This is a genomic window from Clostridia bacterium, assembly GCA_017410375.1.
Taxonomy (GTDB): Bacteria; Bacillota; Clostridia; order RGIG6154; family RGIG6154; genus RGIG6154.
This window is the reverse complement of the sequence record JAFQQW010000066.1, coordinates 1-57,671: the sequence shown is the minus strand read 5'-3', so window position 1 is coordinate 57,671 and position 57,671 is coordinate 1. Positions and strand designations below refer to the sequence as shown.

The 57,671-nt window shown below is 44.9% G+C and carries 53 protein-coding genes and 2 pseudogenes (1 of these 55 running past the window's edge); 23 read left to right on the top strand and 32 right to left on the bottom strand.

The features are described from left to right. Both thiD and IJE10_10855 read left to right on the top strand, forming a co-directional pair. Positions 1 to 599, top strand: the 3' end of a protein-coding gene (thiD, locus tag IJE10_10860; GenBank protein MBQ2968603.1) for a bifunctional hydroxymethylpyrimidine kinase/phosphomethylpyrimidine kinase. 841 nt of this gene lie to the left of the window's left edge; the window shows 599 of its 1,440 coding nt (coding positions 842-1,440); its start codon lies off the left edge, out of view; the stop codon is at positions 597 to 599. 58 nt (positions 600 to 657) lie between these two features. Beyond that, complete coding sequence (locus tag IJE10_10855) at positions 658 to 1,185, top strand: hypothetical protein (GenBank protein MBQ2968602.1); 528 nt, start codon at positions 658 to 660, stop codon at positions 1,183 to 1,185. Positions 1,186 to 1,227: 42 nt separating this feature from the next. Here the strand turns inward: IJE10_10855 and IJE10_10850 are convergent, their stop codons facing one another. Then, positions 1,228 to 1,467 carry a helix-turn-helix transcriptional regulator gene (locus tag IJE10_10850; GenBank protein MBQ2968601.1) on the bottom strand — a complete coding sequence of 80 codons (240 nt, stop codon included), beginning with the start codon at positions 1,465 to 1,467 and terminating at the stop codon, positions 1,228 to 1,230. 106 nt (positions 1,468 to 1,573) lie between these two features. Between IJE10_10850 and IJE10_10845 the strand changes: the two genes are divergently transcribed. Then, positions 1,574 to 2,071 (top strand): hypothetical protein, encoded by a 498-nt coding sequence (locus IJE10_10845; protein MBQ2968600.1) that lies wholly within the window; start codon positions 1,574 to 1,576, stop codon positions 2,069 to 2,071. A gap of 83 nt (positions 2,072 to 2,154) precedes the next feature. On the opposite strand, the gene IJE10_10840 is transcribed toward IJE10_10845, so the two are convergent. Together IJE10_10840 and fsa are read right to left on the bottom strand one after the other, a co-directional pair. Further along, positions 2,155 to 2,664 carry a YgjV family protein gene (locus IJE10_10840; protein MBQ2968599.1) on the bottom strand — a complete coding sequence of 170 codons (510 nt, stop codon included), beginning with the start codon at positions 2,662 to 2,664 and terminating at the stop codon, positions 2,155 to 2,157. A 71-nt stretch (positions 2,665 to 2,735) separates the two neighbouring features. Beyond that, positions 2,736 to 3,383 carry a fructose-6-phosphate aldolase gene (gene fsa, locus IJE10_10835; GenBank protein MBQ2968598.1) on the bottom strand — a complete coding sequence of 216 codons (648 nt, stop codon included), beginning with the start codon at positions 3,381 to 3,383 and terminating at the stop codon, positions 2,736 to 2,738. A gap of 130 nt (positions 3,384 to 3,513) precedes the next feature. On the opposite strand from fsa, the gene IJE10_10830 reads away from it, so the two are divergent. The 4 genes from IJE10_10830 (at position 3,514) to IJE10_10815 (ending at position 6,978) form a co-directional block, all read left to right on the top strand. Further along, positions 3,514 to 4,305, top strand: coding sequence for a helix-turn-helix domain-containing protein (locus IJE10_10830; GenBank protein MBQ2968597.1), 792 nt, complete (start codon positions 3,514 to 3,516; stop codon positions 4,303 to 4,305). 16 nt (positions 4,306 to 4,321) lie between these two features. Then, on the top strand, positions 4,322 to 4,957 hold the full coding sequence (locus tag IJE10_10825; GenBank protein MBQ2968596.1) for a hypothetical protein: 636 nt from the start codon (positions 4,322 to 4,324) through the stop codon (positions 4,955 to 4,957). After that, entirely contained in the window at positions 4,954 to 5,625 is a 672-nt protein-coding gene (locus tag IJE10_10820; protein ID MBQ2968595.1) for an MBL fold metallo-hydrolase, read from the top strand. The genes IJE10_10825 and IJE10_10820 overlap by 4 nt, the downstream gene beginning before the upstream one ends. A gap of 78 nt (positions 5,626 to 5,703) precedes the next feature. Continuing rightward, entirely contained in the window at positions 5,704 to 6,978 is a 1,275-nt protein-coding gene (locus tag IJE10_10815) for a glycoside hydrolase family 28 protein (protein MBQ2968594.1), read from the top strand. A 40-nt stretch (positions 6,979 to 7,018) separates the two neighbouring features. On the opposite strand, the gene IJE10_10810 is transcribed toward IJE10_10815, so the two are convergent. After that, positions 7,019 to 7,723, bottom strand: a complete 705-nt coding sequence (locus IJE10_10810) for a PIG-L family deacetylase (GenBank protein MBQ2968593.1) — start codon at positions 7,721 to 7,723, stop codon at positions 7,019 to 7,021. A gap of 210 nt (positions 7,724 to 7,933) precedes the next feature. Here IJE10_10810 and IJE10_10805 point away from each other — a divergent pair, with 210 nt between their 5' ends. From IJE10_10805 to IJE10_10790, 4 genes are read left to right on the top strand one after another with little or no spacing between them, the layout of a single operon-like run. Next, positions 7,934 to 9,181 carry a chloride channel protein gene (locus IJE10_10805; protein ID MBQ2968592.1) on the top strand — a complete coding sequence of 416 codons (1,248 nt, stop codon included), beginning with the start codon at positions 7,934 to 7,936 and terminating at the stop codon, positions 9,179 to 9,181. A 13-nt stretch (positions 9,182 to 9,194) separates the two neighbouring features. Then, the gene (locus tag IJE10_10800) at positions 9,195 to 11,228 is read left to right on the top strand and encodes a glycoside hydrolase family 92 protein (GenBank protein MBQ2968591.1); all 2,034 of its coding nucleotides are present in this window, start codon (positions 9,195 to 9,197) and stop codon (positions 11,226 to 11,228) included. A 56-nt stretch (positions 11,229 to 11,284) separates the two neighbouring features. Beyond that, a complete protein-coding gene (locus tag IJE10_10795; GenBank protein MBQ2968590.1) occupies positions 11,285 to 12,061 on the top strand; it encodes a sugar phosphate isomerase/epimerase in 777 nt (258 codons plus the stop codon). A gap of 51 nt (positions 12,062 to 12,112) precedes the next feature. Continuing rightward, a complete protein-coding gene (locus IJE10_10790) occupies positions 12,113 to 13,255 on the top strand; it encodes a glycerate kinase (protein MBQ2968589.1) in 1,143 nt (380 codons plus the stop codon). Between the two features lie 31 nt (positions 13,256 to 13,286). Here IJE10_10790 and IJE10_10785 read toward each other — a convergent pair whose 3' ends face one another. After that, positions 13,287 to 14,072 carry an AraC family transcriptional regulator gene (locus IJE10_10785; GenBank protein MBQ2968588.1) on the bottom strand — a complete coding sequence of 262 codons (786 nt, stop codon included), beginning with the start codon at positions 14,070 to 14,072 and terminating at the stop codon, positions 13,287 to 13,289. A 147-nt stretch (positions 14,073 to 14,219) separates the two neighbouring features. On the opposite strand from IJE10_10785, the gene IJE10_10780 reads away from it, so the two are divergent. Next, complete coding sequence (locus IJE10_10780; protein MBQ2968587.1) at positions 14,220 to 15,458, top strand: Gfo/Idh/MocA family oxidoreductase; 1,239 nt, start codon at positions 14,220 to 14,222, stop codon at positions 15,456 to 15,458. Positions 15,459 to 15,540: 82 nt separating this feature from the next. Next, the gene (locus IJE10_10775; protein MBQ2968586.1) at positions 15,541 to 16,398 is read left to right on the top strand and encodes a hypothetical protein; all 858 of its coding nucleotides are present in this window, start codon (positions 15,541 to 15,543) and stop codon (positions 16,396 to 16,398) included. Positions 16,399 to 16,463: 65 nt separating this feature from the next. Here IJE10_10775 and IJE10_10770 read toward each other — a convergent pair whose 3' ends face one another. After that, positions 16,464 to 18,551: a hypothetical protein gene (locus tag IJE10_10770; protein MBQ2968585.1), complete on the bottom strand. Its 2,088-nt coding sequence runs from the start codon at positions 18,549 to 18,551 to the stop codon at positions 16,464 to 16,466. 185 nt (positions 18,552 to 18,736) lie between these two features. Between IJE10_10770 and IJE10_10765 the strand changes: the two genes are divergently transcribed. Next, entirely contained in the window at positions 18,737 to 19,222 is a 486-nt protein-coding gene (locus tag IJE10_10765; GenBank protein ID MBQ2968584.1) for a tryptophan-rich sensory protein, read from the top strand. A 256-nt stretch (positions 19,223 to 19,478) separates the two neighbouring features. Continuing rightward, positions 19,479 to 19,793, top strand: coding sequence for a TIGR04076 family protein (locus IJE10_10760; GenBank protein MBQ2968583.1), 315 nt, complete (start codon positions 19,479 to 19,481; stop codon positions 19,791 to 19,793). Between the two features lie 83 nt (positions 19,794 to 19,876). On the opposite strand, the gene IJE10_10755 is transcribed toward IJE10_10760, so the two are convergent. The 9 genes from IJE10_10755 to IJE10_10715 form a co-directional block, all read right to left on the bottom strand. Continuing rightward, on the bottom strand, positions 19,877 to 20,851 hold the full coding sequence (locus IJE10_10755) for an S-layer homology domain-containing protein (protein MBQ2968582.1): 975 nt from the start codon (positions 20,849 to 20,851) through the stop codon (positions 19,877 to 19,879). Positions 20,852 to 21,179: 328 nt separating this feature from the next. Then, a complete protein-coding gene (locus IJE10_10750) occupies positions 21,180 to 22,202 on the bottom strand; it encodes a M23 family metallopeptidase (GenBank protein ID MBQ2968581.1) in 1,023 nt (340 codons plus the stop codon). 16 nt (positions 22,203 to 22,218) lie between these two features. After that, positions 22,219 to 22,989 (bottom strand): hypothetical protein, encoded by a 771-nt coding sequence (locus IJE10_10745; protein ID MBQ2968580.1) that lies wholly within the window; start codon positions 22,987 to 22,989, stop codon positions 22,219 to 22,221. 10 nt (positions 22,990 to 22,999) lie between these two features. After that, positions 23,000 to 23,827, bottom strand: a complete 828-nt coding sequence (locus IJE10_10740) for a M56 family metallopeptidase (GenBank protein ID MBQ2968579.1) — start codon at positions 23,825 to 23,827, stop codon at positions 23,000 to 23,002. A gap of 5 nt (positions 23,828 to 23,832) precedes the next feature. Further along, positions 23,833 to 24,204, bottom strand: a complete 372-nt coding sequence (locus IJE10_10735; GenBank protein MBQ2968578.1) for a BlaI/MecI/CopY family transcriptional regulator — start codon at positions 24,202 to 24,204, stop codon at positions 23,833 to 23,835. A 247-nt stretch (positions 24,205 to 24,451) separates the two neighbouring features. Further along, positions 24,452 to 25,450 carry a hypothetical protein gene (locus IJE10_10730; GenBank protein MBQ2968577.1) on the bottom strand — a complete coding sequence of 333 codons (999 nt, stop codon included), beginning with the start codon at positions 25,448 to 25,450 and terminating at the stop codon, positions 24,452 to 24,454. 1 nt (position 25,451) lies between these two features. Continuing rightward, positions 25,452 to 26,216, bottom strand: a complete 765-nt coding sequence (locus IJE10_10725) for an inositol monophosphatase (GenBank protein MBQ2968576.1) — start codon at positions 26,214 to 26,216, stop codon at positions 25,452 to 25,454. A 7-nt stretch (positions 26,217 to 26,223) separates the two neighbouring features. Then, on the bottom strand, positions 26,224 to 27,666 hold the full coding sequence (locus IJE10_10720; protein ID MBQ2968575.1) for a carbon starvation protein A: 1,443 nt from the start codon (positions 27,664 to 27,666) through the stop codon (positions 26,224 to 26,226). A gap of 18 nt (positions 27,667 to 27,684) precedes the next feature. Further along, positions 27,685 to 28,311, bottom strand: coding sequence for a dienelactone hydrolase family protein (locus IJE10_10715; GenBank protein ID MBQ2968574.1), 627 nt, complete (start codon positions 28,309 to 28,311; stop codon positions 27,685 to 27,687). Between the two features lie 355 nt (positions 28,312 to 28,666). Here IJE10_10715 and IJE10_10710 point away from each other — a divergent pair, with 355 nt between their 5' ends. Further along, complete coding sequence (locus tag IJE10_10710) at positions 28,667 to 29,746, top strand: SGNH/GDSL hydrolase family protein (GenBank protein MBQ2968573.1); 1,080 nt, start codon at positions 28,667 to 28,669, stop codon at positions 29,744 to 29,746. A 24-nt stretch (positions 29,747 to 29,770) separates the two neighbouring features. On the opposite strand, the gene IJE10_10705 is transcribed toward IJE10_10710, so the two are convergent. The 5 genes from IJE10_10705 to IJE10_10685 are packed head-to-tail and all read right to left on the bottom strand — an operon-like array spanning position 29,771 to position 34,323. Further along, entirely contained in the window at positions 29,771 to 30,235 is a 465-nt protein-coding gene (locus IJE10_10705) for a transposase (GenBank protein MBQ2968572.1), read from the bottom strand. A 4-nt stretch (positions 30,236 to 30,239) separates the two neighbouring features. Continuing rightward, on the bottom strand, positions 30,240 to 31,136 hold the full coding sequence (locus IJE10_10700; GenBank protein ID MBQ2968571.1) for a glycyl-radical enzyme activating protein: 897 nt from the start codon (positions 31,134 to 31,136) through the stop codon (positions 30,240 to 30,242). A gap of 2 nt (positions 31,137 to 31,138) precedes the next feature. Further along, positions 31,139 to 32,347, bottom strand: a complete 1,209-nt coding sequence (locus IJE10_10695; protein MBQ2968570.1) for an HD domain-containing protein — start codon at positions 32,345 to 32,347, stop codon at positions 31,139 to 31,141. 16 nt (positions 32,348 to 32,363) lie between these two features. Then, positions 32,364 to 33,155: an alpha/beta hydrolase gene (locus IJE10_10690; GenBank protein MBQ2968569.1), complete on the bottom strand. Its 792-nt coding sequence runs from the start codon at positions 33,153 to 33,155 to the stop codon at positions 32,364 to 32,366. After that, entirely contained in the window at positions 33,142 to 34,323 is a 1,182-nt protein-coding gene (locus IJE10_10685) for an FAD-dependent oxidoreductase (protein MBQ2968568.1), read from the bottom strand. The genes IJE10_10690 and IJE10_10685 overlap by 14 nt, the downstream gene beginning before the upstream one ends. A gap of 117 nt (positions 34,324 to 34,440) precedes the next feature. Here IJE10_10685 and pgeF point away from each other — a divergent pair, with 117 nt between their 5' ends. Then, on the top strand, positions 34,441 to 35,235 hold the full coding sequence (pgeF, locus tag IJE10_10680) for a peptidoglycan editing factor PgeF (protein ID MBQ2968567.1): 795 nt from the start codon (positions 34,441 to 34,443) through the stop codon (positions 35,233 to 35,235). Positions 35,236 to 35,274: 39 nt separating this feature from the next. Here the strand turns inward: pgeF and IJE10_10675 are convergent, their stop codons facing one another. The 6 genes and pseudogenes from IJE10_10675 to IJE10_10650 all read right to left on the bottom strand — a co-directional run bounded on the left by IJE10_10675 (position 35,275) and on the right by IJE10_10650 (position 44,652). After that, on the bottom strand, positions 35,275 to 36,471 hold the full coding sequence (locus tag IJE10_10675) for a hypothetical protein (protein ID MBQ2968566.1): 1,197 nt from the start codon (positions 36,469 to 36,471) through the stop codon (positions 35,275 to 35,277). A gap of 59 nt (positions 36,472 to 36,530) precedes the next feature. Further along, positions 36,531 to 39,434, bottom strand: coding sequence for an S-layer homology domain-containing protein (locus IJE10_10670; GenBank protein MBQ2968565.1), 2,904 nt, complete (start codon positions 39,432 to 39,434; stop codon positions 36,531 to 36,533). 100 nt (positions 39,435 to 39,534) lie between these two features. Next, a complete protein-coding gene (locus tag IJE10_10665; protein ID MBQ2968564.1) occupies positions 39,535 to 40,614 on the bottom strand; it encodes an amidohydrolase family protein in 1,080 nt (359 codons plus the stop codon). Continuing rightward, complete coding sequence (locus IJE10_10660; protein MBQ2968563.1) at positions 40,611 to 41,981, bottom strand: altronate dehydratase; 1,371 nt, start codon at positions 41,979 to 41,981, stop codon at positions 40,611 to 40,613. The genes IJE10_10665 and IJE10_10660 overlap by 4 nt, the downstream gene beginning before the upstream one ends. After that, positions 41,968 to 43,248 (bottom strand): annotated as a pseudogene (locus tag IJE10_10655) (tagaturonate reductase). Before IJE10_10655 ends, IJE10_10660 begins: the two are co-directional and overlap by 14 nt. Positions 43,249 to 43,290: 42 nt before the next feature. Further along, positions 43,291 to 44,652, bottom strand: a pseudogene (locus IJE10_10650) (alpha-glucosidase/alpha-galactosidase). A 144-nt stretch (positions 44,653 to 44,796) separates the two neighbouring features. Between IJE10_10650 and IJE10_10645 the strand changes: the two are divergent. After that, positions 44,797 to 45,603: an AraC family transcriptional regulator gene (locus IJE10_10645; protein ID MBQ2968562.1), complete on the top strand. Its 807-nt coding sequence runs from the start codon at positions 44,797 to 44,799 to the stop codon at positions 45,601 to 45,603. Positions 45,604 to 45,636: 33 nt separating this feature from the next. On the opposite strand, the gene IJE10_10640 is transcribed toward IJE10_10645, so the two are convergent. Both IJE10_10640 and IJE10_10635 read right to left on the bottom strand, forming a co-directional pair. After that, positions 45,637 to 48,594, bottom strand: a complete 2,958-nt coding sequence (locus IJE10_10640; GenBank protein MBQ2968561.1) for a VWA domain-containing protein — start codon at positions 48,592 to 48,594, stop codon at positions 45,637 to 45,639. 18 nt (positions 48,595 to 48,612) lie between these two features. Then, positions 48,613 to 49,296, bottom strand: a complete 684-nt coding sequence (locus tag IJE10_10635; GenBank protein ID MBQ2968560.1) for a 3'-5' exonuclease — start codon at positions 49,294 to 49,296, stop codon at positions 48,613 to 48,615. Positions 49,297 to 49,462: 166 nt separating this feature from the next. Here IJE10_10635 and IJE10_10630 point away from each other — a divergent pair, with 166 nt between their 5' ends. The 4 genes from IJE10_10630 to IJE10_10615 are packed head-to-tail and all read left to right on the top strand — an operon-like array spanning position 49,463 to position 52,253. After that, a complete protein-coding gene (locus IJE10_10630) occupies positions 49,463 to 49,858 on the top strand; it encodes a transcriptional repressor (GenBank protein ID MBQ2968559.1) in 396 nt (131 codons plus the stop codon). After that, entirely contained in the window at positions 49,855 to 50,742 is an 888-nt protein-coding gene (locus IJE10_10625; protein ID MBQ2968558.1) for a zinc ABC transporter substrate-binding protein, read from the top strand. Before IJE10_10630 ends, IJE10_10625 begins: the two co-directional genes overlap by 4 nt. After that, a complete protein-coding gene (locus tag IJE10_10620; protein MBQ2968557.1) occupies positions 50,743 to 51,447 on the top strand; it encodes a metal ABC transporter ATP-binding protein in 705 nt (234 codons plus the stop codon). Further along, the gene (locus IJE10_10615) at positions 51,444 to 52,253 is read left to right on the top strand and encodes a metal ABC transporter permease (GenBank protein MBQ2968556.1); all 810 of its coding nucleotides are present in this window, start codon (positions 51,444 to 51,446) and stop codon (positions 52,251 to 52,253) included. Before IJE10_10620 ends, IJE10_10615 begins: the two co-directional genes overlap by 4 nt. 179 nt (positions 52,254 to 52,432) lie before the next feature. Here IJE10_10615 and IJE10_10610 read toward each other — a convergent pair whose 3' ends face one another. From IJE10_10610 to IJE10_10595, 4 genes are all read right to left on the bottom strand, one after another. Then, on the bottom strand, positions 52,433 to 53,503 hold the full coding sequence (locus IJE10_10610; GenBank protein MBQ2968555.1) for a beta-methylgalactoside transporter: 1,071 nt from the start codon (positions 53,501 to 53,503) through the stop codon (positions 52,433 to 52,435). 20 nt (positions 53,504 to 53,523) lie between these two features. Next, positions 53,524 to 55,005: an ATP-binding cassette domain-containing protein gene (locus IJE10_10605; GenBank protein MBQ2968554.1), complete on the bottom strand. Its 1,482-nt coding sequence runs from the start codon at positions 55,003 to 55,005 to the stop codon at positions 53,524 to 53,526. A 17-nt stretch (positions 55,006 to 55,022) separates the two neighbouring features. Further along, positions 55,023 to 56,117: a galactose ABC transporter substrate-binding protein gene (locus tag IJE10_10600; GenBank protein ID MBQ2968553.1), complete on the bottom strand. Its 1,095-nt coding sequence runs from the start codon at positions 56,115 to 56,117 to the stop codon at positions 55,023 to 55,025. Between the two features lie 98 nt (positions 56,118 to 56,215). Beyond that, complete coding sequence (locus IJE10_10595) at positions 56,216 to 56,815, bottom strand: helix-turn-helix transcriptional regulator (protein MBQ2968552.1); 600 nt, start codon at positions 56,813 to 56,815, stop codon at positions 56,216 to 56,218. A 380-nt stretch (positions 56,816 to 57,195) separates the two neighbouring features. Between IJE10_10595 and IJE10_10590 the strand changes: the two genes are divergently transcribed. Then, positions 57,196 to 57,396 (top strand): Arc family DNA-binding protein, encoded by a 201-nt coding sequence (locus IJE10_10590; protein MBQ2968551.1) that lies wholly within the window; start codon positions 57,196 to 57,198, stop codon positions 57,394 to 57,396. Positions 57,397 to 57,671 lie beyond the last annotated feature (275 nt).

The window sequence follows — 57,671 nt, the reverse complement described above, 5'->3', positions numbered from 1 at the left end:
ACGCGGTGTTTACCGATATTTTCCCCGATGCGGTAAAAATCGGCATGGTTTCTTCCAAAGAACTGATTGCGGTGATTGCAGAAAGGCTTCGATTCTACAAAGCCAAAAATATTGTGGTCGATCCGGTTATGGTGGCAACCAGCGGAAATCCTCTGATAAAAAACGAAGCGGTGGAAGCACTTACAAAAATGCTTTTTCCCCTTGCAACCCTCGTAACCCCCAACATCCCCGAGGCGGAAGCGTTGTCGGGGCTTACCATTCAAAATGCCGACGATATGGAAACAGTAGCCAAAAGTATAGGGGATGCTTTTGGCTGTGCGGTGTTATTAAAGGGCGGTCACCTTGTTTGTGATGCCAATGATTTGCTGTATGCAAACGGCATTTTTAAGTGGTTTTACGGGAAAAGGATAGACAATCCCAACACCCATGGTACGGGCTGTACAGTATCAAGTGCCATCGCCTGTGGTCTTGCCAAAGGACTTTCATTGGAGGAAGCCGTACAAAGCGCCAAAGATTATGTTTCGGGCGCACTCTCTGCCATGTTGGATTTAGGACAAGGCGCGGGACCGTTAAATCACGCGTTTAACCTGACAGAATAACAAACTCTTGCTTTTTGTTGCGAAGCGGTATATAATAAAAGCAAAGGAGTGGGTACATATGAAAAAAATCATTTCATTATTGGTTGCGGTGATGCTTCTGTCATGCTTGCTTGCGGGCTGTGGCGGAAAAGAGCCTGAAAAGCAAGCAGAACCGAAAGTGCAGAGCGGATTTAATCCCAAGCTTTTAGAGGTTCTGGGCAAGACCTACAGCGAAATCAAAGAAGAGTACGGACCGTCAGACGGTGCGACCTGGATTTTGGGGACTGCATTTCATTTTCCCAAAACGGGTAACTATTTCTGCTTTGTAAATCAGGATGATTTAAGCCTGCAGGAGCCTGCCGAGGATTCAATCTGCCATGCGGTAAATGCAACCCTTTCGGATTTCGTGTTCGGAATGGAAAAGGACAAGGAATATACGCCCGATGAGATTTCGGATCTTGCAGGGCTTGCGGTTGAATCGCACGGCATAGGTATGGATGATTTGTATGTGTACTCCATAACCTATGAAGGACATCAGGTGTATTTTGATACCGTTGAAGAAAATGTGCTTGCTTCCAACAGCTTTGCCTACATAATTGAAAGATAAAAAAAGCTCCCGAACGGGAGCTTTTTTTGTATTATGCAGTTTTTATTTTAATAAATCATCAACACTTACATTAAATATTTTAGAGAATGCCAACAATTCAATATCCGTTACAAATCTTTTTCCGCACTCGATTCTTTGAATTGCGTTTTTGTCCACATCCAGACCGGATAATTGCAATTTGTCTGCCAGAATTCTTTGTGATACATGCATACTTTTCCGTAATTCGGAGATTTTTTTCCCACATATATTATTTGAACCGTCAACATTTTTATTTATAAACATAAAAAAATCCCCTTTTTGACATTTAGTACTTGTCAACAAGTAAATTATATGATATAATGATGTAAAATATGACATTCACTAAATGTCAAAAATAGGAGGAATCTTTATGAATTTCAAAAAAATGTTGTTAGTGGTTCTGTCATGCATGCTGGTTGTTGTACTGGTTGGATGCGGAGTCGATTCGAGTACAACGGGCGCAGAAAAAGTTGCACCGAAAGAAGCACCTGCGCAGGACAGTAAAGGGATGGTTGAAAAAATATTTGTTGATGATGAAAATTGTATTTTCAAAATCACAGATATTGAAGAGGACAATTTGTGGGGTTATACTTTAAAAGCAGAGCTTGAAAACAAGACAGATAAAAATCTGATGTTTACCATGAAAAATGTTTCTGTAAACGGGTACATGTGTGATCCGTTTTGGGCGGAAACTGTGCAAAGCGGAAAAAAAGCAAAGAGCGATATTTCTTTCTTTGATACCGAGTTTGAAGAGCTAGGTATTGAAAAGGTTGAGGAAATAGAATTCACCCTTTCGGTATATGATGAAGATGATTGGATGAGTCCTAAATTTGTAGAAGAAACATTTGTATTTACAACCGGAGAGTAATCTGAAAAAGACGGAATTCTTTTAAAAAGAATTCCGTCTTTTTTTGTAGATATAAAAACATCTCCCTCATCAGAGGGAGATGTTTACTCTTTATTTTTGAAAATGCCGATAAGAGCGGACAGTATGGCAAAGGATTCATAAATCGCACCGCCCCAGGAGGGGACTAAAAGGTTATAAATCAAAACCATGGGCGAGGTAACCAGGATGCTTTTTCGGATATTCTGGGTGTTTTTAAAGGATAAGCAGAAGCTGTTGATGGTGAGCCCTGCAATCATCAGAAAAGCATATGTATTGTTTTCCCGGAAAATAAAGCCTAAAACACCACAGATGACCGTAAACACAATCGGTACCGCACGATGCTGTAACCATTTTACATTATAGCCGAAATAGTATACTGCATTCCGCAAAACACCAACCATGTTCATGCAAAAGCCCACAAACGCCCCCAGACACAAATAATGAATCCCGAAAAACAGACACAGGAACACATAAAACAGCATCATGCGTTTTGCATCTTTAATCTGTAGGGTACAAAAGCCCCACGCCATGGCAAATATGCCCAAAGCATGCCCAAAAATTTCAATTGACGTCATACATCCACCTCATTTAAATTTTTTCGCCTGCTTGATTGTATCACAAAAGCGTGTTGCCGTCAAGGCTATTGTTATCGATTTAAATGCCCTTCCCAATCCTTTAAGAATTTTTCGATGCCTGCATCGGTAAGCGGATGTTGAAGCATCTGCAAAATCACCTTATACGGCACGGTTGCGATGTCCGCACCAAGCTTTGCCGCTTCGGTTACATGTCCTGCACTGCGGATGCTGGCACAAATAATTTCGGTGGAAATGGCATGTGCCTCAAAAATCTGCACAATGTCCGAAATCAAGCCAAGACCGTCTGCGTTGATGTCGTCCAGTCTGCCTAAAAACGGACTGACATAGGTTGCGCCTGCCCGGGCGGCAAGCAATGCCTGTGCCGCCGAGAAAATCAAAGTTACATTTGTATGAATGCCCATAGCACTAAGCTTTTTGACCGCTTTTAACCCTTCTGCAGTCATGGGAATTTTGATTACAATATTTTTATGCATGTTTGCCAGCGGAACGGCTTCTTCCACCATGCCCTCTGCCTTTGTGCTGATAACCTCAGCAGATATCGGGCCGTCTACAATAGATGTGATTTCGTCAATGACCGTTTTAAAATCTCTGCCTTCTTTTGCAATTAAGGACGGGTTGGTGGTTACACCGCAGATTACACCAAGCTCGTTTGCTTCTTTAATTTCTTCAATGTTTGCTGTGTCAATAAAAAGTTTCATTGTAAGATGCCTCCTTTTTTCTGTACGGCTATACTATACCATCTTTTTTTTGACCTTGCATTGCAAATTTATGGAAAAGTATTGCTTTTTTTACGATTATGCTGTAAAATTGAACAAGGGGGGTGAAGATATGATAGACAGATATACCAAGCTGCAGAAAATCAAAAACGAAAAAATCATGGTCAAGGAAAAGTTTATCAGCAGTTATCCCACCCATTGGCATGAGTTTTATGAGATGGAACTGATTCTGTCCGGAAGCGGAAGTTATATCATAGACGGGGTGGAGCGGAACATCGAGAAAAACATGTTGTTTTTTATGACGCCTGTGAACTTTCACAAGGTTGTCACCGAGGGCGCGCAGGTCATCACCTTAATGTTTATGGGCGAGGTCTGCGACAACGATATGCTGTTTAAGCTTTCAACCGTGTTTGATTCGGACAGCGTCCACCTTTCGGATGAAGATGCAGATTATCTTGCAGGCGTGATGCATGAGTTAAACCTTGCCTCGGCTGAAAATGATGATACATACAGTTTTTATTTGTTAAACAGCATTTTAGGGAAGATATGCCGGATAAACAACACCCACAAGCACGGCTATATGACAAGAACGCAAAAGGCTATGCTGTATATCCAAAACCATTTCCGGGAGGATATCGGGCTTTCGGATATCGCTTCTGCCGCATCGGTCACGCCCTCTTACATGAGCAGTCTTTTTTTAAAGGAATGCGGTGTGAATTTTAAGGAATATTTAAGTACCGTCCGTTATGATTATGCCAGAAAACTGCTGGAGTATTCCGATATGACGGTTACGGACATCTGCTTTGAGTCGGGCTTTTATGATTATGCAAATTTTGAAAGGCATTTTAAAGAGCGTTTTTCCCTTTCCCCCACCGGGTATCGGAAAGCGCGATTATCAAAATAAAGAAAGGTGATTAAAAATGGAATTTACTTACGAACGAGAAAACGGAACAGAAAAATACGAGGGCTATGAATGGGACAATGTGTGGATTGACCGGGCGAAAAACTTAGAGCGCAACCGGGTTTTGTATATCGGCGACTCCATTTCCTGCGGCACAAGACGTGTGGCAACCCTGCGTTCGGAGGAGCAGATTTTATTTGACGGGTTCGGCACCTCAAAGGGGCTTGATAATCCGTTTTTTTGCGATGCGATAGCACTTTTTGCAAAGCAGGAAGCCCGTCGGGACGCGGTGCTGTTTAACAACGGTCTGCACGGCTGGCATTTGGAGGATTCTACCGAATACAAGGCATATTATGAAAAAATGGTGCAGTTCTTAATCAGTTTTTTCCCCGACACGCCTGTTTTTTTGGTGCTGTCGTCTTATCTTGCAGACCCCGAGCGCAACGCCCGTGTGCTTGCGCGAAACGAAGCGGTTATTTCTCTTGCGGAAAAGTATCATTTAAAGGTGATTGACGTATACGCGGTTACCGAAAAAATGCCCGAAAAGCAAACCGACGGCGTACACTTTAACAGCGAGGGCTATGAAGCCATTGCAGATAAGCTTCTTACCTTCCTTAAGGAAAATGTAGATGCTTTCAATGAGGTGCACTTATGAAATTATATGCCCTGCAATACGGCAAAACCGAGCTTGCAGAATCCATGATTTTTGAAGGCGGTGCAAAGGAAAAGAAACAGCCCATCAGCCTGCTTTTTTTCCTGCTGGAAACCGAAAACAAAAAAATTCTGATCGATGTGGGCTGTGATACCATGCCCGGGTTTCCGCTGTTTGCATTTCAAAAGCCTGTGGAGGTGCTGGAAGCGTTTGGCGTCCCCCGGAACGAAATTGACGAAATTATTCTGACCCACAGCCACCACGACCATATTGATGCGGTGCACTATTACAAAAATGCCACGGTGCACATTCAAAAAGAGGCATTTGAACAGGGAGAAAGCTATCTTAAAGATAACCGCACAGAGCTTTTTGCCGGTGAAAAGGAAATCGCAAAGGGCGTTTTGGTGCGCCACATTGGCGGACACGGTAAGGGTTCGTCGGTGGTGCTGATTTCTTTTGGCGAAAAACAAATTGTGCTTTGCGGTGACGAGTGTTATTCTAAGGAGAATCTTACCCTGAATCTGGTTACGGGAAGCAGTGTGGATTTGGAAAAAAGCCGTGCATTTCTTACAGAATACCGAAAGCCGTCTTATATCCCCGTGCTGTTTCATGACCCGGATTTGGTGGGTGAAATCGGCGTAAAATTGCTTTTTGAATCAAAAAATTCATGATTTTTGAAAAGAAAATCAAATTTTCAAAGGAAAAGAAGCTGTTTTTGTGATAAAATAGACGAAAAGGGGGCAAAAGCTATGCAATACAATGTAACGGACTTTCAGATTACAGGCGACGGTGTAACCAATAATACCGCAAGCCTTAATCTTTTAACTAAAAAAATCCGCGACGCAGGGGGCGGAACCATCTACTTTCCTGCAGGTGAATATGTAACAGGCACCATCTTCCTTTACAGCAATATGTGCTTGGAGCTGGATGCAGGCGCAACCCTTTTAGGCAGTGCGGATTATGAAGATTTTCCCATGATAACCGAGGTTGAGGGGTATACCCGTAACGGACACTGGGGGCTGATTTCTGCCCTGAATTGTCAGAACATAACCGTAAAGGGCAGAGGCACCATCAACGGCAGAGGCGAAAACTGGTGGCACAAAGGGAAAAGCGATTTAGTGCGTCCGCGTACCATCAGCTTTATGGGCTGTAAGGATGTGGCAATTGAGGATGTTACCATCCGCAATTCCCCCTGCTGGACCGTCCATCCCATGTGCTGTGAAAATGTAAGTGTGCGGGGCGTGCGGATTTACAACCCTTATAAATCGCCCAACACCGACGGCATCAACCCCGAAAGCTGTAAAAATGTACGCATTTCGGATTGCCATATTGACGTGGGCGACGATTGCGTAACCATTAAATCGGGGACCGAAACCGATTATTATCAGAATCAGCAGGCTTGCGAAAATATCATTGTAACCAACTGTACCATGGCACACGGTCATGGGGGCGTGGTTATCGGCAGCGAAATGTCGGGCGGTGTTAAAAATGTAACGGTCAGCAACTGCGTGTTTCAGAACACCGACAGAGGCATCCGTCTAAAAACCAGAAGACAGCGCGGCGGCTGTGTGCAGGGGCTGACGTTTAGCAACATCACCATGGAAAATGTGTATGCCTGCATCACCATGAACTGCTTTTATCCCTGCGGTGCCGGCAAAGACCAATGGGACGAGCTGTTTGACCGGTCCGCAAAGCCCGTAACCGTCAAAACCCCGAAGCTGACCGACATCAGCATTTCGGGAATTTTGGGCAGAAATATATCGGGCGCAGGGATTTATCTTTACGGCTTGCCCGAGCTTCCGGTTTCCAATGTCAGCATCAGCAATGTACGCCTTGATGTAACCGGCTCTGAAGAGGGGGTTGAAGTGGTCATGTCGCCCGGACGGCCCTTCTGCCACGGAGATGGCATCTTCCTGGAAAATGTAAAGAATGTGGAAATGCAAAATGTGCAGATTACCTGCACCGAGCAGGATTTAATTGTTAAAAACAGCGAAGCGGTTATGCTCAACGGCAAACAAATCTAAATAAAAAAAGCAACAACGCAAAAGCGTTGTTGCTTTTTATTTAAGGCAGTAAGCGATAGGTGCGAAGTCTTTGGTCTGCAAGGAGAGGTTTAAAGCCTTCCGCATACTTCACACCGCATTGCAAACCGCGGTAGAGGGCATAAATTTTCTGATTCTGTACCACATCAATGCCGTCGTGGTCTTTGAGCCATACCAGCTGGCTTTCGTGGCATTCTAACATTTTTACTTTCAAATCCATAAAATCGGTCACATCCACATATTCGGTGGGGACAAAATTTACCCCTGCGGCTGTGTCGAAATAGAAAACAGCAGGCACACCCGTTGCTTCACCCAGATCCGGCATAAAATGCGGACAGGACGCGTCAAAGGATGCCTTGAACACAATTTTGGATACCTCTCTGTGGTCAGAACAGTAATCCTCGGGTGCATGGGTTAAAATGACGTCCGGCTTTACATCGCGAATCACCTTGATGATTTTGCGAATCTGCTCCATATCGGCACTGTTTACCGTCAGGTCACCGATATCTGCGGTCACAATCTCAAACCCTGCAAGGGCTGCGGCATTTTGCGCTTCTTTACGGCGAATATCCCGCAATTCGTCAGGCATAATCACCATGTGTCCCATGTTGCCGTTGGCAACGTGGCAGACAAACACCTCATCTCCGCGGGCTTTATACTTTAAAAGTGTACCGCAACAGGTCAGCTCCATGTCATCGGGATGACAGGTAATGGCTAAAACTCTCATACTTAAATACCTCCGTTTTTTATTTTAGTATACCGCAAAATTTACAATTTGTCTTTAGCATATTTTCCGCATTTGGTATCAAATCGTTCGCATTTTTAATTTTTTTCAATTTTTTTGGATATAAGTTCAGCAAGATTGTATAAAAAGGTCTTTTCTTTTTATCGAAAATATGGTAAAATAAGCTGAAATCCGTCGGAAAAGAGTGACGAAATGAAAAAGTTTATCAAAAATGCAGTTGTATACATAAAAACCTTTGCGTTATGGCTATCTGTCGCGCTTGCCGTGGGGCTTGTGGGCGGCAGTGTCGGGGTTTTGTTCCACTTTGCAGTAGACTATGTGACAGAGCTTCGGTTGCACCATGGCTTTTTAATTCTGCTTTTACCCTTGGGCGGTGTGCTGATTGCAGGCATGTATCGCCTGTTTAAAGCAGAAGGACCTATTGACACCAACCGCGTAATCGAGAGTGTGCGTAAGCATAAAAAGGTGCCACTTGTTATGGTGCCTCTGATTTTTGTCAGCACCGTGATTACCCATCTGTTTGGCGGCTCGGCAGGACGTGAGGGGGCGGCGTTGCAGATTGGCGGCGGAATTGGTTATAACATGGCAAAGGTGCTTCGTTTGCAAGAGCGGGATATGCGGATTATGACCATGGCAGGCATGAGCAGTGTGTTTGCAGCGCTTTTCGGTACACCTGTCACCGCGGCGGTGTTTGCGCTGGAGGTTATCCGTGTAGGCATGTTTAATTATGTAGGTATTTTTGCTTGTCTGCTTTCCGCGGCGGTGGGGTATATGCTGTCAATCTTGGCAGGCATTTCGCCCCTGCATTTTGAGATTGTGACAGAGGCGGTATCGGCAGGTGGAATTTTAAAGGTAATCGGGCTTTCGGCTTGTTGCGGATTTTTAAGTGTTTTGTTCTGTCTGGCGATTAAATACAGCCATCAGGGCTTGAAAAAAGGCATTCCAAACCGCTATCTGCGTGCCTTTGCAGGCGGCTTACTGGTGGTATTGCTTACCGTTTTGGTGGGTAGTCAAAAATATAACGGTGCAGGCATGGAAACCATTGCGCTTGCGGTAAACGGCAAGGCTGACGTGCAGGATTTTGTCTTAAAAATTCTGTTTACTGCTATCACCATCGGTGCAGGTTTTAAGGGCGGAGAAATTATTCCCACTTTATTTATCGGCTCTACCTTCGGGTGTGCTGTGGCACCGGTTTTCGGACTTGACCCGGGCTTCGGGGCGGCAATCGGTATGATTGCGCTGTTTTGCGGAATGGTAAACTGTCCCATTGCCTCTCTTGTTTTAGCGGTAGAGCTATTTGGTGCAGAGGGGCTTTTGCTGTTTGGCATTGCCTGCGCGGTCAGCTATATTTTCTCGGGCTATTCCGGGTTGTATTCGGGACAGAAAATTGTGTACGCAAAGCTTGGCGGACATAAAATTGACGTACATACCAAATCATAAAAGGAGAAATGACATGAACAGCAAAAGTGTAAATGTGTTTTACGGAAACGGCGAAACCGACCGATTCATAAAATCGGGTGTTGCGTCCAAATGGTTTTACATCAAGGCGCTTTGCGGAAACACCATTCCTCATGCGGTTTTGCCCTTTGGCAGGATTTCGGTGGGGCCCTACAGCGGCGGCTATCCCACAGGGTATGGCACCCATTATCCCAACTCCTGCGGTGCAATTCAAAAACTGAGCGACGTACATAAGGTGCGTGGCTTTTCCCATCTGCACCAGTCGGGTACAGGCGCAATACGCTACTATTATAACTATGCCATTGTAACCCCTTTTTACGGGGAAAAAGAGAATATTTATACCTATCACCCTTTAGAAAAGGAGTGGGGCAAGCCCGGGCTGTATGGAGCGACCTTTAACGGCATTTCGTGCGCCGTTACGGTAAACCAAACCACAGCATATCACCGCTACAGCTTTCCCGAAGCAGACGGAAAAATTGCAGTGGATTTTTCCAATGACGGACTTTCCAAGGTGTTTGGAGAGCGGTTTTACGGAAAAGTAGAAAAGGACAGCTTTTATGCAGATGGCGATACCGTTTTCTTTTCGGGACTGTTCTCGGGCGTGAAGCTGTACTTTGCGGTACAGGTGCCAAACGCCACGGCTTCTTTGTATGAAGCGGATATGGTGGCAGTATTTTCGGGGATAGGGCAGGAGACAACGGTTTTGGTTTCCTATTCTACCCTCGGCTTTGCAGAGGCATTACAAAACCTTTCTGATACCGGTCTGTCCTTTGACCAAACGGCACAAAATGCCGAAAAAATATGGGAAACGCATCTTTCTGCCATCGAAATCGAGACAGAGGATGCGGAAATGAGAGAAAAATTCTATTCGAATTTTTACCATTCCCTTGTAAAGCCGGTGGACATGACCGGAGAAGAAGTGCTTGGCATCAAAGGGGAGTTGGTGACAGGGCTTGCAACGCTTTGGGATCAGTACAAAACAGTAACACCGCTGATTATGCTTCTGTACCCCGAAATGGGCAGAAAAATTGCAAGCGGCATTGTAAATATCAGCCGTACTTTAGGCAAAATTCCCTGCAGCTTAGGGATATCGGACATTTTCCCCTGCGAGGAGCAGGCGAAGATGCTGGGCGTTTTTGTACTTCTGGATGCTTTTGATGCCGGGCTGATTGAAAGAAGTCTTGTGGAAGAATGCATAAAGCGCGAGCTTGAACGGGAGGATTTTAAAATTTTCCTGGAAAAGGGCATTTTTGAACGGTATACCCATATCATTGACACCACCGATGCCTGTCTGGATGTGGCACGTATCACAGAGGACGCGGAATTAAAGGAAAGACTGCTTTCCTTAGCGGAAAACTGGAAAAATGCCTATGATGCGGACGGTTTGATGAGTAAGAATTCCCGTTACTATGAGGGCGACCGCTACACCTATTCGTTCCGTTTGCAAACCAATATGGAAGAGCGCATGGCACTTGCAGGCGGAAAAGAAGCTTTCTTAAAAATGTTAGACAGCTTTTTTGGATTTGACAGCAATCAGCCTTTAGAGCAGATTGTGGAATTTGACGCCTACGAAAAGTTAGAGGCGGCACAGCATCACCGTTTTGAGGGCTTTAATAATGAGTGTGATATGGAAACACCTTTTGCGTACATTGCGGCAGGCAGACACGACCGCCTCTGTGAAATTGCAAGGGCAGCGGTGAAGGATTCGTTTGGGCTTGGCATAAACGGACTTCCCGGTAACAACGATTCGGGCGGACTGTCCTCTTGCTTTATGTGGCTGGCTTTAGGTCTGTTCCCGGTGAGTGGTCAGGGTCGGTTTTTATTAGGTGCACCGCAGGTGAAGGGCGCAAAAATTTCCCTTTCCAACGGCAAAGTCCTTGAAATTGAAGCACTAAACCTATCGGACGCGCACTATTTTGTGGAAAAAATCACCTTTAACGGTGAAGAAATCAAGGATTATTCTATTCCCACAAAGGATTTGTTAAAGGGTGGAAAAATCGTGTTTTACATGGCTGAAAAAAGGGCTTGACATAAGATTTTGGTTGTGGTATCATGTAAAAAAATAACGGAAAGAGGTTGTTGGTTATGGCAAAAGCAGAATATGGCTTACAGATGTATTCGTTAAGAGACATCACTAAAGATTCCATGCGCAAAGCATTGGAGGAAGTAGCTGGCATGGGCTACAAATATGTGGAAATGGCAGGTTGGTTTGATTATACCCCTGAGCAGATTAAAATCTGGCTGGACAACTTTGGTCTGGTTTGCTCGGGTACACACATCGGCTTAGATGCCATCAAGCCCGAAAACATTGACGAAACCATTCGTGCACACAAAATTTTAGGCTGTGAAAACCCTATTGTTCCGGGCTGTGACTGGTCTACTCCCGAAAAAAAGGAACTGGTTATCGATACCTTAAACTTTGCAAAAGCGAAGCTTGAAGAAAACGGTATGCGCCTTGGCTATCACAACCATTCCAGAGAATTTTTCCCCAACAGCTTTGGCTGTGTTTTAGAGGACGAAATTATCGAAAAAACCGATGTGGAGTTGGAAATTGATACCTTCTGGCTGTTTAACGCAGGCATTGATCCGGTTCCGTACTTAGAAGCGCATAAGGAAAGAATCCGTGTGATTCACTTAAAGGACGGCATTCCGTCTGTGGATGCAGACAAGAATTTTGACGATGTACACAACGGTGTAAAAGGCTTTTCGGTTGGCGAAGGCCGTGCGCCCATCAAAGCAATCCGCGAGTGGGCAATCCAAAACAATGTACTGATGGTAATCGAATCCGAGGGCTTGAATCCCACAGGCTTACAGGAAGTCGAACGTTGTATTAACTACTTAAAGGAACTGGATAACGAATAAGATTAAAAGGGCAGTCTTAAAAGACGTGCCCTTTTTGAAAGGACAAGTAAAATGCGTGTTGTTATAGCAATTGATTCTTTTAAAGGAAGTCTATCTACCGTTGAGGCAGGTAATGCGGTTGCAAATGGTGTAAAGCGCGTGTTTCCGGAGGCAGAAACAGCGATATTTCCTGTCGCAGACGGTGGCGAGGGCACGACAGATGCCATTGTTTCAGCAGTGGGCGGTACTTTTGCAGAAATAACTGTACATAATCCGTTGATGCAAAAAATCAAAGCCAAATACGGCATCATTCCCCAAACGAAAACGGCGGTGATCGAAATGGCGTCAGCAGCAGGCATCACTTTAATTGATGACAAGGACAAAAATCCGCTCCATACCACTACCTTCGGGGTGGGAGAAATGATTCTGGATGCAATAGACCACGGTTGCAGACATTTTGTGTTAGGAATCGGAGGCAGTGCCACCAATGATGGCGGTGTCGGTATGCTGCAGGCACTTGGCTTTTCGTTTTTAAACGCGGAGGGGAAGTCTGTAGAGTATGGCGCAAAGGGGTTAGAAAACCTTCAAAGCATTGAAACCAATCATGTGCCGGAGATTTTAAAGACATGTACCTTTCAGGTGGCGTGCGATGTAACCAATCCCCTTTGCGGTAAAAGCGGTTGCAGTGCGGTATACGGTCCGCAAAAGGGTGCAACGGCGGAAATGATTGAAAAAATGGATAGATGGCTGAAAAATTATGCGTCTCTTACCAAAACGGTTTTGCCCGAAGCAGATGAAAATGCGCCCGGCGCAGGTGCGGCAGGCGGTATGGGCTTTGCCCTTTCGGCATATTTAAACGGCAAAATGCAGCCGGGCATCCAAGTGGTGACCGAACAAATCAGAATCGAAGAAAAAATCAAATCTGCAGATTTTGTAATTACCGGTGAAGGACGGCTGGACGGACAGTCGGTGATGGGAAAGGTGCCGGTGGGCATTGCAAAACTGGCAAAAAAATACCAAAAGCCGGTGCTGGCGTTTGCAGGCTGTGTAACCGAGGATGCCCCCCTTTGCAACGAGCATGGCATTGATGCGTTTTTTCCCATTTTAAAAGCACCTTGCAGCTTGGAGGCGGCAATGGACAAAGAAAATGCAAAGCAAAATCTTGCCGACACAGCTTGTCAGGTATTCCGGGTAATTCGAAACGTACACATATAGAAAAAAGGATGTAAATTTTTTACATCCTTTTTTATTTGGTTTGTTTATACATCTTTGGAGACATGCCTACCACTCTTTTAAAGACCGATGAAAAATAGAGGGGATCGGAAAACCCTGATAGATATGCCACATTTTTCACCGAATCAATGCCGTGATCAAATAAGGTGATGGCGTATTTAATACGCATATTGCGAAGATATTCCGAGTAAGAGATGTTAAATCTTGCCTTGAAAAAGTGGGAAAGGTACTTGGGATTGTAGGAAAGCACATTTGCCACAGAAGTAATGGAAAGCGCGGGATCGGTAAATTGCGTCTCGGTCAGCTCCACAATTTGCTTTAAGAGTTTGTTTTCTTCTGCTTGCATGCTATTCAGCCGCGAAAAGGTGTATAAAAGAATGCTTTCGGAGGCAAGGTCTATGCTAAGCTCGGTGGCACGGGCAAGGCTGTCCTGCCACAAGGGCAAAAGTCCGTCAAAGCCAGGAAAGAGTCGGCAACTTTTGTGAATGCCAAACCGCTGAAACAGCGCCTCCGCCCGATTGCCGGCAAAATCAATATAGAGATATTCTGCTCCATCCGAAAGCTTTGCGAAAACGGTTTCGTCCCGGAACAAAAACAAAAGACTGCCACCCGAAACCTCTGCGGTTTTATCGTCGATGTGAAATACGCCGTTGCCTTGTTTCATCAGTACCGCCCGATGATTTGCGAGGGAAAAAGCTGTTTGCATGGTTTTGGGGTTCGATTCCAATACATAGCAAAAGGTTTTCAGTTGTTCCGCGGCGGTGGCAGGAATAAATTTGCAGATGTTTCTGTCTTTCATACAATCACCTCTGTTTTCAGTATAACGTAATTTCTGCTTAAAAACAAGCATTTCAAACTATTTTTAATGAAAATATGGAAAAATTCTATTGAATCCGATGCAGAACGTGCTATACTGAAAGGGAAGAATCCATAAGGAGGAATAAAAATGAGTAGGATGAAAATTGGTATTTTCGGCGTAGGCAGAGGTCTTGCTATTGCCAAAAATTTTATGCTGTTAAACTGTGATATCGTGGCAATCTGCGATTTTCACAAGTCCAGACGGGAAAAGGCGGCAAACGAGCTTAAAGGTGCTGCAGTTTATGAGGATTTTGATTCGTTTATCGAGCATGATATGGATGCGGTGGTGCTGGCAAACTATTTCCATGAGCATACCCCTTATGCCATCCGTTGTATGGAAAAGGGCATTCATGTATTTTCCGAGTGCATCAGTAACGGCACTATGGCAGAGGGCGTTGAGCTGATTCGCGCGTTCGAAAAAAGCAATGCGATGTATATGTTGGCGGAAAACTATCCGCAAATGCTGTTTAACCGCGAAATACAACGAATCTGCAAGAGTGGCACTTTAGGTAAAATCATGTATGCAGAGGGCGAATACAATCACCCCGGGGATCCGATGAATGTCTCGTTTAAAAGGGAATATAACTATTTTGAAAAACATTGGAGAAACTTTCTGCCGCGAACTTACTATGTGACACACTCCTTAGGACCCATTATGCGCGCTACCGGTGCAACCCCTAAACGCGTAACGGCCTTTGGTTGCTTTGCACCCTTGGAGGGAGCTGTGCCTACAGCAAGTTACGGGGGTGACCGTGCGGCGATTATCACAACTTTAAATGATGACGGCTCGGTGTTCCGCTTTACCGGGTGTGCCGGATTTGGCGGACATGGCAACGCGTATCGGGTTTGCGGCACCGACGGACAGATTGAAAACTTACGGGGCATGGGTGAAAAAGTGATGCTTCAGTATAACAACTGGACCCTTCCCGAGGGAATGGAGGAGAAAAACCTTTACGATCCGCAATGGAACGACAAGGATGAGGAGCTGATTAAAAGCAGCGGACACGGTGGCAGTGACTATGTTACAGCGCGTATGTTCTTAGAATGTATTGAAGCAGGCAAACAGCCCGAGCATCCTTTTGACATCTATTCGGCAGTCAACATGTCTTCGGTTGCGATTTTGGCGCATCGCTCTGTGTTAGAGGGAGGTACGCCCTATGATATTCCTGATTTCCGGGAAGAAACATGGTGCAAGATGTATGAAAACGACAGACTAAGTCCCTTTTATGGTACAGACGGAACCGAGCCTTCGATACCCTGCTGTACACATCCCGCCTTTAAGCCCACAGAGGAGCAAGTCCATCTGTTTAATGAAGCGGTAAAATAACTTTTTTGCAGAAAGACAGGGAAATATTCTGTTGAATTTTTGGTAAAACCTGCTATACTGAGGAGGAAACGGAGGAATTTTTATGTATTACGGATTGATCATACTTTCAGTTGTTATGTTTGGCGCTTGTTTTGCGTTTCAGGATGTCTACCGCAAACGTCAGGGCTCGGGATTTCTGGTTTCCATGCGATTTTCGGCAGTCAGCTCGTTTATGAGCCTGCTTGCGCTTCTTATTATCAATAAGCTAAGCCTCGGGTGCACAGGGTTTACCCTTTTGATGGCGTTTTTGACGGCGCTTAACAGCCTTGCTTTTTCCTTTTGCAGTTTTAAGGCGTTAGGGAGCATCAACCTTTCGCTCTATTCGCTGTTTTCTATGCTGGGCGGTATGGCATTGCCTTTTTTGCAGGGGATTCTGTTTTACGGTGAGCCTTTAACCGGAGCAAAGGTGATTTGCTTTGTGATCATCTGTGTTGCGCTCCTTGTTACGGTGGAAAAGGGCGAGAAAAAGAACGGAACGATTTACTACGTTGGCGTTTTTGTGCTGAACGGTATGTCGGGAGTGCTCTCTAAGATTTTTGCCTCGGCAGAGCTTGCAAAGGCATCTGCCACCGACTATTCCATCTGGTCCTGTATTTTCACGGTTGTGTTAGCCGGTCTGGTGGTGCTTTTCTCCAAAAGAAAGGCAGAGCTGCCAAAGCTGACTTTGCCGACACTTGGTATCAGCGCGTTAAGCGGAATTACAAACCGTGTGGCAAACTTGATTTTAGTGATTGCCCTTACACATGTGGATGCTTCTGTGCAGTATCCCATGGTTACGGGCGGTGTGATGATTGTGTCCACCTTAATTTGCTTCTTTGGCGACAACAAGCCGTCCAAAAAAGAAGTTCTGTCAGTTGCAATCGCATTTATCGGTATGCTGGTTCTGTTTTTACCATTTTAAAAGGGGCTGTAATAAATTTACAGCCCCTTTTTTGCGATCCGGACTTTTTTACATTCCCTTTATTGTCAGTTAGATTCTATAATATATACGCCTTTGGGTTCAAGCTTTTTGGGAATCGGGTTTTGTGTAAGGAGATCCGTGCCCCGGAAACTGTCTGAAAGGGTTGCCCCGTTTTCGCCCGGGAAAATGCCCACAAACCGCTTGTCTGCAAATACCGCACAACCTGCACTTGTGTACATATAACAGCCTTGCTTTTGGGCAAGGGTATAAAAATCTGTTGCATAAAAGCCGGGTGCTACGGTAAGCAGATGGTTGTTTTTCTTTGCGACCTTGATTTTACCGTCAGGATAAGTTTCCAAAGCCTCTGCATCTCCTACGATTTCAAGAGGCGGACACTTAGTTTTTGCACCGTAGCCGTTGGAAAGATACGCTTCTTTGTCCTGCACAGGTTTTACCGCAATACCCGTCAGCTCTTCTATATGTCCATAATCAAAGTGTTCTCCTCTGCGGATACCTGCCGCATAATTCCACACACAGAGTGTGGTTTCGGGTATACTTTGAATGATTGCACGCAGTTCATCGCTTATCATAAACGCATTGGCAAACACAATCATTTTATAGCGTTTCAGGGGCAAATCCTTTAAATCCGAAAGACGGTATTCGTCAACCGGTGCACCGCAAAGCTTTAGTTCCGCACCCATTTCGTTTAAAATGCCCACCTCACGGCAACCGGTAAACACACCGTCAGGGGACTGATACGCCAGTGCCTTTTCATCGGTTACAAACAAAATTTCGCTGATGCTTTCATAAGGCAGTTTACGCATTTTCCGATTAAATGCGATTATTTTTTTAATTTCGCCCATAATCGCATAGTCGGTAAACCAACCGCCATACAGATCCATCCACCAGAAATTCTGGTTGTGCCACGAAAGATTTCGTGCTACCTCGCGCCAGAGAATGGTTTTTGTTTCGGAAAAATTTTTAGGGTGATTGGATTCTTCCTGATAGCTTTTTGCAATATGGGTATCATTATCCAGCTCGTCCAGCCAGATTTTTTTGCGCGCCACAGACATGGAGGTTGCCTGCGAACCGCCCGGCTGTCCTGCACCGCACCGATAATAAATTTTAGGAGCCGAAAGGAAATCGATTGCATCGCAATGCATCAGCTTTTCAATGCCTACATGCCCCGTTTCGGTGGGGAATTTGGTAAGTAGATATCCGTAAAATGCACCTATGGGCTTGTCTGCTTCCTGTTTTGCAACAGATGCAAAATCACAAAGATTTTGCGCAACTTTGTCTGAAAGACACAAGGAAAAATCGACAGAACGTTTATTGTTTTGTCTGAAATAATCGGTTGTATCGCTTCTTTGCTTCGGAGAAGGAATGATGTTTTCAGGATTTAAATCCGCTTCGCCATACACTTGTTTTGTCGCATCAAAACTTCCGTATTTTTCGATACAGAATTTTAAGAATGCCTTTTGGGCAGGCTTGCTGAAATCGCCCCAATGCTCGGACGACTTCCAGGCGCCCCAGTTACAAAGCTCGCCGCACATACCAAACGCCAGTTGGTAACCAACAATGCGCTTGCCGTAGGGCGAATCCTCTAAATAACGCACAAACCGTCTTAACACTTCTGCGGCATCCCGCATCCATTTATCCGAAAAAAAGCTTTGCAAATATACGCCATGCTCGTTAAAACCGCCACTTCGTATCTTTGCGATTTCATGGGCGGTACGATAGCTTTTGTACACCTCTCTCACATGCTCGGGGTCGCGGTTTGCATATTCTGCCAAAGCAACCTCTTCAGGGTTGGCTTTAAGCCACTCTAGAGGCGGATTCAGTTCAACTCTCGGCAGATACAGCACGTCCTCGCCAAGGCTGAAAACGGCTTTTAACGTTTTATCCACCGCAGAATAATCGTATGCATTTTCGCCAACCCAGCCACTGTGTATAACGGTGGTATGCAATTTACAGCCAATATCCAAAAATGCTTTATGCTCTGCTAAAAATGCAGACCACTCCGCATTGATAAATGTACTGTTTGGAACGGCAAAGGTAATCTCGCCCTTTTCGTTGCGTAAATCGGGGTTTGCGCCCAAGCCGATACGCGTCCAGAACAACGGCTCGTTTTTGACAATTTCCATGTAGTTCATGTTCCTGCCTCCCTTTTCTGCTGTTATTATATCATCGAACATTCAAAAAGTAAAGATAAAATACGCCGTACAAAAGTGCTATCATGATATCATGATAGCACTTTTTTGTGAGGAAGGGAGAAAACTGCATAAAAGAAGGAGAGGGCGCATACACTAAAGTACCGGAAAAAGAAAGGGTGCGATGTATGCAAAGCAGTTTAAAGCAAAACATTAAAATTTTTGGAGTTTCTATACTGATTCCGCTGGTCATTGGCGGTCTTTCGGCATTTTTTACCCGAAACAGCATGGACATTTACAGCGAAATAAAAATGCCGCCATTATCACCGCCGGGCTGGCTGTTTCCCATTGTGTGGGGCATTTTGTATGTGTTGATGGGAATCAGCGCGGCGCTTGTGTGGAAGTATCAGAACCGTAATCAGCAAAAGGCGGCAGACGGACTGTGGTTTTATGGCATAAGCCTGTTTTTCAACTTCTGGTGGAGTATTGTGTTTTTTAATCTGCGGTGGTTTTTGTTTGCCTTTATCTGGCTTCTGGGACTGTTATTCTTTATCATCCGCACCATCAGAGCGTATAAATTTGTTTCGCCCGTTGCAGCAAAGCTTCAGATTCCGTATGCCGTCTGGGTTACCTTTGCTGGCTACTTAACCCTTGCCATCTGGATTTTAAACTGATAAAGAAAGATACAAAATGAAGAAAACACGCAATACATTGCGTGTTTTCTTTTGATAAATGCGTTTTTGCTATAAACGAACCGAGCCCTCGCAGTATCTATATACAGCATTGGGTGTCCCGATGCTAAGGCATCGGCTCTGTTCGTCCATTCCAAACATTTTTTCCTATCCCCTAAAAAGTGATATCACTTTTAATTTATACTTGAAAAGCTCTGGTGGGTGTGTTATAATGACAAGAGAAAAAGGAGGTGGCGGTATGAAAAAATGCCGCATCACGGTTATGCGCATGGCAAAGTATACCGATTTGTCCGAAAAGTATGAAAATCCCATCGAGCACGCCTGCGATTTAAAGGAAGGGCAAACTTTCATTACAAACGGCTGGGAGAAGCCCGAGGGGCTTTGTGACAGCGCCTGGGAAAGCATGTCGCCTTTTGTGATGACCCTTGCCCACGGCGGTGAGAATTTCTATGACGGCTGGATGAAAAATCCGAAATCCGCCATGATTTCCTGCAACGACGGCTTTCGACCCGTGAGCTTTTATATCGAAGCCCTCCCCGACGAACAAGCATAAAACAAATTTTTAGCGGTGTAACCATGTTGGCTACACCGCTTTTTGCTATCATTTTGCTTGGATTGAAAATGAAAAAGAGTATGTTATTGCTTGTACATGACCCAATTGTTGTCGAGCACCCCATCATGCCCTGCCCATAAGCGGAGTGTGCTGGTATCTGTCGGTACACGCTCTCCGTAAATGCTATTAACCTCAACGCCAATTGGGTAAAGAACCACTGCAATCGATTCCACCGAATGGCCATCTTCATAATAAATAATAGACCAACTGTAGCTTCCGTCAGGATTCTTGGTTATATATTCTGCTTTGGAAGAAATTGCAATATCCCTTTCCGGCTCGAAATCCGCTCCGGCTTCCGTTAAAACAAAGGTGACACCGTTTTTATTCACATAGCTGCCTGCAAACTGCGAAAAGTCGCCGGCAAGAATTCTGTCGTAGTCGTATGAAACCGATGTGTTGGTGTATTTTCGGACAGTTCTGTATACAAGTAAAACCGCCTGTTCGCAGGTGGTGTTAGCTTTAGGACTTATACAGTTTTTTCCCGTGCCCTGCATGATGCCTTTGTCGTATAAAAAGCATAAGGGAATAACTGCCCAATCGCTGATAAGCTCCCAATCCGAAAAGCCGACAGGCGCAAAGAAAGTCGTTTTTTCTGAAGGGACAGCCTTGCCAATCATGCGGGAAAGCATGGTTGCAATCTGCTCTCTCGTAATTTTTTCATCGGGTGCAAAACTGCCGTCACCATGCCCTGTAACAATACCAAGGTTTGCGGCTTTTAATATTTCGGGATTGTCGGTGTCATTAAAATGCACATCTCCAATCTCAGCAGAAGTGTTGCTCAGCTTTTCATAGGCTTTCAAAACCAGCTCACAGAACTGCGCACGGGTGATGTATGCCTGATAGTTTGCCGAAATGCTGTCTGTAATTAAGCCGTCCTTTGTGGCAGCTTCTATTTCCTGTACAGCCCAGGTACTTGGTGTACCTGCGGCGTGGATTAAAGTGACAGAAGCAAACAACAATGTTATGCTGATAACAAAAGCAAAAATGCTTTTCTTCATTTTATAAACCCCCTGATGTGTTTTTTAAATTATAACACAAATCCAACAAATTAGCAAGAAAAAGAGATTTGAGAAGCATTAAAAAATCGCAGAAATTTCTGCGATTTTTTATTTAAGTAGTGTATCGTAGTCTGTTTTTAAAGCCTGTTGCAGTGCTTTGCTTATCCGATTTTATATCCGCTTGATATAAATTGCATTAAAGTGTCTATACTCATTTCTTGTTTGACATATCCTTTAGCAATTTCCTCCGGGACTGATTTGACTGAGATGATTTTCTCGCGGTCGTTCACCCACACCAAAAAAGATTTCGGTTTACGAGTAGAATTTGTCATAAAACGTGTTCCGGGTCGTAATATATTCCGTTTATCTGGATTTCAAAGTGCAGATATGAGCCGACAGAAGTACCGGTGCTTCCAACCGTGCCGATGATTTGACCGCGCTGAATGGTATCACCTGTTGAAACTTGGATTTCTTTAAGGTGGTGATAAGCGGTTTGCACATTATCCTTTTGAACAATAATATAATTGCCTTTTTCAGCATCATAGCCGACAGTTGTAACTGTGCCGTAGATAGTGGATACGACAGGTGTGCCGTCCGGGGCAATAATATCGATGCCGTTGTGGGTTTTGGTTTCTCCGGTAATGGGATGTACGCGTGTACCGTAGGTGGCAGAAATTTCGCCGTCACATGGCAAGATAAATCTCTGGGAAAGGAATGCTGCAGAAATTTCCGGGGTATTTACCGTAATTACAAAATCAAAGAGGTATTGTCGGTTTCGCACCCCTAATCCACGGTTAAGCATGTATTCGATAAAATCGTAAGGCACATAAGTCGTCTGCCCAATCAGCAAAGCAGAACCACTTGGTTCAAGATTAAGCAGACTGAGACGAACCAGAGCGTTTTTTTCATGTGAAATACCAATTTCTTCGCTGTTTATTTTTAAACTGTAATATACCGGAGCTTGTCCCGCTGTTTCAGCGGCGGTTATAAAAATTTCGCCATCCTTCCATTCTAAGGTGTTGCCGGGAATGTCAAAAAAGCCAAGCTTTTCAAAAGTTTCCCGTAGAGGAAGATACACTATATTGTCTTGAACAAAAGGCTTGTTCTGCAGTACAATGCGATTTCCTTTACTGTAAAGTGTTATAGGTTCGTCTTCGGCAGGGACACCTTTTGTTGTTTCTATGGATGCCAGAACAACGGTTGCAAATATGACCGAGAAAATAAGGACAATTGAAATGGTACATGCCATCAGTTTAGAAAGCTTTCCTGTTTTGGAGCGAATTTTTGTAAAACGAGTTTGTAATGCTTTTTTGTTTGTGCTCATTTTTGTTGTGTAGATATTTTCCAACATAGCCGTATATTCCTCCTTAGTCAAGATTAATTGTTACAGTGTTTTCTTTTTCGTTAAAGGTTAAAACACCTTCAAAATATGTGTCTCTTTTTTCGCTGTTCCATTTTACATTGTCTTGTCCACCCACAATATGTGCAACTGCTCGCAACGGAATATAGGCTTTTCCATTTATCAGAACAACTGCACCGGCAGGAATAAACGGGCAATATCTTGTGCTGCCGACCTGACATGCCCACACTTCAGTTCCTTTTACCATTTCAATAATCGGCATTTGTTGATTGAATCTGTATGTGGCACCATATATGTACTTGTCGACATCGGTTTTTACAAAGTCTTTTAAATAATACTGCGGTGTTTGAAAAACTTCGGTGACTAGCGGATCATCCAGTTTTTTAACGTATGGTTCCGAATCATACTGCGGAAATGTGAAACTGCCCATAAATTTTTTGTATTTTGCTTTGTCTACATCATAGTAAACCTCATAGCCGAGAGCTTCGAAGGTATCGCGCAGTGGAACGTAGTAGCTGTCGGTATGCACTTCTAACTGATTTTCAATCAGGATAGGTTTGATGGCATATCCTTTCCCATTGACAAAGAACGTTTTCTTTTCGTTTACGACGGAAGCAATGGCGACTGTGGCAAAAAGCATGGTAATCAGGAAGAGAAGTGCCGCTGTAAAAGCAATGACATGGGTTGCTTTTCCATGGTGTGAACGGATTTTAGTAAACCGTTTTTGCAAAGAAATTTTACCGGCACTCATTTTGGTTGTGTATAATTTTTCTAACATAAAAATCCTCCTATTCTGCTAAAGTAAGAATGGTTTTCATGTAGACTTTTTGCTCTGCTTCGGACATCTTTTTGGTAACTGCCATATCACAGGCAATTTCACAAGCCTCGCTGATATTTGCACAAAGCAGATAGGATAAAGGATTAAACCAATGAATCGCGTTTGCAAACAAAGAGAGCCATTTGAAAAATAAATCTTTCCGTTTATAGTGCGTCAGTTCATGTAAGAAAATCATACGTAAACTTTCGTCCGAAATATTCCGACAAGGCACATAAACAACAGGAAACAGCACGCCCACTAACATAGGGGAACGTACATCCGGTGACATGCGCAAGGAAATGTTGCGTTTGATTTTAAGCTGATGCTTTGCGTATTCGAACAAAGGATTTGTAGAAACCCTTACAGCATTTTTACGTTTTTTAAAGAGACAAATAAAATAGGTCGCACAAAAAAACAGTAAAAATGCAAAAACACCTAAAAGCCAGAGATAAGGCAAAAAATGTAGAAGTCGTGTTATGTGTGTTGTGTTTTCAGTCTGTGTGGTCTGTGTCGGTGGGATATCGGGCAAAGACAAAGTTTCTGTTTGTAAAGGCTCCACAGACTGGGGCTTGCTTTGCGCTGTTTCGTTTTTGGGAACGGGTGCAAATTCCTGTGCCTTTTCCGCCGGAATTAGCCGGTAAACGGGAATGAGCATCAAAAAAAGAACTGCAAGCCATACAAAATATTGCCATCCAGCAGGAAATTTTTTTGCAGTAATGGGTTTTAAGCAAAGCAAAACAGCAGTCAAAACGAAGCCAAGGCTGCTTAAAATTAAAACTGTTTGGAAAATGGTGTCCAAAAGTATCACTCCAGTTCAAACATTTTTTTTAAATCGGACACATCTTCTGCTGAAAGTTTTTTACTTTCAAATAGTGCAGCAATCAGATTTTTGGCGGAACCGTTATAAATTTTGTCTAGGAAATTTTCAGTTTCACTTAAATCATAGTCTGTTTGCTTAAGCAGAGGATAGTAAAGATTGGTTTTTCCTTTTTTATCGCAAGCGATAATTCCTTTTTTTAAAAGTCTTTGCAAAAAAGTAGAAACGGTAGAGGCTGTCCAGTCATTTCCGTCTAAGGCTTGTACAACATCGGATACCGTCATACTTTTTTCTGTCCGCCACAAAATGCACATAATTGCGTATTCTGAGTCGGTGATGGTTTGTTTTATTACCGGCATATAAAACCCTCCTTGTGATGAATGTAAGTGTAATTACACTTGTAGCTACGAATGTAGTATAACAGACATAGCTACATTTGTCAAGATGAAAATAAAAAATCGCAGAAATTTCTGCGATTTTTTTATTTAAGAGCGTATCGTAGTCTGTTTTTAAAGCTTGCTACAGAGCTTTTAACGCATCTAAATATATGTGCCGTTGTCCGACTTGTTTTTCATATTTCAAATCCATAAGTTATACCCGATTTTGTTATATTCCCAAAGCTTTTTGGAATATGGGCAAAAGGGTTTTTGCCATGCGGTAAAAGCCTAAGTCGTTGGGATGCACGGTGTCGATGGTGCAAGCTTGTCTGTCCTCGGTGCCGAAGAAAGTCTCACCATCTGCAAAATATACGTTTTTGTCGCCCTCCGCAACTGCTTTTTCATAAGAATTCCGCACAATATCGCGACGCTGTGCATCGTCCGGCCAGTAGCCGAAATTTGGACGGGACATCATGATAATCGGGATGTCGGGATTCTTGTCACGGATTTTTTTATAGAAAGGATAGTGGGTGTTTTCCAAGTGCTCCGCAGAGGGTGCGTTGTGGTCATAGTCCAGTACAAACGCCGAAAAGTCAATGGTGTTGATGTAGTCTGCCATTTCGGGTTCTCCCTTTGCCGAGCCTGAAAAACCAAAGTTGTAATAGTCCACATCCAGCCAGCGGGAAAGAAGTGCATTATAGGCATTCGACATTCTGCAACAGCAACCGCCCTCTGTAATAGACGAGCCGTAATACAGAAGCGGCCCGTGCTTGTAAGGGGTGGGGGCTTCTATCTTTGCTTCATCGGGTACAGACACCTTTACCTCCGACAAAACCTCGTTACGGGGCAAAAGTAATAAAATGTCCTGCATTTTTCCGCTTAATTTAAAAGTTTTCGATGCGGTTTTTTCTTCATAATTTTTGGGTGTAACCAGTCCCAAAAATTCGGGATTTTGGCGGTTTCCTACTAAAACCTCGATGGATTGGCAGGAAAAAAGAGCCATGCCGATATCGGGCGTTAATGTTTCTAAAGTGAATTCTACTGTAATTTCAGTCGCATCGGTGCGAAATCCGATACGCGCCCCGGGTGTGCGTCTGCCTAAAAATTTTAAGGAAGGCACCTGCTCCCGAACATCCTCGGGTAAGCGCTCAAAAACTTGTTTTTCTTCGAAAAAAGGTATGCCAAACACCTTTAGAGGCGCATCATTTTGTGTGTATGTTTTCATCATTTTACGCTCCTTTAATTTCTTTTAAAAATTGGTTGTAAGCTTTGCCACACGTCGCAACAATGTGGCTGTTTAAAATTTCGGGATGGAACTGGCCGTTTAAGTCGGTGACTTTTCCGCCTGCTTCTTCCACTATGATTTTGCCTGCTGCGTAGTCCCAGGGCTTTAAGTAGCGACCCAAAAATACATCCGCTCTGCCACAGGCAACGTAGGCAAGGGATGCCGCTGCACAGCCGATGGTACGCAAATCCCGACATTCGCAGAAGATTTTTTCCGCATGGCGCAACGCCTGGTCTTTATCTTCCCGAAAATAAGGATTCAGCTCTATAAACCCTAAGCAGTCGGAAAGCTTTTCGGGGCTGTTACAAAAAATCTGCTCGCCGTTTAAAAACGCCCCTTTCCCCTTTTCTGCCCAAAAAAGCTCTTTGGCATAGGGCAGATAAATAATGCCTGCGGTAATTTCGCCATTTTGCAAAAGTCCCAGCGACACACCGCAAAGGGGAATCTGGTACATAAAGTTTGTGGTGCCGTCAATGGGGTCTAAAATAAAATAGTCCCTGCCCAGCTCCACTTTTGTATTTTCTTCCTCCGAAACAAAGCCGATTTCGGGAAAAGCTTCTTTTAGTTTATTATGCAGAAAAGAAGAGATTTCTAAGTCTGCACGGGTCACGAAATCTGATTCGCCCTTTACTTTCACATCTCTTCGATAGGTGTCGTTAAAGAAAATGGCTTCGGTTTCCAGAACAATCTGTTTTAAAGTTTCTAACATAACCGCCTCACTGTAATTGATTTTTTGCCTGTATTCTGCCGGCAATCGTTACCGCAACGCCATAGGCAAGGGTTAAGATGCCCGAAAGCACATAGCTTACATTCCAGGAAAGATTAAAGCCGTAATCTGCATTTAGAATAAAGCTTGAAATTACAAACATATAAAACATGCCCGGAATAAGGGAAAGCAAAAACGGCATTTTATGGCGAATCATGTAAACAGCAATCAGCGCAAAGGCAAAGATGGACAAGGTCTGGTTTGCCCAGGCAAAATAACGCCATAAAATATTAAATCCGTCTGCATTCAGTTTTGCAAACACCAAAAGTGCGGCAACCAAAGCAAAGATAACAATACAAAGTGCCAGTCGGTTTCTGATTTTCTTCTGGTCAAGCTTTATGGTGTCCGCCACAATCAGCCGCAGAGAGCGCAATGCTGTATCTCCCGAGGTTATGGGCAGAACAATAATGCCGATAATGGCAATGATACCGCCCACATTGCCTAAAAGGTCGGTTGCCACAATACCGCATACCGTTGTGGGTGCGGTGGTGGCATCTGCAAGACCTAAATTCATCACGCCCATAGCCGCCGCTGCCCAGATCATGGCAATAAAGCCTTCTAACAGCATCATATAAAAGAAGGTGGTTTTTCCCTCTTTTTCATGGGTCATGGTGCGGGCAACCATCGACGATTGGGTCGAATGAAAGCCCGATACAATGCCACACGCCACCGTCACAAAGAAGATGGGTACAAAATGCAGATTTTGCGGATGGGTGATGGGATTATTAAAATCAAAATCGGTTAAAGGATAGCCCTTTACAAACAGACCGATTGCCACACCCACTGCCGAGATTAACAGAATTGCACCGAAGACAGGATAAATTCTGCCAATGATTTTGTCAATGGGGAAGAAGGTCGCAATCAGATAATACGCAAAAATAACACCGTACACAACCCAGGTAACAGGGCTTGTAATCAGACTTTCCACGCCTAAAATCTGTGTGATAAACAAGTCGCCGGGGGTGTACACAAACACCGCGCCCACCAAAATTAAGGTCAGGCACAAAAAGATGTTGTAAAAGATATAGGTGTGTTTGCCTAAAAATTTCTGAACAAGTCCCGGCATTTGCTCGCCGTCCTCGCGCAGGGAAATCATACCGCTCATATAGTCGTGAAATGCACCGCCGATGATACAGCCGATAGGAATGGTGATAAACGCAATCGGCCCGAACAAAATGCCCTGAATCGGTCCTAAAATAGGCCCGGTGCCTGCAATGTTCAAAAGCTGAATCAGGCTGTTCTTCCATTTTTTAATGGGTACATAATCCACACCGTCCTGCAGGCGGATAGCAGGGGTCTGTCGGTCATCAGGCTTAAAAATTTTCTCACAAAGAGCGGCATACAAAAAACCGCCAATGCCTAAAATAGCAAGACCAATTAAGAAGGTTGTCATTTCATCACATCCTTTACTTTATTTCTTTTTGCTGAGTAACCAGTTCATAAGTTTTGCATCATAGGTGTAATCCCAGACGTTGTGACCCACCCCTTCCACAAGGGTGTAGGTTACATCTTCGTTGTAGGTTTGCACCTTTTCAATCATATCCTCGGAATAGGACGGCTTTACAACGGTGTCCACAGAGCCGTGGATTGCCCAGATCGGCATGGTCAGAACGGCTGCATTCCAGGGCATGCCACCGCCGCAGACCGGAGCGATTGCCGCAAACATCTTAGGGCTTGCCATAGCAGTAAACCAGGTGCCGAAGCCTCCCATGCTGATGCCGGTTAAATAAACGCGGTTTTCGTCTGCTTTAAACGCCTGCTTGACCTGCTCTACAAAGCGCAAAATGGATTCCACTCTTGCTGCCCAGAACGTATCTTTGGGGCATTGGGGCATTACCACAATGCAATCGTAATCGGTAGTTAAGAGATGCTTGGAAAAGCCGTGGACATCTACAAGCGCTAAATCCTCTTCACCGTTTCCGCGTTCGCCTACACCGTGCAGCTGAATGATGAGCGGTAAATTGTCCTTTACCTTTTCAGGGGTGTATGCCACAAAGGGAAATGCAAATTTTTCGTCTCTGTACTCTGTTCTGATCATGATAAAATCTCCTTTATTTTATAGAATTATAAACATCTGCTTCAAAGTTTCTTGCAGTTTTCGCACCTGCACCGCCGTCGTAGTGGGCGTTTTTCATGTAAAGTGCCGTAATTTTGTTTTCGGGGTCTATCCAAAACCGACGCACCGCAGATTTCTTGGCTTTCAATGTCGTTTTTTATGCGCTTTTCTATGTTGAAAGCCAGCTTTTTGGCATCTAATTCCAGCATACAATCACCTCGCTTAAAGTATAGCACAGTTAGGTTTTAAAGTAAACAAAATTTTAAAAAAATTTATTGCTTTTTATACCAAAATATGTTACGATTATGTCAAATAAAACGAGAGCGAGGAAGGCGTTATGGATTTTTATAAGGAATATGTTTCAAACACCCTTGCCGGCAGTGCCAATCAGTCCTTTTTTGAAAGCGACGGGTCGCTTTTAACCGGCAGAGTGTATTATAAAATCTTTAGCGGTGCGACAAAGGAATATGTCCTGCTTTTCGGTGATACGGTAGATTCTACCTATGCCGACGGCAGTTTTTCAAAGTGCAATATGGCGTTCGGTGCATGGGAGATTGTGTCCGCAAGAGCAGGGGTTGTAAAAAACTGTACCATGGAGCAGGCGACCGAGCCGGAAACCTTTATTCCCCTTACCTTTCATCGGGAACCGGGAAAGAGCGTGAAAAAAGGAGAAACTTTTTGGTGCGACCCCTTTGAACTGCACATTCCGGAGGGCAGCTATCTTTGTTTGGAAATGGATTTTAGGGGCAAAAGAATTCCATGCCATCCCGAAATCATTGTTCCTACTTTTCGCAAGGACGGGGACGCCTTTGAGGGAGATGTCAATATGCCCGTGCCGTCTATGGTCGGATGCAAGCGAAAGGTAACAAACAAAATCGGGTATTTGGGTGACTCCATTACCCAGGGCTGCGGCACGACAAAAAATGCCTACAGCCATTGGAATGCTTTCCTTTCCGAAAAGCTCGGAAAACAAAATGCCTACTGGAATTTAGGCATCGGCTTTGCCAGAAGCGGAGATGCGGCGTCTTGTGGTGCATGGCTTGAAAAGGCAAAGCAAAACGATTGGGTTTTCCTCTGCCTTGGGGTAAACGATATTCTGCAGGGCATTTCGCCCGAGGCGATTTGCCAAAATTTAGACAAAATCACAGATGCTTTGCAACAAAACGGCGTGAGGGTGCTGATTCAGACCGTTCCGCCCTTTGACTATGATGCACAAAACACGGTTAAGTGGAATGCGGTAAACGAGTATATTGTAAACACCCTTGCCAAAAAAGCAGACGCGTTTTTTGACAACCGTCCCGTGCTTTCCGAAAGTGAAGAAAGTCCGCAAAAAGCAAAATATGGCGGACATCCTAATGATTTTGGCTGTAGCCTTTGGGCAGATGCACTTTATGAACATGTAAAAAAATTAATATAAAAAATGTCGCCATATGGCGACATTTTATTTTGTGTCTATGTATGCCCATATTTTTTGATAATCCTCTTCACTTCGGATAATATGGTCGTGGAAAGAAGATTGAAACAAATGCGTATCTTTAAATCCGCTTTTTCGGCATAACCTTGTTGTCAAAGATTTAAAAGAACAAATAACATCAGAAATTGTAGGGCAGGGGCTTGCTCCTGCCGTCTGATTATGCAAAGAAATCAAAAGATGTATATGATTGGGCATGACCACAAAGTTATCAATTTTAACTGTTTGATAACGGCTTTCTAAAAGAGCAATCTGTTGTCTTGCAACATTTCCGTATACAGACAATGTATTTTCGGCAGGAGCAAGCCCCTGCCCTACGGTTATTTCGGACAACAGATGTTTTTTGTCTTTTGTACAAATGGTAATGAAATACACACCCGGTGCAGAATAATCATATCCTTTTAATCTTGTGGGTTTTCGTTTCAGCAATTCCATAATTTTATCCTTTTTTTACAGGTTTTGCTGTTAGTTTTTGAATGTCGGAAATCCAGCCGTTTACGGTGTCGGGTTCCGGCATTTCAAAGGCTTTTGCTTCCTTGCCCAGCCGTTCGTTTTTACCCGTTCCCAACGGATGATACGGCTCGACGTCAATGCCGATAACATGTTCTAAACGGTTTGCCAAATCTGCAATGCCCGCAAAATGTTCTTTTGTGTCGTTCACGGAAGGGATGATGGGACAACGCAGAACAATCTGCTTGCCCATTTGGTTTGCAAGCTCTAAATTTTCCAAAATTTTCACATTGGAAACACCGGTATATTCTTTGTGCAGGCTATCATTGGTGATTTTCCAGTCAAATAAGAATAAATCAGTGTATTCAGCAAGAGATTTAAAAATTTCTTTTGCCGAGAATCCGCAGGTTTCCACTGCGGTATGTAACCCTTTTTCCTTTGCCCCCTTTAAAAGGGCAACCGAAAATTCGGGTTGTGCCAGAGGCTCACCGCCCGATAAGGTCATGCCGCCGCCGGAATTTTGGTAAAATGCCTCATCCTTCATAACCTCTTCTAAAATTTCGTCCACCGTTGCGGTTTTGCCTGCCATCTCTAAGCTTTCGGCATAACAGTTTATAGCACAGGCGCCGCAGGCAACGCATTTTTCACGGTCTAAAACGTGTGCAGTTTCTGTCATGCTGTGGGCTTCTTTCGGACAAACTGCAAAGCATTTTCCGCAGCCGATGCATTTTTGGGGGTCAAACATCAGCTCAGGTGCAACCCTTTGGGATTCGGGATTGTGGCACCACACACAGCGGAGCGGACAGCCCTTTAAAAATACTGTGGTACGAATTCCCGGTCCGTCATTGATGCAAAATTTCTGAATGTTGAAAATGGTACCCTGCACGGTTATTTCACCTCGGTCCAGTAAATATCCTTTTTAAAATACGGCTCAAACGCAATACCACCGATTTTTTTACCCTTGTAAATGGCAGCTAAATTCTTAAGTGCCACCAACAGAGGCTGTGCCTCTACACCGTTTTTGACAGACATAATGGCTTCCATATATGCCGAAAGATGGTCACAACCGCGGATAATTTCGCCGTCAATGGGGCAGAATTCGTCTTTGTTGTAAACCGCGTTCAAAAGGTCGGAGTTGGACACTTGAATCTTACCGTCCAGCTTGATTTTGGAGTCAAATTCGTCCATGGTGAAGTAGGAAATTTCTTCTCTCCACTTTTCGGGCATTAAAGGAAATACAACACTTTGCATCTGCTGGTCTTCAATGTCCTTTAAGATGTTATCAATGCCCTTTACGCCTCGTTTGATAGGCGAAATAATGTCGCGGGTTAACACTTCGGGTAGGTCATGAAACAGACCGCCGAAGAAATTGTTGACCTTTCGTTGGTCACAGCCACCCATCTCGACCGTAAACAGATAGGACAAAATCGCAACCACTAAGGTGTGTCCCATAACCGAGGTTTGGGGAATGCGTGCCGTTGCGGTCCAGCGCATCTGGAAACGGAGCTGACCGATCAGGTTTAAAAAGTCGGTCAGACGCGGATGCTGGCTGAAATATTTCTTGCCCTCAAACCAGGTGCAACGGGCAAGCCCGTCGTTTACCTCTTTTCGGGTGGTTTCGATATTATAAAAACCAATGTTCATGGGATAAATGATGTCAAACTCCCATTTGGTGGCAAGGTAGTGGGCATACTGGATGATTGCCTTTTCTTCTTTGCAGTAATCGGGGTCTGCGTAGTAACGGCGGAACCGCTCTGCAAAGCCTCCGGGGATGCAGTCAATGCAATCGGAAAGCTCATCTGCCACCCACTCGTCAATACCGTTTCCCATTTTACTTTTTAATTTATAGTAAATGGGAGGCTTGATGTCGGTTAAAACGCTTCGGTGCAGAAATTCAAAAATCAGACCTTCCACCAAAGCGCAGGTGTTAAAATTTTCGTCCTCTTCCGCCTGACATTTGGCAAGCACATAGGCAAAAAAGGTCTTGTGCGCCTGCTTGTCAATTTCCGCAAAGCCGGTGGACGGACGGATATGGTCGTTCCAGCGCTGAATGACGGTGGCGTTATGAATCTGGTTAATCAGTTCGGGTTTAATCATTTGTTAAAAATCTCCTTTAGAGAAAGTTTTTCATTTTAAGCCAGTGAATCAGCAAACCGCTCCATTGTGCGGTGTGCGGAATTTTTTCGGCAAGCCCTAAGCCGTGCGGACCGAAGGGGAAAACGTGCACTTCACCGTCAATGCCCTTTTTATGGAGCGCAGAAGCATAATGAAAACTGTTTTCCACGGGTACCGCACCATCCTCCATAGTGTGCCAGATAAAAGCGGGCGGTGTTTTGTCATGCACCAGCTTGTGCGGTGCAAGATATTTCCGAAGCGGATTTTCAAAATCGTTATTGCCTAACAGATTGTCGCCCGAGCCGGTGTGGCCGAAGTCGGGGAGTAAGGAAATAACGGGATAGCAAAGAATCTGAAAATCAGGAATATAATCCAAAGCGTCCGTTTCATCGGGTGCGGTGAGTGCTTCGGGGAAAAAATCTAAGACAGTAGAAAGGCTTGCCACTAAGTGTCCGCCTGCAGAAGAGCCCATCACCCCGATTTTTTTCGGGTCAATGCCGAATTCTTCTGCATTTTTGCGTACAAACTGTACCGCACGGCGTGCATCTAAAAGCGGAAGCGGATAAAGCTCTGGGTTTACCGCATACTGGCAAACAAACGCATCCATGCCGTTATTGTTCAAAAATTCTGCATACCCCTGCCCCTCGTGGGGCGCGCGATGGTGATAGCCGCCACCCGGGAAAACAATAACGGTGGCATCGGTCACTTTATTTTTGGCAGGATAATATTCTATTACGGTGTTGCCCTGCTTTTTTTCGGGGAGGGTTTCCCACAAGTTAAAAGTCTTCATGTAATTTTACGCCTCTTTCTACCAATTTACTTTGCAAATCTGCTACATTTAATGTGCTGAAATCGTCTGTCATGGAAGCGGCTAAGCCTGCCGCCTCACCGGTTACCGAGCATACAGGAATGACACGGGTAATGTCCCACATGGCATCGGTGACCGAAATACATCTGCCTGCCCCGATTACATTTTTCAAATCCTTACCGTAAAGGGTACGGAAGGGCAATTCGTAGCAGGGACCGCGCTTTCTCCAGTCGGCAAACATACCCACAGAATCAGAAAATTCTTTATGCATTTCGGTATCGTCCATCACATACAAACCCTCTAAACGGCGTGTCATGCGGATTTGGGGAATGGTTGCCATGGTTGCAATGGCTCTGTCGCGCTCTAAAGCATGATTTAACACAAAATCATGGGAAAGCTGTACCATTTCGGAAAGCTCCTTGCCGTCAAGCCCCGTAAAACGTCGGTTTACCAACTGTGCAGGGGCGTTTTCCGCGGTTTTTTCTTTGTCCGGCACATCCGAAGCCCCTTGTTGCTGTAATCCGAATTCTCCGTCTTTTACATAGTAATACCAGGCAGCTAGAATATTGCCCTGTTTGAAATTTTCGGTTTTTGCGTTTGCAAACCAAAAGATGTCCGCATCGCCTGTGGCATCTACTACAGATTTTACTTTGATTGCCTGTCTGCCCGACTTGTTTTCGGTCATCACATGGGTTACCTTTTGATTTTCGGTTTTAACGGCACAAACAGAGGTGCCGTAAAGGATTTCCACGCCTGCCTCACGCAGGAGCTGTTCGTACAAAATTGCGGTGCTCTGGGCGTTATACTGTACTAAGAAACGGTTTTTAATCTTTTCTTCCAAAGTACCGCCATTCAGCCATGCAGAGGGGTATCTGTCTTCTGCACCATGCTTGATGGAAACGCGAAGCAGTTCTTCTGCAATGCTGAAAGACACCTGATGCCCTTCACCGTCACAAAGGGGCAGATAAATGGTAATCAGTCCCGAAGTGCCAAGTCCGCCTAACATAAAGCTTTTTTCAATCAGTAGTACCTTCGCCCCGTTCCGTGCGGCAGAAAGTGCCGCCGCAATGCCTGCAAAGCCGCCGCCTGCCACCAAAACATCGGTTTCAAAAGCCACGGGGGTGTTTAAATTTTCCTGAATGGTCTGCATGGAAATTCCCTCCAAAATGTCAGTTTTCTTTATTGTATCACAACCTTTTTTAAAATGCAAGAAAAGTGTTGTCATTCTTTGAAAAAGTGTGTATAATAAAAGGGCGAGGTGAAAAAAGTGATTCAAAAAGAAAAGAATAATATGATTTATTACACCTTCCCCGAAATAGAGGGGCTGGATTTTATAGACTATGCGGTGTCCACCCGTTTTGGCGGTGTGTCGGAGGGTGCGCATTTAAAATGGCTCAATTTAGGCTCTAAAACGAAAGATACAAAGGAAAATGTTCAAAAAAACTACACACTTTTTTGTGAGGCACTCGGGATGAATCCAAAACGTGTGGTGCTTGGAAACCAGACCCATTCTGTAAATGTCCGCAAAACAGGCAGCTTTGACGCAGGCAAAGGGGTATTCAAAGAAAGGGATTACACCGATGTGGATGCGCTGATTACAAATGAAAAGCTTCTTCCGCTTGCCATCCATACCGCAGACTGCGTGCCCGTTACATTGATTGATACCAAAAACAAAGCCATCGGCAATGCCCATTGCGGTTGGCGTGGGACATTGGGACGGCTTGGTGCTAAAACATTGTCTGCCATGCAGGCGACATACGGCACAAGTTCAAAGGATGTCATTGCTTTGATTGGCCCTTGCATTCATAAGTGCTGTTACGAGGTGTCAAAGGATTTATATGAGCAGTTTTTGGCAAAATTTTCGGATAATGACCTGATTTTTGAACAAAATCACAAATTTTATCTGGATTTACCCGGATTAAACAAAAAAACGCTTTCGGATTTGGGCGTTACGGTTTATGAATCGGGCATTTGCACCTGCTGTAACTGCGACACCTTTTATTCCCATCGGGGCTTAGGTCCCGACCGAGGTATCTTTGCTACATTTATACAATTAAAATAGAAAAAGTGCATCGAAATGATGCACTTTTCATTTATAAAATTATTTGAAAGCTAAGTTTAATAATCTGACAGACGGTTCTGCACGGAAGGAATGGTCGGGCGCATCGGTGTTTGTGAAGGCGAGATATGCAGCATCGGAAAGACCGAATGCAGGCGGTTCATATTGCTTGCTTCTTGTATCTGCGTTTTGGTATTTGGGATAATGGGTGATCAAAAGGCGATCTTCTTTCCCGAAAAGCGAATAAGCTTTTTGTATTTTATCCAGATAAATTTGTGCACCGCCTTCGTTAAGGGCAAGATATTTCGGTGCCAAAGCTGCCAGAATATCGGGTCGGGTGTAATACTGAAAGCTGCCGGGTATTTCGTGCCAGTTGCCGATGTGATTGCACATTTTGTCCTCTTCGTACTCGGTTGTGGAGAAATAACGGTGTCGCTCGTCACATACCATATCATTAAAGACAACAGCTTTAATTTCGTCCCGCAGGAGTGCAATATACATGGCATCATCACAGCCTAAGGAATGTCCGGAAACAGCAAGCTTGTTTGTATCGATAAAGGGAAGGGTCTTTATAAAATCCAAAGCACAAAGCTTTTGGGCAACAGACAACCCAAAATAAGAAAAACCGTTTTGGATCAAACCGTGGCAAAGCTGTGTGCGTGCGGTGGAACCGTAGTTTGCAGGTGCCTCAATATCAAGCGCACATTCGGCAATGGAGAGGGGATCAAATGCAAACACCGCCATGCCGTTCCGGACAATATGCAAAGCCATCCGATTGCGCTCGGGATATTTCTCAAAGCGGCAAACCGGCTTATCCAAAAGCGGTTCACCTGCCAGGAATTCCTTGCTGAATATAGAACCCGGAAAACACATAACACCGGGCACGGGGGAATCCGGCGAAGCGGTGTCGGGGATGAGTGCTAAAAAACGAACGGCAGAAAAGCTATCCGGATAAAATTCCCACTTTTCTACTCTGTATCCGTCCCTTTGCACTGTAGACAACTGCTTCGGTAAAGGCTGGTTCTCGCATTCCTTTAACAAAACGTCAAGCCTTAAAAGCGCAAAGACTTTTTGCTTTAAGCTTTCGCGCCATTTTAAAAAGGTATCGGGGTCTTCGTTATCAGGCACCGTAAGGGACGGAGCGGTTTGACGTAGACGCTCTAAAAATGCTGCCATGGTTGCGGTGTGTCGTCCGTCTTTGCGGGATGAACGGTAGTGTGTTTCGTATGTAATGCGCATGCGTAATCCTCCTATTGTTGTAACATAAACCGGAAAGCAATGCTTTCCGGTTTTGGGTTTTATTGGATGGGAACAAATTTGAACCATAATGCTCTTGAGTTCAATCCTTCGTGTTTCCAGGTGTAGAGGATATAATCATCCTTGTTGCCGGAGTATTCAAATTCAGGTACAACCTCAACCCATCCGGGCTTTGCATCGTCAAAGCCGGGTTGGATCGCAACAGAGCCGAAATAGGATTCCTCGCCGTTCTGCCAAATCATATAGTTTATCTGACGGGCATTCATGGAGTGCGGCAATCTCCACGCCAGAACGCGGTATTTGCCTTTTTCCAGTTCTTTCAGAGGGTATTTGGCGGTAGCACCGTCTCCGCTCGGGTAATAGGATGCGGAGTTGTCAGGGTAACGGAGTGACTCGGATGTATTCCAGGTACCTTCAAGCTCAGGCTTGATGATGATTTCACCGGGGTATTTTTCGTTATCGGGGAGCTGCTCTGCGGTGGTTACCTTCGGGAAGGGGTCAACAACAACCTCTTTTTTGGGCAACGGATCGTTGATTTTGGTGATATCCTTGTTTTCCGCATCTTCTCTTCTCTGGTAAATACGAACATATTCAATGGCCATAGAAGAGCCGTCTGCCTTAGGACCAAGTGTGCCTGCCCAGTTTAATACTGCGGTAGAGAAAATCGGGTATACCACATCAATTGCGTTTATGTTGGGCTTTTTGGAAGTCAGCTCACCGTCAAAATAATAGTAGATGAAATCTTTGTCCCACTTTAATGCGTAGGTATGATAGTCTGCAGATAAGTCATAAGCTACTTCAAGATGGTCAGAAAGAGAACCGTCATTTGCAGTATGATAGGTTTGGTTTATCTTGTTGGGATAGTGACCTTCATTGATATCAATTTCAAAGCGGTGGTCCGAATCGGATGCGAAGTTATAGCCATCTTTTATGGTTTCCATCCAAAAAGCGTTGTTTATACCGCCTGATTCGTTGTACTTATAACGAGCTTCCCAGTAGCCGTATGCCTGACGGAATACGTTGGGGGTCACCCATGCATCACCGGTTGTCCATTGCTTGCCGCCTCTTTCTTCTTTCTTGGTTAAAAGATGCATTGCACCATCATAAACTGCAATGTTTTCAGGCCATCTGGAAGAAAGAATGTGACCGGGAGATGCGGATGCAGATTCCCATACATCCCAGTTTACGCCTTCGTATTCAAATTCATCGTTAAAGGTCAATACCCATTCTTCATCTGTCGGAGGACCTGCCCATACAAAGCCTTCCATAAAACGCTTTAAGATAACAGCCGCCTGTGCTCTGGTTGCGGTTTCCAAAGGCGATACGGTGGTATCGGAAGTACCTTTGATAATGCCTGCCTGAATTAAATATTTCAGAGCGTCTGTTGCGTAAGAAGAAATGGTTTCGGTATCTTCAAAATTGTCCCAATCGTTGGGCAAATCCTGCAGCCATTCATCATTTTTACCAAGTTGCTTAATGGCATTATAGGTAAAGAGCGCCATATCTTCACGGCTGATGGGAGATTCGGGCTTAAAACCGTCACTTACGGGCAAACCGTTTAACAAGCCATTCTGCTTTGCGGTTGCAATGTAAGGGGCATACCACTGGTCTTGTGCCACATCCGCAAAGGATTCACCCTCAACCATTTCATAGCTCATGGCTCTGTCTAAAATGGTAACAAATTCTGCACGGGTAATGGTGCTTTCGGGGTCGAAAACGCCCTCTGCCACACCTTTAACCAGTTCTTTGGTTGCCATAACACTTACATCATATTTTGCCCAATGATCTTCCATGTCAGTAAAGGAAACAAGATCTTTGGTAAGGGCTTCTGCACGCTCTAAGTCTGCAGAGCCGTCGGGGGTAACATAAACGGTTTGCCAGATGGTTTTGTAATCATCTGCCGAATTCAAAATTTCAAAACGAACGGTAGAGGCTCTGGTATTTCCCTTTTCATTATCCTGCGGTACACAAACAAGCTTTACAAACTCCTTGCCCGAACCGTCAAAATCAAATTCGCCCAAAGTTACCCAGGAACTCTTGGTTATATCGGTTGTGGGGTCTAAATGGAATTCCTGCACAGAGCCGTCGCCCAGATGCACTTCATATTTAACATCAGCTACCTGATTTTCGTGCCAGTAAAGGAGATATACGCCAATTCGAACTTTACCTACCGATTTAATGTCCGGCTTATAGGTGCAGGTATCGGTTTCCTGACCGTTTGCAAGCCAGAGGGATGCAGGTGCAAGCACCATGGGCCCCGGAACGGTGGAACTAAAGTTCCAGTTGCCTTCGTAGGAAAAACCGGGATAGGGATTTGCCTGAATCATGTTGGCTTTGCGTTCTTCTTCTTCAAGACGCTTCGCTTCTGCTTCCGCTTCAGCCTTTGCTTTTCTTGCGATAGCAGGATTTACCACCGGCTTGTCGGTAGGCACAAGCTTTAAGCCCGAAGCACGGATATTTCCGCCCGAGGTGTTGAGCATGGTTACTTTTTCGGTGCCGTCGCCCGAAAAATCAAAGATACCGATAGAGGTCCAGCAGGATTCGGTAATGCCGTTACCTTTGCCGTATGCAAAGGTTTCGTCGGTTTTGCCGTTGTGGTCAACGGTAAAATCCCACTGTGCACCGTTGGTGGAATGGTAAATAATGTAGTAATATACTTCATATGTACCCTTGTCAATGTTTTTCAGTCTGAATTGCAGACCGGCTTCCTTTTCGTTTGCCCAGCGGGAAGTCTTGCCGTCGTAGTTTTTTACCGATTCGGTACCGCTCCAGGTACCCTGACTTGCCGCTTGCTTAAAGTGAATAACTGTTTCGCCTTCTAAAACTGTGTCTGCCGAATGGTTAGGCGAAATGCCCAAATCTTCAACGCCTTCCTCTGCAAATGCAACGGGTGCGATAGAGAGAAGCAGACAAAGTGTCAAAAGCAGAGCTATAATTTTTTTCATAGCTTTCATCCTTTCTTTTATGTACATTTTTATTTTACCACATACAGCATGTGGCAGTCAACAAATATAAATAGCACTTTTTAACTTATGATGATACAAATTAAGCAAGTATATTTTTGATATTTTGTTTGTCCAGCTCGGACAATTCATCCTTTTCAAGGCAGTTTTTCAAGCCCGCCTTCAAAAGCTCGAAATCTACTTTGCGCGGTGCTTTGCCGTATAACCGCTCGGCATTTTTATAGTAAATTTTGTCTAAAATTTCACCCTTAAAGCCAAAGCCGTGCATGAAAGTGTTCGTCCACGTACAGTGGAATTCTTCTTTTTCTAAGAAGGAGCGAACTAAGTTTACGGCATGAGAACGGGTGCTCTCCAGCTCTTCTTTGGGGATGTCCCAGTTGTAGCGGTCAGACCCGTAAAGAATACGGTCCGCATACTTTTCAAAAAAGCCACGCCAGAGCGGTAAATCCTTTTCAAAATTTACATACATTTCCTTGCCGGGAGTTAAATCAATGCACACATTCGGATATTTTTCCATGAATTCTACTGCCAGATTGTAGTCGTGGGACATGAAATAAAAGTGTGCCAGAATCAGATGCAGGTTCGGGTGCTTTTTCAAAACATTGGCTACCTCTTTCCGCAGGTCTTCCAACGAGGGATAGCTTTTGTCATATAGCCAGCCCCGTTCCAAAGCCCATTTGGGGATAAGGTCAATGTCCCAGAATTCAAAGGGGTCGCCCACATGCATCAGACAGGGAAGTCCTTTTTCTTCGATAAATCCGTAAAATTTGTCATAAATGGGGTCATCTACGCGGATGCCGATTCTTTTGCGGTCATCGGGCTTGCCCTCTAACATTTTAAAGCCGTCACAGCCCATGGCATAAAAAATTTCTGCCTGCGCCAGAAACGCACTTGCCTTGTCCCGCTTATCATAGTAATGGGAAAGACCTGCATTGGCATACACATTCGGGATTTGTGTTTTAATATAAAGTGCCTTGAACGAATCTGCATAGCCGTGTGAGGGCAGGGCATTGATGACAATTTTATCATAGTTGAAATGCGCCATGGCATCTTTGAAAATACGGATGGTATCCTCTATCGGCACGGGATCGTGGGGATGCATATGCCCGTCCCATATGGGAGTTAAGCGGTAGCCGTTGATTTCGGGATTGGTTTTTGTCATAAGGTTACACCGTCCTTGAAAATGGAAATTTCTTCATAGCCGTTTATTTCGTTTTTGGTCTGCTCGCCCGATGCCACAGACAGCACATAGTTAAACAAATCTGCCGTGGGGTCGTTGCCGTCAAGCATTGCACTTGCATCAAAATCAATCCAGTTGGCTTTTTTAGTTGCTAAGACGCTGTTGGTTGCGATTTTTACGGTGGGCACGGGCGCACCAAGCGGTGTTCCGCGGCCGGTGGTAAACAAAATGATGTGTGCACCGCAGGCGGTAAGGTTTGTGACTGCCACCATGTCGTTTCCGGGTCCGTTTAAAAGAGATAAGCCGTTTTTGGTTAAGCTGTCGCCGTAATCCAAAACGTCCACCACGGGGCTTAACCCACCCTTTTGAATACAACCTAAGGACTTTTCTTCTAAAGTGGTGATACCGCCCTTTTTGTTACCGGGGGACGGATTTTCGTAAACCACCTGATTGTGGGAGGTGAAATAATCCTTAAAGCGGTTAATCAGGTCAACAGTTTTTTGGAAAACCGTTTCGCCCACGCAACGGTTCATTAAAAGATGCTCTGCACCAAACATCTCGGGCACTTCGGTTAAAACCGCACTGCCGCCAAGGGCGCAAAGGGCATCGCAGAATCTGCCCACCAGCGGATTTGCAGTAATGCCCGAAAAACCGTCGCTGCCGCCGCATTTTAAGCCGACTTTCAGCTTTGAAACGGGCACGGGTTGTCTTTCAAAGGTGGAGGCATACGCTTTTAATTCGTCAATCAGCTTAACGCCTGCTTCGATTTCATCTTCCTCGTCCTGGGCGTTTAAGAATTTTACACGCTTGTCATTCCAGGAGCCTAAAACCGCCTTAAAAACATCCAAATTGTTGTTTTCACAGCCCAAGCCCAAAACCAGTACACCACCGGCATTGGGGTGATTCACCAAACCCTTTAAAACCTTTTGGGTAACTGCCTGGTCATCCCCAAGCTGCGAACAGCCAAAGGGGTGTAGGAAAGCTTTTGCACCTGTAAGCTTGGCAAGTTTTTCTGCCGTTTTGTTCACACAGCCTACCGTGTTGACAATCCAGATGTCGTTGCGGATGCCAATCTCACCGTTTTCCCGCACATAGCCCATAAAGGTTTCGGGGAAATCCGGCTTTTCCATGGGGGTAAATTCGGGGGTGTAGGTATACTCGATTTTGCCCGAAAGATTGGTTTTAACGTTGTGGGTGTGTACATGTTCTCCCACAGAAATGTCAGAAAGGGCATGCCCGATGGGTTGCCCGTATTTGATGACATTTTCGCCTTTTTTGATAGGCTTTATTGCATATTTGTGGCCGTCTTTAATGTTGACTTCCACATTGTCCAGTTTATGAATTAACATATTTTGAAACCTCGTTGGTAAGATAGCTTAAATCCTCGCCCCAGTATTCTTTCTTTGCAAGAATTTCAGGCACAGAAGCCTCTTTCATAAATGCCATAACCGCTTCGTCGTCATTTGGGGTGCCTTTTTTATAAAATTCAATCAGCTTGCCGAAGGCTAAAAGCAAAGCCTCGGGCATTTTGTTAAAGCGTTTGATGTATTCTAAGAGGGACGGAAGCACACGCACCTTGAATTTGCTCACAGAGTTTAATGCAATGGAGGAAAGGTAGTGCTTGATGTAAGGATTGTCAAAGCGCGTCAGCACATTTTCCGCATAGTCTAAAAGCTCTTCTTTCGGCAAATCCAGCGTGGGAATGATTTCGTCAAACACACATTTTTTCAGGTGTGCCGACATGGTTTCGTCCTCCATGCAGGATTTTACGGTATCCAAGCCCGAAAGCAGGGCATAGGGTACCATAGAGGTGTGCGCGCCGTTTAAAATACGCACCTTTCGGGTTTTGTACATTTGCTGGTTGTCGGTTAAAATGACATTTAATCCGCACTTGTCAAAGGGAAGCAAATCGTTTAAATCGTTTTTGCCCTCGATTACCCACAAATGGAAGTATTCAGAGGTGTTTAAAAGCTTGTCATTCTGTAATTCGGGAGCAATTTCTTCATCCTTGGGGAAGCCTGTATTGATGCGGTCTACCAATGTGTTGCAGAATACATTGTCCTTTTCAATCCATGCTTTAAAGCTGTCACCTAATTTCCACAAATCCGCATATTGCAGAACGCATTTCTTTAAGTTATCGCCGTTGTTGTCAATCAGCTCGCAGGGCAGGAAAATAAAGCCCTCTAACCCTAAGTCAAAACGCTTCTTCAAAAGCTGGGTTAATTTTCCGGGAAAGCTGTTTGCAGGGGTGTCGGTGATTTTGTCATTTGCATTAAACACAATACCTGCTTCGGTGGTGTTGGAAACCACAAATTTAAAATCCTTGTTTTCCGCAAGCTTTAAATAGCCTTCAAAATCGTCATAGGGCTTTACGCAACGGGAAATCACATCAATTTTTTTGATGTCTACCCCCTCTGCACCACGGCAGATGTGGGTGTAGTTGCAGTCCTGTGCCGAAAGCAGGTCGCACATGCCGTTTTGAATAGGCTGTACAACCACAACCTCTATATCAGAATTGGTTTTTTCGTTTATTATTTGGAACATCCAGTCCACAAAGCCGCGTAAAAAACCGCCCTCGCCGAATTGTATTACTTTTTCCATGATTTACGCCTCCAGAGCAGACAGGTCATAGTCTGCAAGATATTTCTTTGTATTCAGTACCATTTCTTTAAACAGCTTCTTTGCATCAGCATAGCTGCAGGTTACCAGCGGATCGTTTGCAAATACCGCAAAGATTTTATCCAAATCACGTTCTGCAATGGCTTCGTTTAATGCTTCCTGACCGCCGCAGATACGGGTAACAAGGGTGTAAATTTCCTTCGGAATCTCCCCTGCGAACACCGGCTCTAACGAGTTTGCGCGGAATACCGCATTGGTTTCCACAATTGCACCGATGGGCAGGTTCGGAATCTGTCCCTTGTTCGGGATATTTACGTTGGTAACCAGCTCGCAAAGACCTAAGAGGGAACGAATCTGATGCACGCCCTCTTCACCGGTCTGACGAAGCGTTACAGGTTCTTCACCGCTGACTAAGCGATTACTCTTGTCTAATCTTTCCTGCAATTGATTTCTTCTGAAGTCTACGGTGGTCAGCTGGAAGTGCATTTCTTTGACGCGCTCGGGGCTTTCCAAATACCACTTGCCTTCGCAGAATTCAGCCAAATGACGGTCCCCGGCAGCGGCAATGTAGCCATAACGGCGGAACAAGTCCATCTTAACCATTTCACCGTTGCCGAATACGCTGTTCATCCAGTTCTTGTCTACCGGCTCATCACTGGGATGGTAACCGATGTCTGCATATTTTTCACAGAATTTTTTGTAAAGCGGGAACAAATCCACATTTTTGTAGCTTGCCTTGGTCAGCCAGGTATAATGGTTTACCGCAACGGGGTTTACCTTGATTTCATCTCTTTCCACCTTTTCAATACCCAGCATTTCCTGCACCATCTGGGCAAGCAGACTCTGGGTGCCGAATACTTCGTGGCAGCAACCAAATGCCTTGATTTCAGGGAATACGCGATAAAGGGTCTTTATGCAAAGGGTCATGGGGTTTGTGTAGTTGATAACCCATGCCTCAGGGCAGTTTTCCTTGATTTTTTCGCCGATGTATTCAATCATAGGCAGGCAACGCATTGCGCGCACAATACCGCCGGGGCCTACTGTGTCGCCAACAGGCTGCCAGATGTTGTATTTTTCAGGGGTATGTACGTCGGAAGCCATTTCGTCAAAGGTACCGGGCATGATGGAGATGACAACAAAGTTTGCGTCGGTTAATGCTTCATCAATGGTTTTTGTGGCTTTGTAGCTCCACTTGGAGTTTGCGCCTTCTGCATCGTTGTATTTGTTACCGATGATTTCGTTTGCTTTTGCCGCATCAAAATCAATGTCATATAAGTCTACATGACCGCTGATATCGGTCGCTTCTGCAAGGTCACTCATTAAACCCCACGCCCAACCTCTCGAGCCACCGCCGATGTAAGCAATCTTAATGTCTTCTACGCGTTTTTCTACATACTTCATAATAAGAATCTCCTTTATAATAGTAATGATTAATTTAATTATACATCAAATAAATCGGGATTTCCTTAAATTTTTTGCTTATTTTCGCAAATTTCTTGATTTTTTTGATGTGTTATGCTATGATTGGGACAGGAGGGGATAAAAATGCTGATACCCATTGAGGAAAAGTTCTTTTTCAGTCATGATATAAATGCCAACCCCCACAACAGTGGAAAGCGAAATCACTTGCATTATCACAATCATTTTGAGGTGTATTTTATCACAGAGGGAAGCTGTACTTATTTTATCAATAACAAGTCTTACCGTATGCGTGAGGGGGACGTTATCTTAATCCCCGAGGGTGTAATGCACATGACCCGCTATGGCGAATCTATGCATTCGCGGATGCTGATTAACTGCCCCATGCATTATATCCCTGCTTCGGTACGGCAGTCGCTTCCGTCCATGATGTATTTATACAGAAACCCTGCGATCGTTGCCCGGTTGAACAGCCTGTTCCGGCAAATCGAAAAGGAGTTTACCAACCCGGACAGATTTTCGGAGGAGATTTTATGCTGTTATACCCAGGAGCTGTTTTTTCTGCTTGCCCGCAACAAAAATGATTGCAAAACCGAGGGCGGCGGCAATGCGTATGTAGAGCATGCCATAGACTATGTGCAGGAAAATTTCACTTCGGACGTATCGCTGGGGCAGGTGGCAAAAATGTGTTCGGTAAGCCCCGAGCATTTTTCGCGTATGTTTAAAAAGGAAACGGGCTTTGGCTTTAACAAATATGTAAACCTTTTACGTCTGCAAAAGGCAGACATGATGCTTCGGCAGCTCCCGAAAATCCAGATTATTGATCTGGCATCCCGATGCGGGTTTGCCGACAGCAATTATTTTTCGGTTAAGTTCAAGGAGGTCTACGGTCTCTCACCCAAGGAACTGCAAAAAAAACTACAGAATATGTAAAAGGACTGCAACGAAAGCGTTGCAGTCCTTGGTTTATTCCTGATTACTGATTTTGTTTCCGCAATATGCACAGAAGGTATCCGAGGTTAGAATTGCTCCGCAAACCGGGCAGGTTCTGGTTTCCTCCAGCGGATAGTTGTTTTCGTCTGCGTACATGCTTGCGATTAAAGCTTTTCTGCGTTTTTTCTTTTTTCTGGCAGACAGAATGGCAAACAGAATCGCGAGCACCACGAGGAGAATCAGCACACCGCCTATAATCAAGAAGATAACAGAATGGTCAACCTCTCTGCCGATGGCGTTTTTGCCAGCTTCATAGGTGGCATCTGTTTTGCCGTCACCGTTTTTGTCCAGTTCAAGAACGGTTTTACCGTTTTTATTGGTCTCGGTACGGATTTTGGTTTCATAGGTCACGGGAATGTTTACAAACTCACGTTTATCGGTATATTCACCGTTGTTGTCTGTAAAGCTTATAACGTAATGCAACGAGCCGTTGTCAGACCCTTCCATTTCCAGAATATAGGCCTTGTCATCCTTTTCCTTTAAGCGCAATACCTTTGCCTGATGCTTGCCGTCTTTGGTTTCTTCATACGAAAGCACACCAAAGCTTGTGCGGGTATTTTCCTTTTCAGGATTGGAGCAGAGGGTTTCACCTCCGTGCGTTACCGTAACGGTTACCGGCGCGTCTATGCGTACATAGGTAAAGCGGACACCGTTAATCTGGTCAGCCATATCCCCGAAGAAGTATACGAGGTCACTTGCCTTTTGGACTTCATAATGACAGCTCTCGCTGGCAATGCCCTCCAAAAGTGCCTGTGCAGTTGCTTTTTCTTCCCCAAGATTCTGGAAGAAGCCGAGGGTGTAAAGGGTAAAGCCCTGCTTTTTCATGTTTTCAGCATACTTCAAAACCTCTGCTTCGGACATACCTTCGTTAATCAGTCCGTCGCTCATCAGCACCACAATCTTGTTTTTGGTTTTGCTGTCTTTAAGCTGCTTGTAAGCATTTTTCAAGCCGGCGCCTAAGTTTGTGTCGCCCCTTGGTTTAATGCTTTTCACTCTGGAGCGGAGAATATCTGCATCATCCGAAAAATCTGAAATGATGGCAGACTTTGTATCATAGGTAATGATGCTGATGCAGGCATCTTCTTCCAGAACGGTTTCTGCAAAGGCAGCCGCCGCATTCTGGGTTTCCTCCATGGGTGCACCCTCCATGCTGGCAGAAGCGTCCAGCACCAAACAGATTTCCTTTTCCGCAGAGGAGGCAGGCTTTGCATTGAACACAAATGCAGGGTTGCCGTAAAGCTCAGCATTTGTGTTTTCATAAATGCGTTTTGTTTCGGCAAGACTTTCTTTAACGGTATTGCCCGAAAGCAATGCCGAATTAACCAGACACTCAAACAAAACATTGTTGCAGGCTTCAACGGGTACATCTCCGTTAAATGCCAGTACAGTTTCTGCACCCTTATCCAGTAAGGTGTTGCAAAGAGCGGCATCAAAACCACCGTTACACATACCCAAATACCATAAGGAATCCTGCAAATCGCCATCCTTATAATACTTTTTAAAGAAGGACGGACCAACCGTTAACCGTCCGTTGGTTACGGTAATACGCTCTGCCTGCAGGTCGTCTGCATAATTTTTAAGATTCTCGGTACCTTCACCCAGTACCATGTGCGGGGTAGTGCCGTGCAGTAAAAAGCCGTGGGTGTTTAAAAGAAGCACGCCGTAACGGTCAAGCTTTTTCATGAATTCAACCGATACCGCTTTGTTTAAAATGTGTTCGGCTTTACCGCCCGTGCCCTTTGCAAGCAGTTCGCCTGCTTCTTTAAAGTCGGGCTGATTAAAAGCGCTGTCCTCATAGGGACGAAGCACAGCCACATCGGTTTTTGCGTGGGCGGGATTTTGCACAATGTCCGCAATGTTTTTGGCGGCGGTTTCGTAGTCCACACCGTTTTCAACGGGTACGGCAAGACTGCCTGTGCCTAAATTGCCATCCGCAAAGACCTGCCATGTGCAGGTGATGCCGTATTTGGTTTTATAAGTGATGATGCCCGCTTCATCATTTGCAGTATAGCTTTCAATTTCGTCCGAGCTTTCAATAAGTGCTTTTACGCCGGAATAGCTTGTGTATGCCGAAACGGTCGCCTGCAAAGCCTCAAAACGGCTGAAATCGTCATCCGAAAGGGTGCGGTTAAAGGATACTTCAAAGGGAAGACTTTTTACGTTTTCTACCTGTGCGTGGAACGCGGAAACCTGCGGAATGCCGGAGGTTAAAGTTAAAGAAGCGGAATAGATGTTGTCTCCTGCCACCGCGTCGCCCTCTTCGCCCTTATCGTTTAAGAAGCAGAACTGCATTTCGCCGCTGAAAACAGCAAGGGTGTCAAGGTTTGCATTTCCCGGATTGGAAACGTGTACCGTAAATAGCGCATCCACATTTTCGCCTGCCGGAATATCTGCAGGCTCTGTGCGAAAGTCGGTCAGTTCAAGCAGTTCATAAGCATTTTTGGCAACAGTCGGTTTTTTTGCTTCCTCTGCTGTTGCTTCTTCCGTCTTTTCAGCTTCGCCGTGGAATAGGTCAGTCAGATAAGGCACATCCAAAACCTTAAAATAGCTTAAAGCCACAACCGTGCCGAGTGCCAGAATTACCGCCAGTAAAATGCAAAGTCCGATAATCAGACCTTTTTTCTTGCTCTTTTTTCCGGTTTCGGGCTTCTGTACAGCAGATTTGACTTTTTTACGCTCACTGCGGGGAATTTCCGATACGGGCGTGCCCTGATACACCTCTGTCAAAGGGGTGTTGACCTCATATTCCGATTCGGTGGTTGCCGCTTCATAAGCGTCGTCAATCATGTCGTCAAAGGCGGAAGGAAGCTCATCGGGATCTAACGGCACAACGGCTTCGACATCCTTTTCCGCATTTTCTGTAGGTGTACCGCAGTTGGTACAGATTTCTGCATCATCGGGCAGATATGTATTGCATTTTTTACAGTTCATAAATTCGCCTCCGTATTTTTAGGATTCATACAGTTTTTTAATATGTCTGTAGGGTTGCGGTGCATAGGTCACAGACCCTATTTTTTTACCGCTCACCCCATACTTTGGATTATAGCCGAACAGATTGATGTAGCGGTCAAGGTCAGCTTGTTCTCTGCTCATGGCAAGCATAACCTTTAAAAGGGCCTTTGTATCGTCAATGGCACGGTGGCTGTTCACCACTTCGTCTCCAAGGTTATAAACCTCAATGGCATTTTCCAGCTTGTGCGGATATTCGTGACGGTCCTTGTAAACGGTCAGCGCATCTAACATCTCCACACCCTTTAAACAGCAGGAAAGATTTTCCCGGTGCAGAAAGTAGAACAGATAGTTTAAATCAAACTGCGCGTTGTAGGCACAAAGCAACGTTTTGCCGTTTTGCAGAAAAGACGAAAATTTTTCTGCACTTTCCTGTAAGCTTACGCCCTCATTATGAAGCATTTCGTCGGTGATGTGAGTCAGCTTTACAATTTCGGGGGGCAGAAGCTGTCCCTCGGGCAGACGAATCAGGTCGTCCATCTCTTTAATGATTTTAATGCCACCCTCGGTCTGCACGCAAAGAATTGCCGCCAGTTCAATAATCTGATCCTTTTCAAACTGCAGCCCCGTGGTCTCGGTGTCTAAAAAAACAATGGAATCATACTTTTCAAAAAGTGTTTTCATAAACAGTACTAAAAATCCTTTTTTGTTTTATTTTACCACAAAACCTTGCCGAATGCAAGGGAAATAATCTGTGCGCTAATTTGAAAATCGTTTTCAAATTGGTTGACAAGCAAAGAAATGTGTGGTAAAATGAAAACGATTTTCAAATTGGAGGATTTGTTTACACATGGATTATAAAACCAGACAAAGCGAAGCCATATTGCATTATATAGAGGGCAGAGAAAGCCAGTATGTGACCGCTGCAGAGATTTCTGCGTACTTTAAGGGGCAGAGGCTGGCAGTAAGCACCACCACGGTGTATCGGCATTTGGAAAAGCTGACACAGAAAGGTATTTTACGCAAATACAGTATTGAGGGCAGAGGCAGTGCCTGCTACAAGCTTGTAAACCAAACCGAAAAATTTGTTCTGCAATGCGAAAAGTGCGGAGAGCTGGTGCGTTTTCAATGCAGAGATTTAGAGCAGGTATACCGCCATTTCAATGAAGCGCATCATTTTTTGATTGACCCCTTTAAAACGGTATTTTACGGCTGTTGCGACAAGTGTAAGGGGGTGCAGGCATGAAGCGGATGCTAAGTGTGCTTTTTCTTGCGATTTTTTGCCTTTGCGGTTGCGGTGAGACCGAAACGCAAGAGGGACTTTCGGTGGTTGCGGTGTCCTTTCCGGGCTATTCCTTTGCAAAGGAAATTGTGGGGGATTTTGGGGAAGTGACCATGCTTTTACCCCTTGGTGCCGAGGCACATGGCTATGAGCCGACCCCGAAGGATATGTTAAAAATACAGGATTGCGATGTGTTTATTTACGGTGGCGGTGCGTCGGAGCATTGGGTGGAAGAGGTGCTGTCCTCTACAGACGGGACGATGCAAAGGGTTGCCATGACAGACTGTGTTCCGCACTTAGAGGGGGACCATGAAGGCCATGACCACGGCGCGGACGAGCATGTGTGGACTGACCCGGTTAATGCCATGGAAATTGCAAAGGCAATCGGGGAGGCGGTTTGTAAAGCAGACCCCGAAAACCGCGGAACTTATGAAAAAAATACAAAAGACTGCCTTGCGCGTTTGCAAAAGCTTAATGAAGCCTATGCCGATGCGCTGTTAAATACCGATACCGAAATTGTCATGGCAGACCGTTTTCCGTTCCTGTATCTGGCAGAGCGCTACGGACTTTCCTACCGGGCGGCGTTTCCGGGCTGTGCAGGGGAATCCGAGCCGAGTGCCGCAACGGTGGCGGAGTTGATTGACTATGTCAAGCAAAATAAAATTCCTGTAGTGTATTACACCGAATTTTCCAACCGTGAGGTGGCAGATATCCTTTGCGAGACAACGGGTGCAAAAGCCCTGATGCTTCATTCCTGCCACAACGTTTCGGTGGAGGATTTTCAAAACGGAGCAAGCTATTTTTCGTTAATGGAACAAAATTTAGAGCATTTAAAGGAGGCACGGTAAGTGCAGTTAAAGGTTGAAAATATAACCCTTGCCTATGAGGGTAAAAATGTGCTGACAGACCTTAGTTTTTCTCTGGAAAAAGGGGATTATCTTTGTGTTATCGGGGAAAACGGGTCAGGTAAAAGTACTTTGATTAAAGCATTATTAGGCTTAAAAAAGCCTGCCTCGGGCAATATCATTCTGGACAAAGACACAAAGAAAAATTCCCGTATCGGCTACCTGCCGCAGCAAACCGAAACCCAAAAGGATTTCCCGGCAAGCGTTTTAGAGGTGGTTTTAACCGGATGCTTAAATCATGCAGGCTTGTTTCCTTTTTACACTAAGCATCACAAAACCCATGCCCTGTCGGCACTCGAAAGCCTCGGCATAGCCAATTTGTATAAGGAAAGTTACCGCAATTTGTCGGGCGGTCAGCAACAAAGAGTTCTGCTTGCCCGTGCCCTTTGTGCCGCAAAGGATATGTTGCTTTTAGACGAGCCGGTGACGGGGCTTGACCCCTTGGCAAGCGAGGATATGTACCGCCTGATTTCCGAGATTAATCAAAAGGGAACCACCGTTATTATGGTGTCGCATGACATCCGTCACGCCATAGAGCGGGCATCTTGCGTGTTGCATCTTGCAGAGCAGGGTGTGTTTTTCGGCAAAACCGAAGAATATCTGCAATCCGATGCGTTTCAATCCTTAAAAGGGGGTGACAGGGTATGACCGAAATGCTGCAGTATGCGTTTATGCAACGGGCGCTGTTGGTGGGCTTGTTGGTCTCCCTTTGTGCCGCACTTTTAGGTGTAAGTCTTGTGTTAAAGCGGTATTCCATGATTGGCGACGGACTTTCCCATGTAGGGTTTGGTGCTTTGGCAATTGCTACAGCTATGAATGTAGCGCCTCTGTCGGTGGCATTGCCGGTGGTTATCTTAGCGGCGTTTTTCCTGCTTCGCCTCAGCGAAAGCAGTGCCATTAAAGGGGATGCGGCAATCGCCATGATTTCCTCAGGCTCTCTGGCGCTGGGCGTTATCATCGTGTCGCTCACCAAAGGCATGAACACCGACCTCAATAATTTTCTGTTCGGCAGTATCCTTGCCATGGAAACGGGGGATGTGTGGCTGTCGGTTTCCCTTTCTCTGCCCGTGTTGATTCTGTTCGTGATTTTTTATCATAAAATCTTTGCGGTTACCTTTGACGAAACCTTTGCCAGAGCAGTCGGCTTAAAAGCCTCGCTCTATAACGGCATCATCGCATCCCTTACGGCAATTACCATTGTGCTGGGCATGAAAATGATGGGCTCGCTCTTAATTTCAAGCTTAATCATCTTTCCGTCACTCTCTGCCATGCGGATTTGCCGTACGTTTAAAGGCGTTGTGTGGCTTTCGGCAGTTGTGGCGTGTTTGAGCTTTGTAATCGGGCTTGCCGTGTCTTTCTGGTACGATACCCCCACAGGCGCAACGGTGGTTGCAGTCAATATTTTGATGTTTGCCTTGTGTTTTGTTGCAGGCAAATTGCTAAAAAGAAAGTAAAAGGTGTGTGCTGTTTAGCACACACCTTTTAAAATAGATTACTATGGGTAAACAGAATAACGAGAAAAACCGTTAAGGCAATCATGCCCAGAATAATGCGGTCTAAAATCAGAATCGGTTTGTCTGTCGCTTTGTACATACCGCGCTTTAATTTCCCGAACATTTTTATACATTCCTCCTTACTTGCGCACCAGATATTTCCGCATGTCGATGGCGCAGGCAATCAGGATAATCAGACCCTTGATGATGTACTGTAAATTGGCATCAATGGCAAGAAAATTCAACGCAACAAAGATGATACGCAGTAAAAACACACCGATAATGACACCGCTGATTTTACCCGTACCGCCCACAAACGACACACCGCCGATGACGCAGGCAGCGATGGCATCTGCCTCGTAGTTCAGCCCCGTCGCAGCTGTGTTGGAGCCGATACGTGCGGATTCAATAAAGCCGGTTACGCCGTAAAGGGCGCCTGCCAGAACATGCACCAGAATAATGGTTTTGGTTACATTGACCCCCGATACTGCCGCCGCCTCTGCGTTAGAGCCGACTGCAAACATGTTTTTGCCGAAAGCCGTTTTGTTCCAGACCACCCACATAAACAAAACGGTAATCAGCCCGAACCACACATAATTCGGCACAGCCACACCGCCGATGCGCAAAAGGCTTCCGGTAACAAACAGCTTAAATCCGCTGTCCAGCCCCGAAAGAGGCTGACCGTTGTTGCCGTTTAACATGATATACATCAAAAGCAAACCGTACACAATCAGTTGGGTGGCAAGGGTCACAATAAAGGGGTGCAGCTTGAATTTGGCAATACAAAAGCCGTTGATTAAGCCAATCAGCGCCCCAACGCCCAGCACCAGTAAAAGAACAAGGGGAATGGGTAAGACCGGAAGGGACGGAAACATTTTTGCCCCATATCCCACCGCCTGCAGGAGTGATGCGGAAATACATGCGGTAAGCCCGACCACTCGTCCTGCCGAAAGGTCTGTGCCGGTGAGCACAATACATCCGGCAATGCCCAACGCAATAGGTAAATTTGCCGCCGAAAGGCTGATAATATTCATAATGGAGTTTACACTTAAAAAATTGCTGTTTTGGGTGTAAGTATAAATCATGGCAAGCACTAAGAGGATGTAAAGGGCGTTGCCGATTAGAAATTCCTTTATAAATCTTTGCTTTTCAGAGGCGGAGCTTTGTCTGAAATTCTGGTATTTTTCTTTGATTCCGCCCGAAAAATTCATAAAAATCCCTCCTTTTTTGGTTATACATATTTGCCTGCAAGGCGTAAAAGCTCTTCCTGGGTGACTGTTTCGGTGTCGGCAATGCCTGCCGTTTTCCCGCCCGAAAGCACTAAAATCCGATCCGAAAGTCCCAAAAGCTCGGGCATCTCGGACGAAACCAGAAGAACGGTTTTGCCTTTTTCTGCAAGCTCAATAATTAATTTGTAAATTTCGTATTTCGCACCAATGTCAATTCCGCGGGTAGGCTCGTCCAGAAGCAGAATGTCAGGCTCGGTTAAAAGCCACCTGCCGAATATCACCTTTTGCTGATTGCCTCCCGAAAGGGTGCGGATTTTTGCCGATTGCCCGGCGGTTTTGGTTTTTAGGGTGTCAATTGCCCATTTGGTGTCCTGCTTCATGGACTTTTCTTGTAAAAGTCCGAATTTTTTGTGCTTTTTCAGACTGGAAATCACGGTATTTTCCCGAATGCTCAGCACCCCGAAAATGCCCCCTGCCCGCCGTTCCTCGGTCACCAGCGCAAAGCCGTTTTTAATAGCTTCCCGCGGGGTGCGGTTGCGGATTTCCCTTTGCTGAAAACAGATTTTTCCGCTTTGGCGTTCGGATAGCCCGAACAGATTCTCCAAAAGCTCTGTGCGTCCGCTCCCGTCCAAGCCCGAAATGCCTAAAATTTCTCCTTTTCGGGCAGAGAACGAAACGTCCTTTAAAACGTTGTTGCGGGCAGTAAGCCCTTTCACCTCCAGCACCGTTTCACCGGGGGTGTTTGTTTTTTGAGGGAATCTGCCCGATAAGGATCTGCCCACCATCATGCGGATTAAGCTGTCGGGGTCTAATTCCTTTGCAGGTTTGGTGGCGACAAATCTGCCGTCCCGAAGCACCGTTACCGTGTCCGAAATCTCTAAAATTTCAGACATTTTATGGGAAATGTAGAGGATTCCGCAACCCTTTTTCTGCAGGGTGCGGATGATTTCGAAAAGCTTTGAAACCTCCTGCTCGTTTAAGGAGGAGGTAGGCTCGTCCAGTACAATCACTTTAGCATTATACGAAACCGCCTTGGCAATTTCTGCCATCTGCCGTTTGGAGACCGACAGCGAGCCCATGACTGCAAGGGGGTCTAAGGAAAGCCCAAGAGTTTCAAAAACCGCCCTTGTGTCGGCAAGCATTTTCTTTTCGTCCACAAAGGGACCGCGCATGGGATATCGTCCCAACCACATGTTGTCCATAACGGTGCGCTTTAAAGCCTGATTCAATTCCTGATGTACCATGGCAACCCCGCTTTGCAAAGCATCCGACGGGCTTTTGAATTTACGGGGTACGCCATCTAAAATAATTTCACCCTTGTCGGGGGTGTAAATGCCAAAAAGACACTTCATTAAGGTGGACTTGCCTGCGCCGTTTTCTCCCATCAGGGCGTGGACAGAGCCACGCCCTAATGCAATCGAAACGTCACAAAGCGCCTGCACCCCCGGAAAGGATTTGGTCATGTGTTTCATTTCTAAAATCATAGTGTTGCCTTTCGTGATTAATCGCCGGTATAGCCCGTGTAGGGGATATACATTTTGTTGGCGTATTGCTCGGAAATATGAAATTTCTCTGTGTTGTCCATAAGATTTTTTTCATCGCGGACATTGGTTGCAAGGTGCAAAATGCCCTCTGCCATGCCTTTGGCATCCTGCTTTACGGTGCCGGTCATTTTGCCTGCCTTGATTAAATCCTTTGCCGCATCTGTAGCATCCACCCCAAACACCGGGATGGTTACCGAATCGGCTGTACCTAAGTTATAGCCCTTGTCATTGAGCGCGGAGATTACCCCCTCTGCCATACCGTCATTGTTGCAGATGACCAGTTCAATCATGTTGTTGTTTTCTTCATTAAACTGGGTAAGGTTTGTGGTCATATAATTGTTAGCGGCAGTGGCACTCCAGTTGCCGTCCTGGTCCACCTGATATTTGTCGGTGTTGGACGGGTCGAAAAAGCGGAGCTTAGGAAGAGAGGCATCGGTTAAAATTTTGTTGGCATCCTCTACCGCAAAATGCGTACGGTAAATGGCTTCGGTGTTGCCCAGCTGACCCATGAACATGGCGTAGCTGATTTCTCCGTCACCGTTTAAATCCATTTCTTCAAAATGGTCTTTTACATAGTTGCCGATCATTTCGCCCTGCAGATGTCCTGCCTCGGGGGCATCGGTGCCCACATAGGCAATGTTTTCATGCTTGGAAAGAATCATGCCTTCGGACTTGTCATCCTCAATGGCACGGTTGAAGAAAATAACCGGCACATTTGCGGCATTTGCCTTGTCTAAAATGGTTTGGGTGGCATCGTTTGAGCCGGAGGTTACAATGTTTACAATCAATAAATCGGTACCCTTGCTGATGGCAGTGTCAATCTGCTCATTCTGGGTGGTCTGATTGCTTGCCGCATCGTAATTCTGGTATGCAATGCCTGCATTTTTCAAAGCCTTGTCCAGCTCGGTGCGCACGCCCGAGACATAGGTGTCGCTGAAGGTGTAATAAAACACCGAGGCGTGAAAGTCATCACTGTTGCCCATGCAGGCGGTAAGATTTACGCAAAGCAAAAGGCAAAGGAATAACGAGAGGACAGTTTTACATTTTTTCATGGGGATTCCTCCTATAAAAATTATAAAAAAATCCAATGCAAAAAAACATGGGATTTTTTGTCGGATTGCTGTGAATTTTTGCGTTTTTTCGCCAAAATTCAAGATTTTTCCCGTTTGTACATTTTACGGTATGCATTCGGGGCGATGCCCGTAACGTGCTTAAACGAATGGCTGAAATAATGGGGGTCGCTGTAGCCGACCTGCTCTGCAATTTCGCGGATTTTCATGGATGAGTAGCGCAGATATTCTTTTGCCGCCGCACACCGTTTCTCAGAAAGCAGAGTCATGTAGTTTTTTCCCGTGTAAGCCTTGATACTACGGCTTAAGTACGAGGGACTTGCACCTACCGCTTTGCCCAGACGGGTAAGAGAGAGGTCAGCATCCTTGTACTGCACGCGGATTAAATGCAGTGCTTTTTCGCATAAATCCGCACTTTCGGATGAGGCGGAGCGCTTTTTTGCAGATTGTAGGATACCGCAAAGGGATAAAAGGTGTTTTTGTGTAATGCGGTCGGGCATTGGCGGGATTTTTCCGCGCAGTAAAAACAGCTCACGGCTTGCAACAGCATACATCTGAAACAGAAAAAAGCGCCTTTTCCGCTCACCTGATTCTTTGGAAAGTAATCGGTGTACAAAGCGGGCTTCGTTCCCTCTCTGCAACGCCTGCTCAAATTCTGCCCAAAAATCCCTCTGTTGCAAATTTGTTCACCTCGATATAAGGTTGCCCTGAATTTCAAAAAATAATCAAAAATAAAACAAGAAAACCAATTATATTGCGAAGGTTTTCTTGTTTTTTAAGATTTAGATGTTACCAATTAAAAGGAAAAGAACGTTTTTTTGGTTTGACAATGATTTTTTTAAATTCTCCGCACCCTTCACACAACTCCGGTTCCTTGGATAAAACAACATCTTTTACAGTGTCTTTTTTGTCGTTTATTTCGTTCCAGCATTTCAAGCAAAATTCAGCCATATAATCACCTCGTTCAAATTATTTAGATATATTGTATATCTATATTAAACATTATAACACAAAACGGGCATAATATAAATATATAATATATTTATATTGGGGTGAAAGTATGGCTATAAAAAGTGTATCTATCCGGATTGAAGAGGAAATGCTCAAAAAAATCGGGTATGTGGCGGATTACGAAGGACGTTCGGTTAACAGCCATGTGCTTGTCTTGATTCGGGAGAGTATAAAGAAATTTGAACAGGAAAACGGAGAAATCACCGGTGACATTCAATCGGATAAGAACGTAAAACCTGCAAGAAAATAACAAAAAGGGAATGTAAAAAAAGTCCGGATCGCAAAAACGCGAGTATAAAGGCGAATAAAGTTTGTGCAAACTCACGAGAAAGACACGAAATGAAGAAAACACGCAAAATTTTGCGTGTTTTCTTTTGATAAATGCGTTTTTGCTATGAACAAACTTCGCCTCTCGACGTACCTTTGCCTTCTGGTAACCCCAAACCGCGATGCAACGCGGTTTGGGCTCAGTTTGTCCATTCCAAACATTTTTTCCTATTCCCTAAAAAAGGGCTGTAATAAATT

Bases quoted from the DNA above. Each gene is read 5' to 3' on its own strand.
- fsa (MBQ2968598.1), bottom strand. From the start codon at position 3,383: ATGAAACTTTTTATTGACACAGCAAACATTGAAGAAATTAAAGAAGCA.
- IJE10_10785 (MBQ2968588.1), bottom strand. From the start codon at position 14,072: ATGAAAGACAGAAACATCTGCAAATTTATTCCTGCCACCGCCGCGGAA.
- IJE10_10605 (MBQ2968554.1), bottom strand. From the start codon at position 55,005: ATGATTTTAGAAATGAAACACATGACCAAATCCTTTCCGGGGGTGCAG.
- IJE10_10630 (MBQ2968559.1), top strand. From the start codon at position 49,463: ATGGATTATAAAACCAGACAAAGCGAAGCCATATTGCATTATATAGAG.
- IJE10_10625 (MBQ2968558.1), top strand. From the start codon at position 49,855: ATGAAGCGGATGCTAAGTGTGCTTTTTCTTGCGATTTTTTGCCTTTGC.
- IJE10_10790 (MBQ2968589.1), top strand. From the start codon at position 12,113: ATGCGTGTTGTTATAGCAATTGATTCTTTTAAAGGAAGTCTATCTACC.
- IJE10_10855 (MBQ2968602.1), top strand. From the start codon at position 658: ATGAAAAAAATCATTTCATTATTGGTTGCGGTGATGCTTCTGTCATGC.
- IJE10_10800 (MBQ2968591.1), top strand. From the start codon at position 9,195: ATGAACAGCAAAAGTGTAAATGTGTTTTACGGAAACGGCGAAACCGAC.
- IJE10_10635 (MBQ2968560.1), bottom strand. From the start codon at position 49,296: ATGAAAACACTTTTTGAAAAGTATGATTCCATTGTTTTTTTAGACACC.
- IJE10_10825 (MBQ2968596.1), top strand. From the start codon at position 4,322: ATGGAATTTACTTACGAACGAGAAAACGGAACAGAAAAATACGAGGGC.
- IJE10_10845 (MBQ2968600.1), top strand. From the start codon at position 1,574: ATGAATTTCAAAAAAATGTTGTTAGTGGTTCTGTCATGCATGCTGGTT.
- IJE10_10775 (MBQ2968586.1), top strand. From the start codon at position 15,541: ATGTATTACGGATTGATCATACTTTCAGTTGTTATGTTTGGCGCTTGT.
- IJE10_10705 (MBQ2968572.1), bottom strand. From the start codon at position 30,235: ATGGAATTGCTGAAACGAAAACCCACAAGATTAAAAGGATATGATTAT.
- IJE10_10840 (MBQ2968599.1), bottom strand. From the start codon at position 2,664: ATGACGTCAATTGAAATTTTTGGGCATGCTTTGGGCATATTTGCCATG.
- IJE10_10710 (MBQ2968573.1), top strand. From the start codon at position 28,667: ATGGATTTTTATAAGGAATATGTTTCAAACACCCTTGCCGGCAGTGCC.
- IJE10_10780 (MBQ2968587.1), top strand. From the start codon at position 14,220: ATGAGTAGGATGAAAATTGGTATTTTCGGCGTAGGCAGAGGTCTTGCT.
- IJE10_10610 (MBQ2968555.1), bottom strand. From the start codon at position 53,503: ATGAATTTTTCGGGCGGAATCAAAGAAAAATACCAGAATTTCAGACAA.
- IJE10_10715 (MBQ2968574.1), bottom strand. From the start codon at position 28,311: ATGATCAGAACAGAGTACAGAGACGAAAAATTTGCATTTCCCTTTGTG.
- IJE10_10685 (MBQ2968568.1), bottom strand. From the start codon at position 34,323: ATGCAGACCATTCAGGAAAATTTAAACACCCCCGTGGCTTTTGAAACC.
- IJE10_10795 (MBQ2968590.1), top strand. From the start codon at position 11,285: ATGGCAAAAGCAGAATATGGCTTACAGATGTATTCGTTAAGAGACATC.
- IJE10_10730 (MBQ2968577.1), bottom strand. From the start codon at position 25,450: ATGATGAAAACATACACACAAAATGATGCGCCTCTAAAGGTGTTTGGC.
- IJE10_10745 (MBQ2968580.1), bottom strand. From the start codon at position 22,989: ATGTTAGAAAAATTATACACAACCAAAATGAGTGCCGGTAAAATTTCT.
- IJE10_10725 (MBQ2968576.1), bottom strand. From the start codon at position 26,216: ATGTTAGAAACTTTAAAACAGATTGTTCTGGAAACCGAAGCCATTTTC.
- IJE10_10805 (MBQ2968592.1), top strand. From the start codon at position 7,934: ATGAAAAAGTTTATCAAAAATGCAGTTGTATACATAAAAACCTTTGCG.
- IJE10_10735 (MBQ2968578.1), bottom strand. From the start codon at position 24,204: ATGCCGGTAATAAAACAAACCATCACCGACTCAGAATACGCAATTATG.
- IJE10_10600 (MBQ2968553.1), bottom strand. From the start codon at position 56,117: ATGAAAAAATGTAAAACTGTCCTCTCGTTATTCCTTTGCCTTTTGCTT.
- IJE10_10760 (MBQ2968583.1), top strand. From the start codon at position 19,479: ATGAAAAAATGCCGCATCACGGTTATGCGCATGGCAAAGTATACCGAT.
- IJE10_10815 (MBQ2968594.1), top strand. From the start codon at position 5,704: ATGCAATACAATGTAACGGACTTTCAGATTACAGGCGACGGTGTAACC.
- IJE10_10755 (MBQ2968582.1), bottom strand. From the start codon at position 20,851: ATGAAGAAAAGCATTTTTGCTTTTGTTATCAGCATAACATTGTTGTTT.
- IJE10_10665 (MBQ2968564.1), bottom strand. From the start codon at position 40,614: ATGACAAAAACCAATCCCGAAATCAACGGCTACCGCTTAACTCCCATA.
- IJE10_10645 (MBQ2968562.1), top strand. From the start codon at position 44,797: ATGCTGATACCCATTGAGGAAAAGTTCTTTTTCAGTCATGATATAAAT.
- IJE10_10615 (MBQ2968556.1), top strand. From the start codon at position 51,444: ATGACCGAAATGCTGCAGTATGCGTTTATGCAACGGGCGCTGTTGGTG.
- IJE10_10690 (MBQ2968569.1), bottom strand. From the start codon at position 33,155: ATGAAGACTTTTAACTTGTGGGAAACCCTCCCCGAAAAAAAGCAGGGC.
- IJE10_10810 (MBQ2968593.1), bottom strand. From the start codon at position 7,723: ATGAGAGTTTTAGCCATTACCTGTCATCCCGATGACATGGAGCTGACC.
- IJE10_10820 (MBQ2968595.1), top strand. From the start codon at position 4,954: ATGAAATTATATGCCCTGCAATACGGCAAAACCGAGCTTGCAGAATCC.
- IJE10_10770 (MBQ2968585.1), bottom strand. From the start codon at position 18,551: ATGAACTACATGGAAATTGTCAAAAACGAGCCGTTGTTCTGGACGCGT.
- IJE10_10750 (MBQ2968581.1), bottom strand. From the start codon at position 22,202: ATGTTGGAAAATATCTACACAACAAAAATGAGCACAAACAAAAAAGCA.
- IJE10_10670 (MBQ2968565.1), bottom strand. From the start codon at position 39,434: ATGAAAAAAATTATAGCTCTGCTTTTGACACTTTGTCTGCTTCTCTCT.
- IJE10_10640 (MBQ2968561.1), bottom strand. From the start codon at position 48,594: ATGAACTGTAAAAAATGCAATACATATCTGCCCGATGATGCAGAAATC.
- IJE10_10675 (MBQ2968566.1), bottom strand. From the start codon at position 36,471: ATGCGCATTACATACGAAACACACTACCGTTCATCCCGCAAAGACGGA.
- IJE10_10850 (MBQ2968601.1), bottom strand. From the start codon at position 1,467: ATGTTTATAAATAAAAATGTTGACGGTTCAAATAATATATGTGGGAAA.
- IJE10_10720 (MBQ2968575.1), bottom strand. From the start codon at position 27,666: ATGACAACCTTCTTAATTGGTCTTGCTATTTTAGGCATTGGCGGTTTT.
- IJE10_10765 (MBQ2968584.1), top strand. From the start codon at position 18,737: ATGCAAAGCAGTTTAAAGCAAAACATTAAAATTTTTGGAGTTTCTATA.
- IJE10_10590 (MBQ2968551.1), top strand. From the start codon at position 57,196: ATGGCTATAAAAAGTGTATCTATCCGGATTGAAGAGGAAATGCTCAAA.
- IJE10_10660 (MBQ2968563.1), bottom strand. From the start codon at position 41,981: ATGTTAATTCATAAACTGGACAATGTGGAAGTCAACATTAAAGACGGC.
- IJE10_10695 (MBQ2968570.1), bottom strand. From the start codon at position 32,347: ATGATTAAACCCGAACTGATTAACCAGATTCATAACGCCACCGTCATT.
- IJE10_10830 (MBQ2968597.1), top strand. From the start codon at position 3,514: ATGATAGACAGATATACCAAGCTGCAGAAAATCAAAAACGAAAAAATC.